The sequence below is a fragment of the Curvibacter sp. T50 genome, assembly GCF_057219955.1.
Map to the genome: position 1 here is coordinate 1 of NZ_JBXVVU010000001.1, position 54,042 is coordinate 54,042.

The 54,042-nt window shown below is 67.0% G+C and carries 54 protein-coding genes, 1 tRNA gene and 4 riboswitches (1 of these 59 only partly in view); of the genes, 23 read left to right on the forward strand and 32 right to left on the reverse strand.

The genetic code is table 11. The features are described from left to right. Positions 1–23: 23 nt before the first annotated feature. The 5 genes from AC2EBU_RS00005 to AC2EBU_RS00025 form a co-directional block, all read right to left on the reverse strand. Positions 24–341, reverse strand: coding sequence for a transposase (locus AC2EBU_RS00005; protein WP_484608340.1), 318 nt, complete (start codon positions 339–341; stop codon positions 24–26). Positions 342–385: 44 nt separating this feature from the next. Next, positions 386–775, reverse strand: coding sequence for a cytochrome P450 (locus AC2EBU_RS00010; protein ID WP_484608341.1), 390 nt, complete (start codon positions 773–775; stop codon positions 386–388). A 103-nt stretch (positions 776–878) separates the two neighbouring features. Beyond that, on the reverse strand, positions 879–1,109 hold the full coding sequence (locus tag AC2EBU_RS00015; RefSeq protein WP_484608342.1) for a hypothetical protein: 231 nt from the start codon (positions 1,107–1,109) through the stop codon (positions 879–881). Positions 1,110–1,190: 81 nt separating this feature from the next. Continuing rightward, positions 1,191–2,573: a type II toxin-antitoxin system HipA family toxin gene (locus tag AC2EBU_RS00020; RefSeq protein ID WP_484608343.1), complete on the reverse strand. Its 1,383-nt coding sequence runs from the start codon at positions 2,571–2,573 to the stop codon at positions 1,191–1,193. Next, positions 2,573–2,914 carry a helix-turn-helix domain-containing protein gene (locus AC2EBU_RS00025; RefSeq protein WP_484608344.1) on the reverse strand — a complete coding sequence of 114 codons (342 nt, stop codon included), beginning with the start codon at positions 2,912–2,914 and terminating at the stop codon, positions 2,573–2,575. The genes AC2EBU_RS00020 and AC2EBU_RS00025 overlap by 1 nt, the downstream gene beginning before the upstream one ends. Positions 2,915–3,348: 434 nt before the next feature. Here AC2EBU_RS00025 and AC2EBU_RS00030 point away from each other — a divergent pair, with 434 nt between their 5' ends. Further along, entirely contained in the window at positions 3,349–3,663 is a 315-nt protein-coding gene (locus AC2EBU_RS00030) for a hypothetical protein (RefSeq protein ID WP_484608345.1), read from the forward strand. Between the two features lie 4 nt (positions 3,664–3,667). Here the strand turns inward: AC2EBU_RS00030 and AC2EBU_RS00035 are convergent, their stop codons facing one another. Continuing rightward, positions 3,668–4,474 (reverse strand): alpha/beta fold hydrolase, encoded by an 807-nt coding sequence (locus tag AC2EBU_RS00035; RefSeq protein ID WP_484608346.1) that lies wholly within the window; start codon positions 4,472–4,474, stop codon positions 3,668–3,670. Positions 4,475–4,520: 46 nt separating this feature from the next. Next, a complete protein-coding gene (locus AC2EBU_RS00040) occupies positions 4,521–5,264 on the reverse strand; it encodes a class I SAM-dependent methyltransferase (protein WP_484608347.1) in 744 nt (247 codons plus the stop codon). A 98-nt stretch (positions 5,265–5,362) separates the two neighbouring features. On the opposite strand from AC2EBU_RS00040, the gene AC2EBU_RS00045 reads away from it, so the two are divergent. Next, on the forward strand, positions 5,363–6,241 hold the full coding sequence (locus AC2EBU_RS00045) for a LysR family transcriptional regulator (protein ID WP_484608348.1): 879 nt from the start codon (positions 5,363–5,365) through the stop codon (positions 6,239–6,241). A 550-nt stretch (positions 6,242–6,791) separates the two neighbouring features. Here the strand turns inward: AC2EBU_RS00045 and AC2EBU_RS00050 are convergent. Continuing rightward, the gene (locus AC2EBU_RS00050; protein WP_484608349.1) at positions 6,792–7,178 is read right to left on the reverse strand and encodes a hypothetical protein; all 387 of its coding nucleotides are present in this window, start codon (positions 7,176–7,178) and stop codon (positions 6,792–6,794) included. A 187-nt stretch (positions 7,179–7,365) separates the two neighbouring features. Here AC2EBU_RS00050 and AC2EBU_RS00055 point away from each other — a divergent pair, with 187 nt between their 5' ends. Next, complete coding sequence (locus AC2EBU_RS00055; protein WP_484608350.1) at positions 7,366–7,734, forward strand: RHS repeat-associated core domain-containing protein; 369 nt, start codon at positions 7,366–7,368, stop codon at positions 7,732–7,734. Here AC2EBU_RS00055 and AC2EBU_RS00060 read toward each other — a convergent pair. From AC2EBU_RS00060 to AC2EBU_RS00070, 3 genes are read right to left on the reverse strand one after another with little or no spacing between them, the layout of a single operon-like run. Then, the gene (locus tag AC2EBU_RS00060) at positions 7,661–8,965 is read right to left on the reverse strand and encodes a cytochrome P450 (RefSeq protein WP_484608351.1); all 1,305 of its coding nucleotides are present in this window, start codon (positions 8,963–8,965) and stop codon (positions 7,661–7,663) included. The genes AC2EBU_RS00055 and AC2EBU_RS00060 overlap by 74 nt on opposite strands. Continuing rightward, complete coding sequence (locus AC2EBU_RS00065; RefSeq protein WP_484610079.1) at positions 8,962–9,780, reverse strand: alpha/beta fold hydrolase; 819 nt, start codon at positions 9,778–9,780, stop codon at positions 8,962–8,964. The genes AC2EBU_RS00060 and AC2EBU_RS00065 overlap by 4 nt, the downstream gene beginning before the upstream one ends. Then, a complete protein-coding gene (locus AC2EBU_RS00070) occupies positions 9,780–11,090 on the reverse strand; it encodes an O-acetylhomoserine aminocarboxypropyltransferase (protein WP_484608352.1) in 1,311 nt (436 codons plus the stop codon). Before AC2EBU_RS00070 ends, AC2EBU_RS00065 begins: the two co-directional genes overlap by 1 nt. Before the next feature lie 115 nt (positions 11,091–11,205). On the opposite strand from AC2EBU_RS00070, the gene AC2EBU_RS00075 reads away from it, so the two are divergent. Beyond that, entirely contained in the window at positions 11,206–11,676 is a 471-nt protein-coding gene (locus AC2EBU_RS00075; RefSeq protein ID WP_484608353.1) for a CBS domain-containing protein, read from the forward strand. Positions 11,677–11,760: 84 nt separating this feature from the next. Here AC2EBU_RS00075 and AC2EBU_RS00080 read toward each other — a convergent pair whose 3' ends face one another. Then, the gene (locus AC2EBU_RS00080) at positions 11,761–12,978 is read right to left on the reverse strand and encodes a polyhydroxyalkanoate depolymerase (RefSeq protein WP_484610080.1); all 1,218 of its coding nucleotides are present in this window, start codon (positions 12,976–12,978) and stop codon (positions 11,761–11,763) included. Positions 12,979–13,120: 142 nt separating this feature from the next. Here AC2EBU_RS00080 and AC2EBU_RS00085 point away from each other — a divergent pair, with 142 nt between their 5' ends. From AC2EBU_RS00085 to AC2EBU_RS00095, 3 genes are all read left to right on the forward strand, one after another. Then, positions 13,121–13,777 (forward strand): glutathione S-transferase, encoded by a 657-nt coding sequence (locus AC2EBU_RS00085; RefSeq protein WP_484608354.1) that lies wholly within the window; start codon positions 13,121–13,123, stop codon positions 13,775–13,777. 63 nt (positions 13,778–13,840) lie between these two features. Continuing rightward, positions 13,841–14,941, forward strand: a complete 1,101-nt coding sequence (gene aroC, locus AC2EBU_RS00090; protein WP_484608355.1) for a chorismate synthase — start codon at positions 13,841–13,843, stop codon at positions 14,939–14,941. A gap of 76 nt (positions 14,942–15,017) precedes the next feature. Beyond that, complete coding sequence (locus tag AC2EBU_RS00095; RefSeq protein ID WP_484608356.1) at positions 15,018–16,199, forward strand: MFS transporter; 1,182 nt, start codon at positions 15,018–15,020, stop codon at positions 16,197–16,199. On the opposite strand, the gene AC2EBU_RS00100 is transcribed toward AC2EBU_RS00095, so the two are convergent. Beyond that, positions 16,153–17,046: a DMT family transporter gene (locus AC2EBU_RS00100; RefSeq protein WP_484608357.1), complete on the reverse strand. Its 894-nt coding sequence runs from the start codon at positions 17,044–17,046 to the stop codon at positions 16,153–16,155. The two genes, AC2EBU_RS00095 and AC2EBU_RS00100, sit on opposite strands and share 47 nt — an antisense overlap. A gap of 143 nt (positions 17,047–17,189) precedes the next feature. Between AC2EBU_RS00100 and aroQ the strand changes: the two genes are divergently transcribed. The 5 genes from aroQ to AC2EBU_RS00125 all read left to right on the forward strand — a co-directional run bounded on the left by aroQ (position 17,190) and on the right by AC2EBU_RS00125 (position 20,990). Then, positions 17,190–17,645 (forward strand): type II 3-dehydroquinate dehydratase, encoded by a 456-nt coding sequence (aroQ, locus tag AC2EBU_RS00105; RefSeq protein ID WP_484608358.1) that lies wholly within the window; start codon positions 17,190–17,192, stop codon positions 17,643–17,645. A gap of 145 nt (positions 17,646–17,790) precedes the next feature. Continuing rightward, entirely contained in the window at positions 17,791–18,606 is an 816-nt protein-coding gene (locus AC2EBU_RS00110; protein WP_484610081.1) for an alpha/beta fold hydrolase, read from the forward strand. A 40-nt stretch (positions 18,607–18,646) separates the two neighbouring features. Next, positions 18,647–19,447: an enoyl-CoA hydratase/isomerase family protein gene (locus AC2EBU_RS00115; RefSeq protein WP_484608359.1), complete on the forward strand. Its 801-nt coding sequence runs from the start codon at positions 18,647–18,649 to the stop codon at positions 19,445–19,447. A gap of 60 nt (positions 19,448–19,507) precedes the next feature. Next, positions 19,508–20,185, forward strand: coding sequence for a DsbA family oxidoreductase (locus AC2EBU_RS00120; RefSeq protein ID WP_484608360.1), 678 nt, complete (start codon positions 19,508–19,510; stop codon positions 20,183–20,185). Continuing rightward, positions 20,178–20,990 carry a DODA-type extradiol aromatic ring-opening family dioxygenase gene (locus AC2EBU_RS00125; RefSeq protein WP_484608361.1) on the forward strand — a complete coding sequence of 271 codons (813 nt, stop codon included), beginning with the start codon at positions 20,178–20,180 and terminating at the stop codon, positions 20,988–20,990. The genes AC2EBU_RS00120 and AC2EBU_RS00125 overlap by 8 nt, the downstream gene beginning before the upstream one ends. Positions 20,991–21,102: 112 nt before the next feature. Here the strand turns inward: AC2EBU_RS00125 and AC2EBU_RS00130 are convergent, their stop codons facing one another. From AC2EBU_RS00130 to msrB, 3 genes are read right to left on the reverse strand one after another with little or no spacing between them, the layout of a single operon-like run. Beyond that, positions 21,103–21,780, reverse strand: a complete 678-nt coding sequence (locus AC2EBU_RS00130; RefSeq protein WP_484608362.1) for an ankyrin repeat domain-containing protein — start codon at positions 21,778–21,780, stop codon at positions 21,103–21,105. Beyond that, on the reverse strand, positions 21,777–22,211 hold the full coding sequence (locus AC2EBU_RS00135; RefSeq protein WP_484608363.1) for a nucleoside deaminase: 435 nt from the start codon (positions 22,209–22,211) through the stop codon (positions 21,777–21,779). The genes AC2EBU_RS00130 and AC2EBU_RS00135 overlap by 4 nt, the downstream gene beginning before the upstream one ends. 15 nt (positions 22,212–22,226) lie before the next feature. After that, positions 22,227–22,721: a peptide-methionine (R)-S-oxide reductase MsrB gene (gene msrB / locus AC2EBU_RS00140; protein WP_484608364.1), complete on the reverse strand. Its 495-nt coding sequence runs from the start codon at positions 22,719–22,721 to the stop codon at positions 22,227–22,229. A 242-nt stretch (positions 22,722–22,963) separates the two neighbouring features. Here msrB and AC2EBU_RS00145 point away from each other — a divergent pair, with 242 nt between their 5' ends. Further along, a complete protein-coding gene (locus AC2EBU_RS00145; protein ID WP_484608365.1) occupies positions 22,964–25,318 on the forward strand; it encodes a penicillin acylase family protein in 2,355 nt (784 codons plus the stop codon). A gap of 51 nt (positions 25,319–25,369) precedes the next feature. On the opposite strand, the gene AC2EBU_RS00150 is transcribed toward AC2EBU_RS00145, so the two are convergent. Together AC2EBU_RS00150 and AC2EBU_RS00155 are read right to left on the reverse strand one after the other, a co-directional pair. Further along, positions 25,370–25,681 (reverse strand): heavy metal-binding domain-containing protein, encoded by a 312-nt coding sequence (locus tag AC2EBU_RS00150; RefSeq protein WP_484610082.1) that lies wholly within the window; start codon positions 25,679–25,681, stop codon positions 25,370–25,372. Between the two features lie 227 nt (positions 25,682–25,908). Further along, positions 25,909–26,463 carry a DUF2889 domain-containing protein gene (locus tag AC2EBU_RS00155; RefSeq protein WP_484608366.1) on the reverse strand — a complete coding sequence of 185 codons (555 nt, stop codon included), beginning with the start codon at positions 26,461–26,463 and terminating at the stop codon, positions 25,909–25,911. A 181-nt stretch (positions 26,464–26,644) separates the two neighbouring features. Here AC2EBU_RS00155 and AC2EBU_RS00160 point away from each other — a divergent pair, with 181 nt between their 5' ends. After that, the gene (locus AC2EBU_RS00160) at positions 26,645–27,325 is read left to right on the forward strand and encodes an SDR family oxidoreductase (protein WP_484608367.1); all 681 of its coding nucleotides are present in this window, start codon (positions 26,645–26,647) and stop codon (positions 27,323–27,325) included. A 105-nt stretch (positions 27,326–27,430) separates the two neighbouring features. On the opposite strand, the gene AC2EBU_RS00165 is transcribed toward AC2EBU_RS00160, so the two are convergent. From AC2EBU_RS00165 to AC2EBU_RS00200, 8 genes are all read right to left on the reverse strand, one after another. Further along, positions 27,431–28,675: a D-amino acid dehydrogenase gene (locus AC2EBU_RS00165; protein WP_484608368.1), complete on the reverse strand. Its 1,245-nt coding sequence runs from the start codon at positions 28,673–28,675 to the stop codon at positions 27,431–27,433. Positions 28,676–28,736: 61 nt separating this feature from the next. Further along, positions 28,737–28,840: riboswitch (glycine riboswitch) on the reverse strand. Positions 28,841–28,859: 19 nt separating this feature from the next. Then, a riboswitch (glycine riboswitch) is annotated at positions 28,860–28,953 on the reverse strand. A gap of 43 nt (positions 28,954–28,996) precedes the next feature. Continuing rightward, positions 28,997–31,957, reverse strand: a complete 2,961-nt coding sequence (gcvP, locus tag AC2EBU_RS00170; protein ID WP_484608369.1) for an aminomethyl-transferring glycine dehydrogenase — start codon at positions 31,955–31,957, stop codon at positions 28,997–28,999. A gap of 105 nt (positions 31,958–32,062) precedes the next feature. Continuing rightward, a complete protein-coding gene (gene gcvH, locus AC2EBU_RS00175; protein WP_484608370.1) occupies positions 32,063–32,434 on the reverse strand; it encodes a glycine cleavage system protein GcvH in 372 nt (123 codons plus the stop codon). 39 nt (positions 32,435–32,473) lie between these two features. Beyond that, a complete protein-coding gene (gcvT, locus tag AC2EBU_RS00180) occupies positions 32,474–33,604 on the reverse strand; it encodes a glycine cleavage system aminomethyltransferase GcvT (RefSeq protein ID WP_484608371.1) in 1,131 nt (376 codons plus the stop codon). A 49-nt stretch (positions 33,605–33,653) separates the two neighbouring features. After that, a riboswitch (glycine riboswitch) is annotated at positions 33,654–33,775 on the reverse strand. Between the two features lie 7 nt (positions 33,776–33,782). Next, positions 33,783–33,881: riboswitch (glycine riboswitch) on the reverse strand. Positions 33,882–33,905: 24 nt separating this feature from the next. Then, entirely contained in the window at positions 33,906–34,505 is a 600-nt protein-coding gene (locus AC2EBU_RS00185) for a hypothetical protein (protein WP_484608372.1), read from the reverse strand. 91 nt (positions 34,506–34,596) lie between these two features. Next, positions 34,597–35,895, reverse strand: a complete 1,299-nt coding sequence (locus tag AC2EBU_RS00190; RefSeq protein WP_484608373.1) for a TAXI family TRAP transporter solute-binding subunit — start codon at positions 35,893–35,895, stop codon at positions 34,597–34,599. Beyond that, complete coding sequence (locus tag AC2EBU_RS00195) at positions 35,892–37,214, reverse strand: TAXI family TRAP transporter solute-binding subunit (RefSeq protein WP_484608374.1); 1,323 nt, start codon at positions 37,212–37,214, stop codon at positions 35,892–35,894. The genes AC2EBU_RS00190 and AC2EBU_RS00195 overlap by 4 nt, the downstream gene beginning before the upstream one ends. A gap of 66 nt (positions 37,215–37,280) precedes the next feature. Then, positions 37,281–38,981, reverse strand: a complete 1,701-nt coding sequence (locus AC2EBU_RS00200) for an electron transfer flavoprotein-ubiquinone oxidoreductase (RefSeq protein WP_484608375.1) — start codon at positions 38,979–38,981, stop codon at positions 37,281–37,283. Positions 38,982–39,126: 145 nt separating this feature from the next. Between AC2EBU_RS00200 and AC2EBU_RS00205 the strand changes: the two genes are divergently transcribed. The 3 genes from AC2EBU_RS00205 to AC2EBU_RS00215 are packed head-to-tail and all read left to right on the forward strand — an operon-like array spanning position 39,127 to position 41,247. Further along, positions 39,127–39,909: an SDR family oxidoreductase gene (locus tag AC2EBU_RS00205; RefSeq protein WP_484608376.1), complete on the forward strand. Its 783-nt coding sequence runs from the start codon at positions 39,127–39,129 to the stop codon at positions 39,907–39,909. Next, positions 39,902–40,828, forward strand: coding sequence for a DMT family transporter (locus AC2EBU_RS00210; protein WP_484608377.1), 927 nt, complete (start codon positions 39,902–39,904; stop codon positions 40,826–40,828). Before AC2EBU_RS00205 ends, AC2EBU_RS00210 begins: the two co-directional genes overlap by 8 nt. Next, complete coding sequence (locus AC2EBU_RS00215; RefSeq protein ID WP_484608378.1) at positions 40,825–41,247, forward strand: acyl-CoA thioesterase; 423 nt, start codon at positions 40,825–40,827, stop codon at positions 41,245–41,247. The genes AC2EBU_RS00210 and AC2EBU_RS00215 overlap by 4 nt, the downstream gene beginning before the upstream one ends. 104 nt (positions 41,248–41,351) lie before the next feature. Here AC2EBU_RS00215 and AC2EBU_RS00220 read toward each other — a convergent pair whose 3' ends face one another. Continuing rightward, positions 41,352–41,939: a peroxidase-related enzyme gene (locus AC2EBU_RS00220; RefSeq protein WP_484608379.1), complete on the reverse strand. Its 588-nt coding sequence runs from the start codon at positions 41,937–41,939 to the stop codon at positions 41,352–41,354. A 58-nt stretch (positions 41,940–41,997) separates the two neighbouring features. Between AC2EBU_RS00220 and AC2EBU_RS00225 the strand changes: the two genes are divergently transcribed. Then, positions 41,998–42,375 (forward strand): carboxymuconolactone decarboxylase family protein, encoded by a 378-nt coding sequence (locus AC2EBU_RS00225; protein ID WP_484608380.1) that lies wholly within the window; start codon positions 41,998–42,000, stop codon positions 42,373–42,375. A 112-nt stretch (positions 42,376–42,487) separates the two neighbouring features. Here AC2EBU_RS00225 and AC2EBU_RS00230 read toward each other — a convergent pair whose 3' ends face one another. Further along, positions 42,488–43,048, reverse strand: a complete 561-nt coding sequence (locus tag AC2EBU_RS00230; RefSeq protein WP_484608381.1) for a LuxR C-terminal-related transcriptional regulator — start codon at positions 43,046–43,048, stop codon at positions 42,488–42,490. Between the two features lie 87 nt (positions 43,049–43,135). Here AC2EBU_RS00230 and AC2EBU_RS00235 point away from each other — a divergent pair, with 87 nt between their 5' ends. The 3 genes from AC2EBU_RS00235 (at position 43,136) to AC2EBU_RS00245 (ending at position 46,639) form a co-directional block, all read left to right on the forward strand. Then, positions 43,136–43,840: a CoA transferase subunit A gene (locus tag AC2EBU_RS00235; protein ID WP_484608382.1), complete on the forward strand. Its 705-nt coding sequence runs from the start codon at positions 43,136–43,138 to the stop codon at positions 43,838–43,840. A gap of 14 nt (positions 43,841–43,854) precedes the next feature. Next, on the forward strand, positions 43,855–44,493 hold the full coding sequence (locus tag AC2EBU_RS00240) for a CoA transferase subunit B (protein WP_484608383.1): 639 nt from the start codon (positions 43,855–43,857) through the stop codon (positions 44,491–44,493). A gap of 184 nt (positions 44,494–44,677) precedes the next feature. Next, on the forward strand, positions 44,678–46,639 hold the full coding sequence (locus AC2EBU_RS00245) for a GspE/PulE family protein (RefSeq protein ID WP_484608384.1): 1,962 nt from the start codon (positions 44,678–44,680) through the stop codon (positions 46,637–46,639). 44 nt (positions 46,640–46,683) lie between these two features. On the opposite strand, the gene AC2EBU_RS00250 is transcribed toward AC2EBU_RS00245, so the two are convergent. Both AC2EBU_RS00250 and AC2EBU_RS00255 read right to left on the reverse strand, forming a co-directional pair. Then, positions 46,684–46,757, reverse strand: a tRNA-Gly gene (locus AC2EBU_RS00250). Between the two features lie 16 nt (positions 46,758–46,773). Continuing rightward, positions 46,774–48,252: an NAD-dependent succinate-semialdehyde dehydrogenase gene (locus AC2EBU_RS00255; protein ID WP_484608385.1), complete on the reverse strand. Its 1,479-nt coding sequence runs from the start codon at positions 48,250–48,252 to the stop codon at positions 46,774–46,776. A gap of 234 nt (positions 48,253–48,486) precedes the next feature. Between AC2EBU_RS00255 and alaS the strand changes: the two genes are divergently transcribed. After that, a complete protein-coding gene (gene alaS / locus AC2EBU_RS00260; RefSeq protein ID WP_484608386.1) occupies positions 48,487–51,108 on the forward strand; it encodes an alanine--tRNA ligase in 2,622 nt (873 codons plus the stop codon). A gap of 86 nt (positions 51,109–51,194) precedes the next feature. Beyond that, the gene (locus AC2EBU_RS00265) at positions 51,195–52,067 is read left to right on the forward strand and encodes a dienelactone hydrolase family protein (protein WP_484608387.1); all 873 of its coding nucleotides are present in this window, start codon (positions 51,195–51,197) and stop codon (positions 52,065–52,067) included. A gap of 19 nt (positions 52,068–52,086) precedes the next feature. Here AC2EBU_RS00265 and AC2EBU_RS00270 read toward each other — a convergent pair whose 3' ends face one another. Together AC2EBU_RS00270 and AC2EBU_RS00275 are read right to left on the reverse strand one after the other, a co-directional pair. Continuing rightward, positions 52,087–53,046: a pseudouridine synthase gene (locus AC2EBU_RS00270; RefSeq protein ID WP_484608388.1), complete on the reverse strand. Its 960-nt coding sequence runs from the start codon at positions 53,044–53,046 to the stop codon at positions 52,087–52,089. A gap of 14 nt (positions 53,047–53,060) precedes the next feature. After that, positions 53,061–54,042, reverse strand: partial view of an ABC transporter substrate-binding protein gene (locus AC2EBU_RS00275; RefSeq protein WP_484608389.1) — the 3' portion only. Its footprint extends 170 nt past the window's final position; the window shows 982 of its 1,152 coding nt (coding positions 171–1,152); its start codon lies beyond the right edge, outside the window; the stop codon is at positions 53,061–53,063.

Genomic DNA, 54,042 nt, shown 5'->3' on the forward strand with positions numbered 1-54,042 from the left:
CAATGCCTGCTGCAGACCAAGGATCATTTCTCGTCCTCGTTGCCCAGCAGGGATGCCAGCTTTTTTCTGGCACGCAACTCCAACATGGCTTCGCCATAGGCCTCCTGCAGTTCACGCAGCTGCTTTTCGTACTGCTCTTTGACTTCCAGCGGTTTGGTGCGCAGCGCGTTCTCCATGCCGCGCTTGCCTTCGTCGACCCATTGCTCAACCTCGGAAGGGTTGAGATCGAAGGCTCTGCTGGCCTCCGAGATCGTGGTCTTGCCTTGAATGATGTCCAAAACCAAGGCCGTCTTGCGCCTGGCCGTCCAGCGTTTGATGTCGTCTTCCATCAGGGTGCTCATCGTCGTTTCCTTCAACGTTAACACCTGTGCAGGAATTCACTGGGTCAATACAAACGCTGCAGAAAGCGGCCGATGGCGATGCGGCCCTCCAGCCGTGCCAGGCTCAGGCCCGCGCACTGGTGGATGCCGAAGCCGAAGGCCAGGTGCCGGTTGCCCTCGCGCTGCAGGTTCAGTGTTTCGGGCGCGTCGTAGACGGCCGGGTCACGGTTGGCGGCGCCGATGCACAGCGTCACCAGCGCGCCTTCGGGCAGGTTCGCGCCGCCCACCCGGGTCGCGCGCAGCGCGCGCCGGTTGCCGAGCTCTTTGGACGATTCAAAGCGCCGGAATTCGTCCACCGCCAGTGTCAGCGGTGCCTCCTGGGCGGCGGCCGCGTCGCCTGCGGTGGCCGCCAGGCGTGCGAGCAGACCGGTGAGGCGCTTTTTCGCCCGATTCAAGACCAAAACCATCAATACCCAGGGCAAAAACGTCGCTTTGCGCTATCGCAAGCGTAGCGATTTGATCCATCGGTCGGAGTCATGGTCAGGGCCAGAGTCCGGTCTACAGGCCAAGCTGCTGCCCCTGGCCGGGCACCTGCGCCACCGGGAAATGCGCGGGCGAGACCCGTAGCGGCTTGAGCATCGAGCAGCTCAGTACCGCGCGGTCCGCGTGGTATTGCGCTGCCGGCTGATCCGGGATCAGGACGCTGGCGGCCATCTTGCCGGGTTGGTGGTTGTCGCTGCCCTCCAGGAATGCCAGCGCCTGGGCGGTCGTGAAGATGGTTTGTCCCATGGTTTCTTCCTTTCTGAAACCATGAAAGCACGAAATGCGACGGCGTCAAGTGCCAAGTTGGGCCGTTTCCGGGCACCCTGTCTACTTCGCGCTTCTGATCACTTTGACCAACTCGGGACTGGCGATGTCCTCAAGCACCCGAAACGCACCAGCCAGATGTTCCATCAGCAGGCCGCTGGCTCCGTGCGCTTCAAACGTGGTCTTCCACTCCCGCACCTCGCCCCAAACGCGACGGATGATCTCCACCGCGCGCGCGCGTGAGGGCGCGAACGCCGCAAACCGGCTGAGCGCGTTGTCCTGCGTGGCGAGCTTGCCTTGTTCGCCCACTTCCAGGTGCAGAAAGCGTTCGTGGGCGACGCCGGGGCGGGGCACCACGTCGTACAGCGGGCTCAGTTGCCAGCCACCCAGGCGCGGGTCGCGCACGAATGCGTGGTTACGCAGGTGGTCGTCGTCGTTGCTGACGAAGATGTTGAAGACCATGCGGCCGAACAGTTCTTCGCTGTCGGCCTTGATGCGCGAAGGGTGTACGTATTGGCGGATGGCATGCGCAAGGTGGGAGTAGCCCTTGTTGCGCGACTCGAATTCGGTGCAGGCCACCAGGGTGAGGCCGCTCACGTAGGGCAGTCGCCCTTCGGCGAGACCGGGGCCGGGCCGGGTGTCGTGCAGGGCGGCGCCAGCCTCGGGCAGCGAGCCGGGTACGGACCAGTAACGGTCGAAACGACGGATCAGCATCACCGGCCGGCCACCGACCTGGAGGTAGCGGACCTCGGGAACGGTGAGCCCGCAGCGCCGGGCGAGTTCCAGTGTGCAGGTCTCGGCCATGGCGACATCGAACGCATCGCCTCGGGCAGGGAACTTGGCCAGCCACAGCGCGCCCTGTTCATCGCGCACGGAGGCCTTGGGCCGAGCGCCACCCGCTGAGGGCCCTGCGCCCAGAAACGGCTCCAGGTTGGCCGGTACAGGGGCGCCGTTCTCCACCGCTTCGGCCGCCTGCATCACGTAGGCCAAGGAGTGCAGGTTGCTGGCCGAGGGGGCATCCGGGGTGTCCAGCGACGGGCGCACGTCCAGCGCGCCCACGCGGTCGCCGCCGGCGGCCAGCAGGTAGTCGGCTTCGGACAGGGCGCTGGCCGGGACCTTGCGCCGGGCTTCGATCACGCGGCGGCCCCACGCGTCGGGGGCGGCGTCGCGAATGCCGCCGAACTCGCCCAGGCCGTTGACCGGAAACAGCGCCTGTCCACGGACGGCGTCCCGGTGCGCCAGGCTCAGGCTGACAGGGTCCACCTCGATGGCGGCGGGGCGTTTCAGATAGCCCAGGCCATAGGCAAAGCGCGAAGCCAGCTCGCGGTTCTGGGGGTTGGCACCGACGGTCTCGGTGAGGTTCAGCAGCCCGGCAGGGACGAACCGCCCCTCCGCTTGACCTGGCAGCCAGGCAAACACCGCGAGTTCGTCTTGTGTGGTGGCCATCAGAAGTCCAGTTTGGTGAGCTCGGTCTTGCTCAGGGCGCGCACGCGTTGGGTGCGTTCGCGCGCGGTGAGCGCGGAGAGGGCCGGGTCGGTTTCCTGCAGCAGATGCAGCAAGGACAGCCCGGGCGCGATGGCTTCCAGGTACCGCAGGATTTGCGCTTGCGTGCGGCTGAGGTCTCCCTTTTCGATGAGCACGGCGGTCGAGCGCGCCAGGCCCGCGCGTGCGGCGGCATCGGCCTGGCGCAGTTGCCGGGCCATGCGCAGGCGCGCCAGCTTCTCTCCCAGCTCGCGGGCTTCTTGCTGGCGGGCGGGGGTGAGCAAAGGGGTTTCGTCTCTTTTCATGTGCTGGCGCCTTCAAACAACGACGTTAAGTCTTCAAGGACTGTGATTACAGACATTCTAGATCGAACGAATGGTGCGTCAAGTCTGTAATTGCAGTCCTAAAGAAGACTGTGAATGCATTCGGAGACTTTTCTGTGGATTCCGCACACAAACTGAGCCAGTAGGGGGAGGATTCATCCGGCGGCGACAACGCCTTCTTCGCCCAGCAGCGGGCGAAACTTGACCAGCGTAGTTTCGTCGCGGGGCGGGCTGCCCCACAACGGCGGGCACTCGCCTCGGTGCTACAGCACCATGCGAACGGCACGCTCGCGAACCTCGGGTGAAAACCCGTTTGCCTTCGTCATGACTCAATCCTTTCAGAGAAAAGAGCCTCCTCAAAAACCGGGGCGGTTTACCAGGGCGAATCCGACCCGGAGATCGCGGCCGCGCGCTTGATGGGCCGGCGCAAGGCGGCGCAGTGGGGTGAACTGGCCAGCGCTCGCGGCTGGCTCGATGTCCAGCAGCCCCTGCCCGAGGACGCGGCCACAGCGGCCAGCCTGGGCGAGCCCCGGCGCGCCAGCACGACCATCTCCACCCTGGAGCCGCACCGCGCTCAACTCCTCGCCTGGGTCGAGCAAGGCGTCTCAGGCAGCGCCATCCACGCAGCCTTGAAGCGCCAGCACGGCTGGGCCGGCAGCTACTCGGCCGTGTGCGGCGCCTGCTGGCCGACATCCGTGCCCACATGCCGCCCGAGACCACCTGACGCCTGATGGGCTACGGACGTTTGCGGGCGTGGGCCAGTGCCGAGCGGATGGCGGCCACCACGGCCTCAGGCTTGTCCAGCGGGATGGCATGGCCGCTGTCTACCCACACCTGTTGGGCATGGGGGTACAGCAGGGCAATCTCTTGCCGAAGCGCGTTGGAAAACCTGGCCAGGTCCGACGTTTCCTTCATGGGTTCAGCTGCGCTCAGCACGGTCACCGGCACGTGCGGCGGTGTGGGCAGGGCCAGCACCTGCTGGCCAGTTTGGGTCAGCAAATCGAACTCGCTTTTGGCGGTGCCGGTGATCAGCGCTTTGGCCATGCCGCGCACCAGGAGCGACTGGTTTTCCATCGCGCCCGCGCCTTCCAGCTGGCGGGGGTGGGTGGAATCGACCAGCACCAGGGCGGCCACTTCCTGCGGGTGCTGGCGGGCAAACAGCTGCATGTACAGGCCGCCCAGCGAGTGGCCCACCAGCACGTAGGGAGGCTGCATGCCTTGCTGCTGCAAGGCGCGGCGCAGTTCGGCAACGATGTGCTGGCCGTCGCGCGGGGTGCTGGCGGCAGCACTTTGGCCGATGCCGGGGCGGTTGTAGGCGAAGTAGGCGGTGTCGGCAGGCAGGGCTGGCAGCACTTTGCCCCACCAGGCCATGTGGCCGCCCAGGCCGTTTTCGAAAACGACCACCGGCGCGCTACCTGGGTGGGCCACGAGTTCGAGCAGGCGCTCGTCCACCAGGCTGATTTGCGTTCCGGGCACGCTGGCACAACCGGCCAGCAGGGCGATGGTCAACAGGCCGACAACAGCGCGGTGCAGGGTGGGCATGGGGTTCATGGGTGGGCGAATGGGCGATGGGGAATGGTTCGGCGATTCAGGCCGCAGGTTTGCGGGCCACCACGTAGGGCCGCCAGTCGCGGCTCCACCGGGAGGTGGCGTGGTGTTCCACGCTTTCGATGGTCAGCCCGCAACGCTCGATGGCGGCCATCAGCTGGTCTTCGGTCAGCACATGGATGGGTGGAATGACTTTGAGCAGGCGCAACACGGGCAGGGCCACATGGGGCACCAGCGGGTTCATCTGGCCAACGCAGGGGGTTTTGCTGATGAACAGCCCGCCGGGGCGCAAATGCCGCAGCACCTGGGCCAGGGTGTGGTTCAGGTCGGGCACCAAGTGCAGCAGGTTGAAGGCAAGCACCGTGTCCCAGCCTTCGGCAGTCTGGCTGGCGTTTTCGGTCAGGCAGGTGCCTTGCCAGCCAACCGGGGCCGGAGCCGGGGCAGGCAGGTGGGCATCGGCATCGGCCACCACCAGGTGCAGCATGCGGTGGACATCGAGCGGGGCATCTTTGAGCTTCCGGCGGGCAATGTCCACCATGGCGGGCGACAGGTCGGCGGCGGTGTAGTGCGCGGTGGCCGGGGCCAGGCGCAGGGCGGTGGTGGCGGTGCCGCAGCCCAGCTCCAGCACGCGGTCGGTGGGGCGCAGCCGTTGCCGCACGCGCTGCAAGGTGTGTTCGTAACCAGCCATGTCGGCAATGGTGGCGGCGGCGTATTTGCGTGCGGTTTTGTCCCAGAAGCGGGTGCTGTGCGCCAGCATGGCGCTGGTGGGCGGGTGTGTGGTCATGGTCGGGGGCAAGGTGAAGGAGTGGACAGGGCTGCATCGTAGTCATGCAGATTTGCGCAAACTACGTCCAAATTTGCAGACTACCTATACTTAAATGCATGACCCAACCCGACTGGAACCAACTGCGTGCCTTCCTTGAAACGGCGGAAACCGGCTCGCTGTCGGCGGCGGCACGCAAACTGGCGCTGACGCAGCCCACGCTCAGCCGCCACGTGGCGGCCATCGAGCAGGCGCTGGGTGTGACACTGTTTGAGCGCACGGGCCAGGCGATGGTGCTGACCGACGCGGGCCTGAGCCTGCTGGAGCATGCCCGCACGATGGGTGCCGCCGCACAGGAGCTGGTGCTGTCGGCCTCGGGCCAGGCGCAGGCGGTGGAGGGGCTGGTGTCGGTGTCGGCCAGCGATGCGGTGGCCACCTGGCTGTTGCCGCCCGTGCTGCGGCGTTTGCGCGAGGTGGCTCCGGGCATCACGGTGGAGGTGGTCACTTCCAACGCATTGAGCGATTTGCGCCGCCGCGAGGCGGACATTGCCATCCGCCATGTGCGCCCCGACCAGCCCGACCTGATCGGCCGCCTGCTGTACGAAGCCAGCGCGGGGTTCTACGCCTCGGCAGACTGGGTGGCGCAGCACGGACACCCGCGCACGGCACAGGATGCGCAGGGGCTGGATTTCATCGGCTCCGACCGCTCGGGCCGCTACTTGGCCTACCTGGTGCAGCACGGGCTGCCGGTGTCGGCGGCGCAGTTCAGGGTGTTGGCTGAGAACTCGGTCACGGCCTGGATGCTGGCGCAGCAGGGCCTGGGCATCGGCGTGATGATGGACGAGATTGCCCGCCGCACCCCCGGCGTGGTGCGGGTGCTGGACGAGGTGGCGGCGGTGCGCTTCCCGGTGTGGCTGGTGACGCACCGCGAGCTGCGCACGGCAAGGCGCATCCGCATGGTGTTTGACGAGCTGGCCGAGGCGCTCATGCCGGACTGAGGTGGCCCACCCACGAGACAATCCATCCTCCCCTCCCCTGGCACCCCTCCCTGTTTGCCCCTGTCTTCGACAACCTGCCCCCGTCTGTGCAGCACTTTGCCATCACGGCGCTGTCGCTGTGGCTGGCAAGCCACTTGTTCAAAGGACTGACCAGCAGCGGTTTGAGCATCGAGCAGCTCAGTACCGCTCGGTCCGGGTGGTACTGCGCTGCGGGCTGATCCGGGATCAGGACGCTGGCAACCATCTTGCCGGGCTGGCGGTTTTCGGGCACTTTGGGGCTTTGGTTTTTGGGTCGCGCAGTGGCGGGTGATCAACGTTTCCGGAGGTACCTTTCTCCCTGTCTGGCGGAGCTCCAAACCACGTCGGTGCCAGGCTGGCCGACTACCTCGACAGACTTTCTCGCATCCTTTCGGTTTCTGACGTGACGCCTTCCGGAGCCCGGGGTTATGCCGCGGTGGCGGTGGACCTGAAGCACGATGCTTCAGGCAAATCGGTCAAACCTAGCGGCGGCACCATGAGATGGCAGTTGTGCGCAGGGCCCCCGCCGGTCTCACCGCTGAGGCTTGGGCTTGACACAACGTTGCGGCGTGGCGGCCACGCACTCGCCAGCGCAGACCGCGTTGCCGTATCGGTCCACAGAAGCTGCACCGCGCGGTTGGCTGGAGCAGAAGATGTCACCACGCAGGTCTTTGGCGCAGTAGCCAGGACCACAGACCGGGTCTCCGTAACGATCCAGTTCGATCCCGCCACCGGCAGTGGAGCAGATGATCTCTCCCGTTCGATCCGCCTTGCAGGAGGCATCGGGCCCGGGACAAACCATCTGTCCTTCCCGGTTGGGCGTGCAGGTCCGGTCATTGGCCTGTGCCGGTACGCCGCACAAGAGCAGCAGGAAAAGCGAGATCGTTTGAGTAAGGGTGCGGCAAGCGATCATGGTCATTTTTTCAAGGCTTCGAGTCTGGCGGTCGGGTCGTCGTGGCGGCATGGCTGGCGACAGCGGCGGCGGAACTGGATTCTGACCCCAAATTCCCCTGTCGGTCATTCGCCAGGTGGTTGACGGACTTCACAAGCTTCTGCTTGGTACGTATGACGGGGGGCAGGTCGCCTGGTGCGCCAGCTGCGCATCGATGCCGCCACCGCTCAGAGTCCGGGACCGGTTTTCCAGGCCGATCTGCTGCCCCTGGCCGGGCACCAACGCCCCCGCCGGCGGCTGGCAGCAAAGCCATCTGTTTGCGGGGGAGTATTGGGATCAGGACAGCCAGTTGCTGTACCTGCGCGCGCGCTGGTACGACCCGCAGATCGGGCGGTTCATCAGCGCGGATCCGTTTGAGGGGAGGCAGAGGGCCGACTGGCGACATCTGAATCACCCTGGTGGGCGGCAGGCGGCGATGGTTCTTGACGCCAGTCCGTGCGATGCGCCGGTCAGGCCACCACAAACGGCGCCGACAAAAACCCCCGGAACCGCGCCCGCCCGCCCCGCAACGGGGGCTGCGTGAGCCGGTAGCCGGGAAAGCGCTGCAGAAAGCGCCCGATGGCGATGCGGCCCTCCAGCCGTGCCAGGCTCAGGCCCGCGCACTGGTGGATGCCGAAGCCGAAGGCCAGGTGCCGGTTGCCCTCGCGCTGCAGGTTCAGTGTTTCGGGCGCGTCGTAGACGGCCGGGTCACGGTTGGCGGCGCCGATGCACAGCGTCACCAGCGCGCCTTCGGGCAGGTCCACACCACCCACCTGCGTGGCGCGCAGCGCCCGGCGGTTGCCCAGCTGGTTGGACGATTCGAAGCGCAGGAATTCGTCCACCGCCAGCGTCATCAGCGTCTCCTGGGCGGCCGCGTCGCCCGTGGTGGTGGCGAGGCGCGCGAGCAGGTCGGCGCGGGCGTCGGGAAATTCCTGCAGCGTCAGCAGGCCGTTGCCGATCAGGTTGGTGGTGGTCTCGTGGCCGGCGTTGAGCAGGAAAATGCAGTTTTGCAGCAGCTCCACCTCGGTCAGGCGCTCGCCGCTGTCTTCGCCTTGGATCAGGCGGGTCAGCACGTCTTTTTCCGGGTCACCGGGGGTGCGGCGGCGCTCGGCCACCAGGTCTTTCAGATAGACCAGCATGTCGCGCACGGCCGCATTGCCGGCGGCCTCCTGCGCCGGGGTGAGCACCGGCTCCAGCGCGCCCAGCACCGCCAGCGACCAGCCGCGCAGCGGTCCGCGGTCGGCATGCGGCACACCCAGCAGGTTGCCGATGATCTCGACGGGAATGGACGAGGCGAAGTCTTCGATCAGGTCGCCGCCGCCCCGGGCTTCGATCGCATCCAGCAGGCTGTCGACCAGCGCCACCAGGCCAGGCTCCATCGCCGCGATGGCGCGGCGCGTGAGCGCGCCCATGATCAGCTTGCGTACCCGGGTGTGCAGCGGTGGGTCGTTGAACACCAGGCTGGTGGTGTGGTGCTCGTACAACGGTGAATCGACCCCGTATTTGGGCGCGAACTCCACGTGTTTGTCGCTGCTGAACACGGCCGCGTCGCGGTAGACGGCCATCAGGTCGGCGTGGCGGGTCAGAAACCAGCTGCCGTCGGGCATGCGCCGGATGGGTTCGGCCTGGCGCAGCGCGGCATACACCGGGTACGGATTGGCCAGAAAGTCGGCGGGCAGGGCGCGCAGGTCGAAGGCGGCGGCAATCTGGCGCGCCCGTTCGGGCGTCATCGGCGGCGTGATGTCCGCCGCCGCCACGGCATAGGGGGTGTTCATGGCGCGAGGAAGCCGTGCAGCGCCGCCAGCGTGGCATCTGGCGTCTCGGTCATCTGGTGGTGGCCCACCGGCAGCGTCACCACCTTCACTGTCTTGCCCGCTTCACGCGCCTTGGTGATCAGGCCCTGCGCGGCCTTGGGCGGGGTCATCTGGTCCACGCCGCCCAGCAGGAACAGCACCGGGCAGGTGATCTGCGTGATGGCCGCCTCGCCGTTGGTATAGCGGTCGCAGGCCACGAAGCCGCGGTGGAATACGTTCACCGCCGAATTGCTGGCCAGCACGCGCCGGCCCAGCGCCATGCCCGCGCCGAACACCCAGGTGCCGGGGCCGAGCGCCGAGGGCGGGGCGCACAGCGTGCTGCGCGAAAACACGTTCACCATGGTCAGCGCCTTCATGGGCTCGTTCAGCGAGGCCTCGATCAGCGCTGGCGACACCCGCATCGGGAACGCCGTGCCCACGAGAACCAGGTGCGTCACGCGCTCCTTCAGGCGGGCCGCCGCTTCCAGCGCGATCAGCGAGCCCCAGCTGTGGCCGACCAACGCCGCCTTCTGAACGCCCGCCGCGTCAAGCAGCGCGCCGATGAAGTCGGCCGCTTCTTCGACGGACGCGGGCGCCTCGCCGCCGCTGCGGCAGTGGCCGGGCAGGTCCACGGCCAGCACGTTGAAGCCGTGATGCGCCAGGTAACGCGTCTGCAGGATCCAGACGCTGTGGTCGTTGAGCACGCCGTGGATGAACACCACGGTGGGTTTGGCGGCATCGAAGGGCTTGCCGCCGGTGTAGCAGTAGGTCGGGGCGCCGTTGACGGGAACAAGCATCATGCACCTGCCTTTTCTGCCGCCTTCAGGGCGCGCTTGAGGTCGTCGATCAGGTCGTCGGCGTCTTCCAGGCCGATCGACAGACGGATGGTGCCGGGGCGGATGCCCGCGCCCGCCAGCGCGTCGTCACTCATGCGGAAATGCGTGGTGCTGGCCGGGTGGATCACCAGCGAGCGGCAGTCGCCCACGTTGGCCAGGTGGCTGAACACCTTCAGCGCCTCGATGAAGGCCTTGCCCTGGGCGCGTGAACCCTTGATGTCGAAGCTGAACACCGAGCCCGCACCACGCGCCCCATGGCGCAGCAGGCGCTGGGCCAGCGCGTGGCTGGGGTGGCTCTCCAGCAGCGGGTGGCCCACCCGGCCCACCAGCGGATGCGCGGCCAGGAACTGCACCACCTTTTCGGTGTTGGCCATGTGCCGCTCCATGCGCAGCGACAGGGTCTCGATGCCCTGCAGGATCAGCCAGGCGGTGTGCGGGCTCATGCAGGCGCCAAAGTCGCGCAGGCCCTCGCGGCGCGCGCGCAGCAGGAAGGCGCCGACGGTGCTTTCCTCGCTGAAGGTCATGCCATGAAACCCGTCGTAGGGCTCGGTCAAACCCGGGAATTTGCCGGACCGGTCCCAGTCGAAGCTGCCGCCGTCCACCACCACACCGCCGATCACCGTGCCGTGGCCCGACAGGAACTTGGTGGCCGAGTGGTAGACCAGATCCGCGCCATGCTCCAGCGGCTTGATCAGCCACGGGGTGGTCAGCGTCGAGTCCACCAGCAACGGCACGCCGGCTTCGTGGGCGATCTGCGCCACGGTGGGGATGTCGAGCACGTCCAGACCGGGGTTGCCCACGGTCTCGCCGAAAAACAGGCGGGTTTCCGGCCGCACGGCCGCGCGCCAGCCGTCGATGTCGCCGGGCTTGACGAAGGTGGTGTCGATGCCGAAGCGGCGCAGCGTGTAGTGCAGCAGGTTCTGGCTGCCACCGTACAGCGCGGTGCTGGCCACGATGTGGCTGCCCGCGCCCATCAGCGTGGCAATGGCCAGGTGCAGCGCCGCCTGGCCGCTGGCCACCGCAATGGCGCCGATGCCGCCTTCGAGCGCGGCCATGCGCTGCTCCAAGACGGCGTTGGTCGGGTTGCTGATGCGGCTGTAGACGTGGCCGGCGCGCTCCAGGTTGAACAGCGCGGCCGCGTGGTCGGTGGACTCGAAGACGAACGAGGTGGTCAGGTGAATCGGCACGGCGCGCGCGCCGGTGGCGGGGTCGGGCTGGCTGCCGGCGTGCAGCGCCAGCGTGTCGAAGCCGGGGTCGGAATAGCCGGGCATGGGGTCTCCCAGAAGTCGGTCGGAGGGGGCACGCCGTCATGCGCTGCCCGGCCGACATTGTGGGCTATATTCGACGGCGTGCCCGCCGCCTCGGCGCCCCTTGGAGAACCGGATCATGAAAGTCAGCGACATCCTGCGTGTCAAAGGAAACACGCTCTACACCATTACGCCGGAAGATAGCCTGGCCGACGCCGCGCGCATCATGGCGGAGAAGGACATCGGCTCGCTGGTGGTGATGTCCTATGACCGGGTGGTGGGCATGCTGACCTTCCGCGAGGTGATCCAGACGCTGGTCAGGAACGGTGGCAGCTTTGGCACCACCAGCGTCTACCGCGCCATGGACCCGGGCCCGCTGACCTGCACGCTGGCGACCGACATGGACGAGGTTCGCCGCATGATGCTGGAGCGCCACGCCCGCTACATGCCGGTCATTGACAACCGCATGCTGCACGGCGTGATCAGCTTCTACGACGTGGCCAAAGCCGTGGTGGATGCGCAGAACTTCGAAAACCGCATGCTCAAAGCCTATATCCGCGACTGGCCGGAGGAAGAGCCGGCCGCGAAGGCCGAGCCCGGCGCGGCCTGAGCGCGTCGGGGCTGCCGGGTCCGCCCACGAGTCCTGCGCGGGCCCGTGGCGGCGCCCGATCCGGCCGCTGGCTCCCGGCGGGAATCACCCCATGCTGGCGTGGATGACCTCGCGTACCCGAGGATAGATCTGCTGGTTCCACTTCCGGCCGCTGAACACGCCGTAGTGGCCGACACCGGTCTGCACATGGTGCGTTTTCAGGTACGGCCGGATGCTGGGGCACAGGTCGTGGGCGGCCACCGTCTGGCCCACCGAGCAGATGTCGTCGCGCTCGCCTTCCACGGTGAACAGCGCGGTGCGACGGATCGCCGTGGGGTTGACGGTGCGGCCCCGGTAACTGAGCACGCCGCGCGCCAGATCGAAGGTCTGGAACACCTTTTCCACCGTCTCCAGGTAGAACTCGGCCGGCAGGTCGTTCACGGCGAGGTACTCGTCGTAGAAGGTCTGGATGGTGCGCGCCTGCTCGACCTCGCCCTCGACCAGATGCTCGTACATGTGCCTGAACGCCTGCTTGTGCCGCTCCGGGTTCATGCTCATGAAGGCGGTGAGCTGCACGAAGCCCGGGTACACGCGGCGCATGAAGCCGGCGTGGGGCAGGGGCACATGGCTGATCAGGTTCTTCTCGAACCATTCGATGGGTTTGGCGATCGCCAGCGTGTTGACGGCGGTCGGATTCACGCGGCAGTCAACCGGCCCGGCCATCAGCGTCAGGCTCAGCGGCTGGGCGGGGTGGTCGTCCTCGGCCATGACGGCGGTGGCTGCCAGCGCCGCCACACAGGGCTGGCAGACGGCCACGACATGCGCGCCCGGGCCGATGGCGGCCAGGAAGCGGATCATGTGGTCGATGTAGTCATCCAGCGCAAACGCGCCGTGGCTCAGTGGCACGTCGCGGGCGTTGTGCCAGTCGGTGATGTAGACGTCGTGGTCCTGCAGCAGGGTGCGCGCGGTTTCGCGCAAAAGCGTGGCGAAATGGCCCGACAGCGGCGCCACCAGCAGCACCGGCGGATGCGGCTCGCCCCCGGTGTGGGCCTTGCGGAAACGCAGCAGCGTGCCAAAGGGCGCGGACATCACCGTTTCCTGCGTGACGGGGACTTCCTCGCCGGCCACCAGCGCGGTCGTGATGCCGTAGTCGGGGCGGGTGTGCGTCAGGCGCATGCGTGAAATGACCTCGTTGGCGGCCGACAGCCGGCGTACCAGGCTGCGCTCGGTCTTTTGCAGCCACAGGCTGGCGCCGAGGTGCTGGGCCATCAGCCGCAGCGGAGACATCAGGTCGGACTGGAACTGGTAGGCCTGATACAGCATGGGCATCCTGATTGGGGTGGCGTGTGCTGGTTCGGGCAGGCAATTACCGGGCCAGCCTGAACCGCCTTTTGTGCACCGGTCCGGTGCGCCCCGATCTGGCACAGCCTTTGCGTCGCGGGGTGAACACACCGAGGAGAACCCGATGCCCAAAGCCGTCCTGACGATCAGCAGCCGCAACTACGGCGCCTGGGCCTTGCGCGGCTGGCTGATGTGCAAGCTGGCCAAGCTGGATTTCACCGAGCATGTGGTGCCGCCCGACGATCCGGCGATGAAGGCCGAGATCCTGCTGCTCGCTTCCTCCATCCTGGTGCCGTCGCTGGAGCACCAGGGGCTCAAGGTCTGGGACACGCTGGCGATCGGTGAATACCTGCACGAGATCAAGCCCAAGGCCGGCCTGCTGCCGGCCGACATCGGCGCCCGCGCCCATTGCCGTGCCATCTGCGGCGAGATGCACTCGGGCTTCATTTCGCTGCGCTCGGCGCTGCCGATGAACATCAAGGCCCACTTTCCGAAGTACAAGGTCTGGTCGCGCGCGCAGGGCGACATCGCCCGCATCGTCGAGATCTGGAAAGACTGCCTGGCCACCTATGGCGGGCCCTACCTGTTCGGTGCGCACCCGTGCATGGCCGATGCGATGTACGCGCCGGTGGTCACCCGTTTCCTGACTTATGACGTGGCGCTGGATCCGGTCTGCGCGGCCTATTGCAAGACCATCATGGCGCTTCCCGCCATGAAAGAGTGGGTGGCCGCCGCGCAGCTGGAGCCTGACGAAATCGACGAGCTCGAAGCCGAGTTCTGATCCCGCGGACCGCACCGGCGCGGTGCACGTCGGCCCCAATGTGCCTCTGGGATAATCCCGCCGATGAGCGGCAACACCTTTGGCACCCTGTTTTGCGTCACCAACTTCGGTGAATCCCACGGCCCGGCCATCGGCTGCGTCATCGACGGCTGCCCGCCCGGCATGGCCCTCAGCGAGGCCGACATCCAGATCGACCTGGACCGCCGTCGCCCGGGCACCAGCAAGTTCGTCACCCAGCGCAACGAGCCCGATGCGGTGGAAATCCTCAGCGGCGTTTACGAAGGCCAGACGACCGGCACGCCGATCGCCTTGCTGATTCGCAATACCGACCAGCGCAGCAAAGACTACGGCAACATTGCGCAGACCTTTCGGCCCGGACACGCCGACTACGCCTACTGGCAGAAATACGGCATCCGCGACCCGCGCGGCGGTGGCCGCAGCTCGGCCCGCCTCACGGCACCCACGGTGGCTGCCGGCGCGGTGGCCAGGAAGTGGCTGAAGGAAAGGTTCGGCACCACATTCCACGCCTGCATGACGCAGATCGGCGAAGTGCCGATAGCCTTCGAGCGCTGGGACCACGTGCGGGAGAACCCTTTCTTTGCGCCGGTGGCCGACGTGTCGGCGCTGGAGGACTACATGAACGCGCTGCGCAAGAGCGGCGATTCGTGCGGCGCGCGCCTGCGTGTGGTCGCGAGAAACATGCCCGTGGGCCTGGGCCAGCCGCTGTACGACAAGCTGGATGCCGACATTGCCTGGGCCATGATGGGGCTCAATGCCGTCAAGGGGGTGGAGATCGGCGCCGGTTTCGCCTCGGTGGCGGACAAGGGCTCCACCCACGGTGACGCGCTCACCCCCGGCGGCTTTGTCGGCAACAAGGCCGGTGGGGTGCTGGGGGGCATCAGCACCGGGCAGGATCTGGACGTTTCGGTGGCGATCAAGCCCACCAGCTCCATCCTCATCCCGCGCGATTCGATCGACGTGGACGGCGTTCCCACCGAAGTCATTACCAAGGGCCGGCACGACCCCTGCGTCGGTATCCGCGCCGCGCCGATCCTGGAGGCCTTGCTGGCACTGGTGGTGATGGACCATGCGTTGCGCCACCGGGCGCAGTGCGGGGATGTGACGGTCCGGACGCCCGATATCGCGGCTGCATCTCGCGCGTGATCGGAACCCCGATCGGGCGGAGCCCGGCCAAGCTCCCGCGAACCCTTCGACCGGCTCACGATCATCGGGTTTTGCGGTGAGTCAGAGAAAACAGCTCTTGCCGTTTGCGGCGCTTTCGGCCAGCTACTTCGCGCATATCGGGTTCTTCAACCCCTATCTGCCACTGTGGCTCAAGGAACTGGGCTACGGCCTTTTCGCCATCAGCCTGCTGACTTCGGTGCAGGCAGCCACCCGGCTGTTTGCCCCCTACGGCTGGGGCTGGCTCAGCGACCACACGGGTGAACGGGTCAAGCTGCTGCGCTTCAGCGCCACGGTGGCGCTGGTGGTGTCGTGCGCACTCTGGGCCGATCCGGGACCGGTCGCGCTGGCGGTGGTCTTGCTGCTGATGTTCACCCACACCAGCTCGATGATGCCCATGAGTGAGGCCGCCATGGCCCATCTGGTCAGTCAGGGCGGGGCGTTCGATGCGCGCCGTTACGGGCGGGTGCGGCTGTGGGGCTCGCTGGGCTTTCTGTTCACGGTGTTCGCCGCCGGCGCCTGGTTCGAGCATTTCGGGATGAGCCACTTCCCGGCCTGGACGGTGCTGACCCTGGCAGCGGTGGCGCTGAGTGTCTGGAGCCTGCCCGACCTGAAGGAGGCCTTGCCCGCGCATGAGCGGCGGGTCAGTGTGCTGCCCGTCTTGCGCCGGCCCGCCGTTCGCTGGTTTTTTGCTGCCGCCTTTTTTCATGTGCTTTCGCACATCGGCATCTATGTGTTTTTTTCCCTGTACCTGGACGCGCTGGGCTACAGCAAGACGATGATCGGGGTGCTCTGGGCGGTCTCGGTGATGGTGGAAATCGTCTGGTTTTTCAGTCAGGCACGCTGGCTGCCACTGCTGAGCCTGACCGCCTGGCTGGTCTTGTGCGCCGCACTCATGGTGCTGCGCATGGCGATGACAGCGGCCGCGGCCGATTGGCTGCTGGTGATCCTGCTGGCGCAAATGCTGCACGCCTTCACCTTCGCGACGCACCACACCGCCTGTATCGCGCTGCTGTCGCACCATTTCCCCGGCCGGCTGCGTGGCCGGGGGCAGGCGCTTTACACGGTGGTGGCGTACGGCCTGCCCGGCGTGCTCGGCGGTCTCGGGGGCGGTGTCTTAAGCTCGAAATACGGCCTGGCCAGCGTATTCTGGTGTTCTGTTGCTACGGCTGTGGTAGCGACCGCCTGTGCCTTCATGGTCTGGCGGCAGCGGCATCCCACAGTGCCCGCACCGGGTTGAAGCCGGTGACCAGTGCCGTGGCGGCCAGGATGAGGGCGCCTCCTGCCCAGATGCCCGAGCCGAGCGGTTCGCCGAGAAAGAGGTGCCCCCAGGTGACACCGAACACCGGGATCATGAACGCGGGGGTGATCGCCGCGACCGCCGACACATGGCGCAGCACCCGCAGGTTGAGCCAGAAGGCGAGCCCCGAGGTGAGCACCCCCAGCAGTGCAACCACAGCCGCCGCTTCCACGCTCCAGCGTGCCTGCGGCCAGGTCCAGGCGGCGCCGGGCAGCACCATGGCCAGCGAAGCCAGGTGGATGCCGGCGGCGATGGCCAGGGGCTCCATGTGGCCGGTGGCGCGTTTCATGAGCGGAGCCGACAGGCCGTAACAGGCGGCGGCGGTGAGGCAGGCCAGCGCGGCCAGCAGGATTTCCGGCGTGGGTTCGACCGGCCCCAGCCGCACAATCAGCGCGATCCCGGCAAACCCCAGTGCGCAGCCGATCATCTTGCGTGCGGTCAGGCGGTCCTCCTTCATCCAGGCGGAGGCCAGCGTCCCGAACGCCACCGCCGATGAGTTGAGCAGCGCGCTGTAGCCCGCCGGCAGCTTCAATGCCGCCCAGGCATACAGCAGGAACGGTACCGCCACCGACAGCGCGCCCAGCAGCGACAGCTCGCGCCAGTGGCGCCAGGGCCAGCGGTGTCGCAGCGTCGCCATGATCACGGCCAGCGTCAGCGTCGCCAGCCCGATGCGGGTTGCCGCCAGCACATGGGGCCCCAGTTGCGGACTGGTGATGCGCAGGAACAGGAATGACGCTCCCCACAGCGCCGAAAGACCGACCAGTTGCGAGAAATGACGCCATTGCATCCGGGCATTGTCCCAGCAGATGGCCGGCGCCGTTGTTTGCGCGGCACGGGGGGCGGGTGGTGTACCGTCGGCAAGCGGTGGTCGCGGGGCGCTTTGGCCTACCATTGCCCTTTGCGCCGCCGCGCCCACTATCGTTGCGATCCATGAAAACCGTCTACGTCCTCAACGGCCCCAATCTCAATTTGCTCGGCACGCGCGAGCCTGCGGTCTATGGCTCGGCCACGCTGGCCGACGTCGAGCGCCTGTGCTCCGAGGCCTGCACCCGCCATGGCCTGGCGCTGGAGTTTCGCCAGAGCAACCACGAAGGCCAGCTGGTGGACTGGATTCACGAGGCCGGGCGTCGCCATGCGGCCGGTGAACTGGCCGGTGTGGTGTTCAATGCCGGTGCCTACACCCATACCAGCATTGCGCTGCATGACGCGGTCAAAGGCACCGGCGTGACGCTGATCGAGCTGCACATCAGCAATGTGCATGCCCGCGAGGCCTTCCGCCACCACAGCTACCTGTCGCCGGTCGCGCGGGCGGTGTTGTGTGGTTTCGGTGTTGCCGGCTACGCGCTGGCCATTGACGGCCTGGCCGCCATGGTTCCTCCTGCCTGATTCCGGCGACGTTGTGAACCAGGCCGTGGACCCGACATCCGGACTCTCCGGCGTTTGCCGGGGCGGCGGTCTGGGCCAGACTGCGCCACGGGTGCCCGCCGAATTGGCGCGCCTGGCCGGACAAGCCGAGCGGCTGACCACCGCGATGGAGCGGGGCGGGCACATGGTCTGGCACCGTTGGCAACCCACCGGCAGCCCGAACGGGTCGCTGCCGCCGGTGGTGCTGCTGCACGGCGGCAGTGGCAGCTGGAGCCACTGGCTGCGCACCATCGACCCCTTGCGGGCCTCGGGACGGCCGGTGCTGGCGGCCGATCTGCCCGGCTTCGGTGATTCCGACCCACCGCCCCGCGGCGGCGACGCGGACGCCCTGGTCGCCCCCTTGGCGCAGGGGCTGGCCCAACTGGTGCCGGGCACGGCGGTCGATCTGGTCGGTTTCTCCTTTGGCGGGCTGGCGGCCGCATTGCTGGCGGTCGCGCATCCCGCATGGGTACGCCAGCTCGTTCTGGTGGGCGCGCCGGCCATGGGTGTGCCGGGGGGGCCGGTGCTGGATCTGCGGGCATGGCGTCACCTGCCCGATGCCACTGCACGTGACGCGGTACATCGCCACAATCTGTCCACCCTGATGCTGCACGACCGGTCGCTGATCGATGACGATCTGATGGTCCTGCACCGAGCCAATCTGGCCCGTGACCGCATGCCGCGTCGGCGTCTGGCGCGCACCGACATTCTGGCGCGCAGCTTGCCGCGGGTAAATTGCCCGATCGCAGCGATCTACGGGGACCGCGATGCCTTGTACCGGCCCTGTCTGGACGGATTGCAAGCCGCATTTGCGGCGGCTGCGCCCCGCTTTGGCGGCCTGACCCTGATTGCCGATGCAGGCCACTGGGTGCAGTTCGAGCGGGCGGAGGCCTTTAACCGGGCGCTGATCTCGGCGCTCGAAACCGGCGGGGGCATGGGTTGATCGTCGCCCCGTTGGAATCCGTTTTTGGAAGGAGCCTGTGATGAGTACCACCCCATTGGGCCCCGGCATCCGCGTCGAGCGGCAGGGCCGGATCGCCACCGTTGTCTTTGACGCGGCCGACAAGGCCAATGCGCTGTCCATCGACGTGCTGCGGGGCCTGCTGGAGGCCGCCCGCAGCCTGGAGACCGAGCATGACCTGTCGGCGGTGGTGCTCAGTGGTGCACGCGAGCGATTCACCATGGGTTTCGACCTGCGCGACGCGGCCCGCAGTGCCGGGCTCAGCCTGGCCGAGCGGCGCGAGCTGCAGGCACTGGGGCCGCGCCTGTGCGCCGCCTGGGAGGGCATCGAGGCGTTGACGATTGCGGCGGTGGAAGGCTGGTGTGTCGGCGGTGGCGTCGCGCTGGCCGTGGCGCTGGATGTGCGTGTCGCGGGGGAGGGTGCGCGGTTTTATGTCCCCGAGATCGAACGTGGCATGAACATGAGCTGGGGGTCCTTGCCCCGCATCGTCAACCTGGTCGGCCCGGCGCGGGCCAAGCAACTGGTGCTCCTGGCCGAGCAACTGGGTCTGGATGAAGCCCTGGCCTGGGGCCTGGTGCAGTACCGCAGCCCGCGTGGCGGCGCGCTCGAACAGGCGCTTGGCCTCGCGCAGCGTGCGGCCTCGCTCCCGCCGGTGCAGTTGCGCATGGCCAAGGCCGGCATCAACGCCTACGCCAACGCGCTCGCCGGTGCGACGGCCGCGCTGGACCGTGACCAGTTTCTGCTGGCCCAGGCTTCGGCCGACTTCGCCGAGGGCGTTCACGCCTTTCTGGAAAAGCGTCCGGCGCATTACCGGGGCGACTGATTCCAACCCGGCGGGGTGATTCGTCCGACAATGGGGTGTCACTGCACCACACAAGCCGTCATGAGCACTGCCCTTGCCACCCCCCTGCGAATCGATTTTGTTTCCGACATCAGCTGCCCGTGGTGTGCCATCGGACTGGCTTCCTTCGAGCTGGCGCTGCAAGGGCTTCGCGCGACGGTGACTGGCGTCATCCACGTGCAGCCCTTCGAACTCAACCCGCAGATGGGTCCCGACGGCGAAGACATCACCGAGCACCTCGGCCGAAAGTACGGTTCGACGCCCCAGCAGCAGGCCCAGGTGCGCGAAATGATCCGCCAGCGCGGAGCCGATGTGGGCTTCGACTTCGCGCCGGCGGGCCGTGGACGGATCTGGAATACCTTTGATGCCCACCGGCTGCTGCATTGGGCGGGGGAAACCGCCGGTCCCGACGCGCAGCTGGCCTTGAAAAAGGCCCTGCTGGTCGCCTGCCACGGCCGCAGCGAAAGCCCGGCCGACCGCACCGTGCTGCTGGCCGCCTGCGCGCAAGCGGGGCTTGATGCGGAAACAGCAGCCGGGGTGCTCGACAGCAACGCCGGCGCGGACGCCGTGCGGGCGGCCGAGGCCCGTTGGCAGCAGGCCGGCATCCAGTCGGTGCCCGCATTCATCATCAATGAGCGGTATCTGCTCAGCGGAGGCCAGCCGCCTGAAGTGTTCGAACAGGCGCTGCGTCAGATCGCCGAGGACATTGCCGATGTGTAAACGTGGTCCCGGGTCGTTCCCCGCACTGTTTGTTTCGCACGGTGCGCCCACCTTTGCGCTGGAGCCGGGTACCACGGGTCCGGCGCTCGGCCGCTGGGCGCAGGCACTGTCCGAACGGCCCCGTGCCGTGGTGGTGATGTCGCCGCACTGGATGGCCCGCGGCCCGGTGGTGATGACCGGCGCCACCCCCGCCACCTGGCACGACTTCGGCGGCTTCCCCGAGCCGCTGTACCGCCTGAACTACCCCGCGCCCGGCGCGCCGGCGCTGGCCGACCATGTGCTGGCCTTGCTGGCGGCGGCCGCTCTGGGCGGGCAGGGCGACGCGCACCGCCCGTTCGACCACGGCGCCTGGGTGCCGCTGATGCACCTGTTTCCCGAGGCCGATGTGCCGGTGGTGCAGGTGGCGTTGCCGGTGGGCTGGGGCGCGCGCGAGGTGTTTGCCCTGGGGCAGGCGCTGGCGCCGCTGCGCCGTGACGGGGTGCTGGTGCTGGGCACCGGCAGCATGACGCACAACCTGGGCGAATTTTTCGGCGGCGCGCGCGAAGCCGCGCCCTATGTGGTCGAGTTCAGCCGCTGGGTGGAGGATGCCGTGGTCCGCAACAACCGCGAGGCCCTGCTGGACTGGCCCCGCCGCGCCCCCCATGCCCACCGCGCCCACCCGACGGACGACCACTTCCTGCCGCTGTTCTTCACGCTGGGCGCGGCCGGCTGGGGTGGCGACACGGTGCCCGGGGTCGACTGGATCAGTCGCGAAGTGATGTACGGCATGCTGGCGATGGATGCCTTCGCCGTGGCCGGTGCCTGAGCCTCTGCGCGGGCGTTTTCGAATAAAAACACCTCATACCCAGCATAAAAAGGTGATATTGCGCTCTTGTTTTTGAATTGATCGGCGGCGGGGGCAGGGCGGTTGGCGGCATTCAGCGCCGCGCGCCCGCCGCTTCCAGCAGCCGCATGATCGCGCCTTGCCCGCGCTGGCGGGCGTGGGCCAGGGGCGTCACGCCTTGCGCATCGGCAATGTCATGCCGGGCGCCAGCGGCCAGCAGCAGGCGAACGATCTCGGCGTGGGCCGCCCCGCCGTCGCCGAGGATGATGGCCTCCAGCAACGCCGTCCAGCCCAGCCGGTTGACGTGGTTCACATCCACCGCCGTGCCCAGCAGCAGCCGCACCGTCTCCACATGGCCGTAGTGGGCGGCCGGGATCAGCGCCGTGCCCCCGTAGCGGTTGGTGCTGCGCAGGTCGGCGCCGGCGGCCAGCGTCAGGCGCAGGATCTCGGTGTGGCCGCGCGCGCCGGCTAGCAGGTAGGGCGAGTCGTCGATGGCGTCCTTGGCATTCACATCGGCGCCGCGCTCTATCAGCCAGCGCGCCGTCCCGATCCGGTTGGCAGCGGTGGCACGCAGCAACGCCGTGCGGCCGGCGGCGTCGCGACGGTCGATCGGGGCGCCGGTGGCAGCCAGACGCTGCAGTTGGGGCACATCGCCCCGGCTGGCGGCGTCGAACCAGACGGCTTCGGCGCCGGTGGTGGTGGCCCATGTGAGGGAGGGCGCCAGCAGCGCCGACGCCCATGCGCCCAGCCGCAAGATGCCGCGCCGCTTCATCGCGGCGGCCCCAGGTCGGTCAGGGCCGCGCCCGTCACCATGCTTGAGATGCCGGCCCAGTACGCGGCCGTCTCGCACATGCGGCAGGGCCGTGACGTGGACACCAGCACGCAGCCCGAGAGGTCGCGCGTGCGCAGGCGCCGCGCAGCGTCGCGGATCGCCTCCATTTCGGCATGGGCGGTGGGGTCGGTGGCGGTGACCACCCGGCTGGGCGCCTCGCCCACGATGGTGTTGCCGCGCAGCACCACGGCCCCGTAGCCCTGGTCACCCGCTTGCAGGGCCTGGTCGCGCAGCGCCTGCGCCCGGCGCATCGCCGCGGCCAGCGGGGTGCCATCGGCGGTGTCCGACCGGGCGGGCGCGACCCCCCCGGCCAGCAACCAGCCCACGGGCGCAGCGAGGATGGCGCGGCGAAGATCCGTTCGGGTGGACATGGCGCGGCCGGCCGTTCAGGTGCGCAGCGGTGGCAGGGCTTCGCCCCGCGGCACAAACTGCAGCGCCACACCGTTGTTGCAATACCGCTTGCCCGTGGGGCGGGGGCCGTCGTTGAACACATGGCCCTGGTGCCCGCCGCAGCGGATGCAGTGGTATTCAGTGCGCGGGTAGAGCAGCTTGTAGTCGGTGGAGGTGCCCAGCGCACCATCCAGCGGCTGGTAGAAGCTGGGCCACCCGGTGCCGCTGTCGTACTTGTGCGCGGCATCGAACAAGGGCAGGAAACAGGCCGCGCAGACATAGGTGCCGGCGCGTCGCTCGGCGTCCAGGGGGCTGCTTCCGGCGCGTTCCGTACCGTGCTCGAACAGCACGGCATAGGCCGCGGGCGACAGGAGCCGTTTCCACTCGGCCTTGTCCTTGGTCAACCGGGCGGACGCCTCGGCCAGCCGTGGCCGGGCGAAAAACAGGGCGAGGGCAGACAGTGGTGTGAGGAACCAGGAGCGTCGTTTCATGGGGGCTGGCCTTTCAGTGGGGGGGCACCATCCTTTGGTCGCCCCCGGCACGGTGTTCTTACGCCACCGATCCGCCTCAGGCCTGCCGCCAAAGGGTGCGGCCTTCGCGCTGTGGTGCTTCGGAGGCACTGTCGCCGGTACGACAAATCCCTGTCGGGCACAAGGGTTTTCCGGGTTGCCGGGGCGTGCGGTGGCGCGGAGCATCGACGGGTTGACTGCGATATACCCACTGGAGGCTGCCCTTGAAAAACCTTTCCCCCGCCTTGACCCCGCTGGCGCTTGCCGCGCTGCTGACCGCCTGTGCGACGTCACCCGGCACCCCGGACGCACCGCCGGCAAAGACGGCCACCATCGTGCGGACCGCCCATGGGGTACCGCACATTACCGCGCCAGACTATGAAACCCTGGCCTATGCCGTGGCCTATGCCCATGCGCAGGACAACGTGTGCCAGACCGCCCAGGTGCTGGTCACGGCGCGGGGTGAGCGATCGCTGACTTTCGGCGGGGCAGCCAGCGGGCAACTGGGCCTGCGCAATCTGCCCAACGAACAGGTTGACCTGTTCGTGGCGGCCCACATGGACGACCAGCGCCTTGCCAGGGCCTGGGATGCCGCGGGCGCCGAGATGCAGGCCATGGCGCGCGGCTATGTGGCCGGGTACAACCGCTACCTCGCCGACCACGCCGGCAAGTTGCCGGCCGCCTGCAACGGCCAGAGCTGGGTCCAGCCCATGACCCTGCGCGACTACCGCCGCGCCAACGAGATCACGGCGGTGCAGGCGGGCATCGCCGCACTGGCCGATGGCATGTTGGGTGCCCGCCCGCCAGCGCCCGCCGCCGCACAGGCACCTGAGCCGGCGCCCGTGAGCCTGGCCGATGCCGCGCAAGCCCTGCGCGACGTCGGGCTGCTCGATTCGCCCTACGGCTCCAATGCCTGGGCGTTCGGCAAGGAGACCACCGCCAACGGGCGAGGCATGCTGCTGGGCAATCCGCACTTTCCTTGGGTGGGTGTCAACCGCTTCTGGCAGATGCACCTGACGGTCCCCGGCCAGCTGGACGTAATGGGCGCCAGCATCGGGCTCTCCCCGGTGGTCCAGATCGGCTTCAACAAGGATGTGGCCTGGAGCCACACCGTCTCCACGGGGCTGCGCTTCACCCTGCACGAACTGGCCCTCGCCCCCGGCGATTCCACCAGCTACCTCATCGATGGCAAGCCGGAAAAAATGACGGCCCAGGCGGTGAGTATTCGCAGCCGTGGCGCCGAAGGCGCCGTCACCGAGAAAAAGCACACCGTCTGGCGTACCCGCTTCGGGCCGGTGGTGGTCAACCCGCGTGCCGGGCTGACCTGGACTGCCGCCCGTGCCTACGCGCTGCAGGATGCCAACAGCGGAAATGCCCGGTCCGGGGCCACCTGGCTGGGCTTCGGCCGTGCGACCAGTGTGGGCGACATGCGGGCGGCCATGAACAACCTGGGAACCCCCTGGGTCAATACCATTGCGGCGGACCGGCACGGCAACGCGCTGTACGCCGACGTTTCGGTGGTGCCCGACGTCGATGCCGAGCAACTGCGCCGCTGTGCGCCCAGCCAGGGCGCCGCCGCATTGCTGGGTGCGGCGCGGCTGGCCGTGCTCAACGGCGCGCGCAGCGACTGCGACTGGCGGCGCGACCCGGCCTCGCCCGTGCCGGGCCTGACGCCCGCCAGCCGCATGCCGGCGGTCGTGCGCACTGATTGGGTGCACAACAGCAATGACAGCTTCTTCTACACCCACCCCCAGCATCGCTGGGGTGCGGTTTCGCCGCTGGTGGGCGACGACGTGGTCCGCCGCCCGCGCACCCGGTCGGAGCTGATCGAGATTCCCGAAATGCTCGCGCGCGGCAAGATCACCCCGGCGGGCATGCAGCGCCAGTTGTTCGAAAACCGCAACCTCATGGGCCGGATGATCGTGCCCGACCTGCTGGCCGCCTGCGACAAGGCACCGAGCGCCGAAGCGCGCGAGGGCTGCGCGGCGCTCAGGGCCTGGGGCCGCACCAGCGAGCTCGGCGACAAGGGCGCGGTACTGTTCCGCGAATTCTGGCGCACCGCCTCGACCATTGCCCGGGTGTACCGCCAGCCGTTTGACAAAGCCCGTCCGGTCGATACGCCGTCCGGACTGGCCATGGACAACGCGGAAGTGGCCGGCAAGGTGTGGACTGCACTGGAAGACGCGGTCAAGAAGGTCAAGACCTCCGGCTTCCCGGTCGATGTCGCGCTTGGCCAGGTCCAGCGGCCGGTGTTTACCGACGAGCCGGTGTTCCTGCACGGGGGTGACGAAATCGAAGGCGTCCTCAACAACCTCGGTGACCGCGCGGCGCCCGGCGTGACGGCCCGTGGCCTGCGCATCGACTACGGCACCAGCTATGTGCAGACCGTCAGCTTCGATGAACGTGGCCCGGTGGCCCAGGCCTTGCTGACCTACGGCCAGAGCAGCGTGCCCGGCTCACCGCACCAGACCGACCAGATGAAACTGTTCGCCGCCAAGCAGTGGCCCACGCTGCCGTTCCACCCGGACGATGTGGCCAAAGCCCGGGTGGGCGAGGTCCTGCGGCTGACGCGGCCCTAGCCAAACAGAAAAGGAGGGCCGCCCGGGGGCTCGTCAGCCCTTGCGGCCCCTTCAGCCCCGCTTCACCGCGGTGCCGCTGACGGCAACCATCATCATGCCGTTGGTTTCGCCGAGCACTTCGTAGTCGAAGTCGATGCCGATCACGCCGTCGGCACCGAGTTCCCGGGCGGCTGCGATCAGGTCGTCCAGCGCGGCGTCGCGGGCGCCGGACAGCGCACGTTCATAGCCACCGGCGCGTCCGCCCACCACGTCGCGCACCGACGAGAACATGTCCCGAAAAATGTTGGCGCCGATGATTGCTTCGCCATTGACCACACCGAGATATTGACTGGCCGCGATGTCCGGCGGCGTGGTGGTGGCCAGGAAAAAGCCCTCGGTACTCTTGGAAAACCAGCCCATCAGAAGTGCTCCTGTCAAGAAATTGGATCAGCGCACCGCCCTGGGGTGCCCGCCCATTGTGCCCTGACGGACTGCCCCGGCGGCAAAAGCCTGCCACGGCCGCGGAAAACGCCGCCAGCGGCCGGATTTCTGGCAAAAGTGGGCAATACCCAGCGTAAAAAGGTCTTCTGATGCTACAAAAAACGTATCTCTCAGCGGGCCTGTTCGTCTCCCCGGGGGCGGAAAAACACCGGATGGTGCCGCGCCACCACCGGCCCGGCGAAGTCCCAGGCCAGGCATTTGCCCAGGTGGTGCGGGGCGCGGGCGGGGTCGGCGGGCTCGGCCTCCTCGGGCAGGGTCTGGTAGGCGGCGGTGGCCATGGCGAACAGCAGCTCGCGCAGGTGGGCGCAGCCCTGGATGCCGCCCAGATGGGTTTCGATGGCCTTGCGCCAGCCCGGGCCCATGGTGGCACCGATCATGCGGTGCATGGGGGCCTGCGCCTGCGGACATTCCGGATGGGGCACATCGTCCATGGCCACGGCAATGTCGTGCACCCGGTAGCTGCGGTCGATGGTGACGCGGATCGACAGGCCGTGAATGGCCTCGCCCGGCTGCCAGACGCCATCGCCCGGAATCTCGAACGGCACACTTTTGGTGTCGCGCAGCTCGCCTTCGATGTCCCACAGGCCGTCCTCGCGCCGGTAGCCTCGAAAAATCGTGGTGCGGGTGTGCTGGGGGGCGCGCGGGGCAGGGGGCGGCAGGGGCAAGGCGGGCTCCTCGGGGGGCTGAAACGACGGACGGATGGCCCGGATTGTCCGGCAGGGCCGGTGTTCACGCTGTCGCCGACTGGCGCCTGCCCGCGCCGGCGGACGCTGCAGCCCGGGCCGGCACGGCCCACAATGGCGCGCAGAGCCGCGCCGTCGCGCGGTGTTTGCAGGAGATCGCAGCATGCACAAGGCCCTGTCAGGAAAGCGCATTCTGGTCACGCAGGCCACCGAATTCATGGGGCCGGCGCTGTGCGCGGTGCTGGCCGAGCAGGGCGCCGAGGTGGTGGCCAGCGAACAGCCGCTGGCCGCACCGGACGCGGCGGAAGCCGTGGTGGCGCAAACGGGCGCCGTGGACGGGCTGGTGGCCAATCTGGCGTTTCACGCGCCCACCACACCGGTCACGCAGGTGGGTGAGGACGAGTGGCGTGCGGCGTTTGCCGCCCTGGTGGACCCGCTGCCACGGCTGCTGCGCGCCGTGGTCCCCGGCATGGTGGCGCGCGGCGGCGGCACCTTTCTGGTCATCGGCAGCGCGTCCGCCTTGCGCGGCATGAAGCGGGCTTCCACCTACAGCGCCGCCCGCGGCGCACAGCTGGCCTGGGTGCAGGCCGCCGGGGTGGAGCTGGCGCCGCAGCAGATCCGCGTCAACGCCATCGCGCAGAACTTTGTCGACAACCCGACCTACTTTCCGCCCGAAGTCCAGGCCAACCCGCGCTTTCAGGAGCGGCTGGCGCGCGAAGTTCCACTGGGCCGCCTGGTGGCGGCCCGCGAGGACGCGCTGTTTGCCGCCTACCTGTGCAGCGACGCGGCGCACTGCTTTGTGGGGCAGTGTTTCCCTGTCAGCGGCGGCTGGGTGGCGCGGTAGCCGCCACCCGGACGGCCGCCAGGGCGTCCAGGGTGCGGTTTCAGGCAAAAATGGGCAATACCCAGCGTGGAATGGTCATTCTTTGCTCTGAAAACAGGACTTTTTTCAGGCTGCAGCCACCAGCAGGCGGGGCTGGCGACCCGCTTCCCACTGCGCCACATGGCCCGCCAGCTGGTGGGCCGTGATGGCCGACAGCGTCCAGCCGAGATGCCCGTGGCCGGTGTTGTAGAACACGTTGGGCGCGCGGCCGGGCCCCACGCGCGGCAGCATGTCGGGCATCATGGGCCGCAGGCCGGCCCAGGGCTCGACCCGGCGGGTGCTGACGCCGGGGAAGCACTGGTTGACCCAGTCGACCAGCGGGCGGATGCGGTCGGCGCGGATGTCGAGGTTGAAGCCGTTGAACTCGGCCGTGCCCGCCACGCGAAAGCGGTCGGCGCCCAGGCGGCTGGTGACCAGCTTGGTTTCGTCGTCCAGCAGGCTGACCTGCGGCGCGGCGGCCTGGCTGGCCTCGTCGTTCAGCATCACGGTGATCGAGTAGCCCTTGACCGGGTAGACGTTGAGCCGGTCGCCCAGCTGGGCGCCGAGCGCGCGGCTGTGCACGCCGGCGCAGACCACCACCGCGTCGCCGGTGACCACCTCGCCATGGGAGAGCGTGACCTGCGCCGTGCGGCCGTTGCTCTGCACGCGGGCCACCGTGTGGCCGGTCAGCAGGCGCACGCCGCGGCGCTCGCAGGCCAGGCTCAGGCCGTGGGTGAACTTGTGGATGTCGCCGGTGCTGTCGCTCTCGGTGTAGAAGCCGCCGTAATACTGGCCGGCCAGCGTGGGCTCGATGGCGCGCATCTCGTCGGGCGTGACGGCGCGCCGGGGCAGGCCGCCTTCGGCCAGCAGCTTTGAGACGTTGGCGGCGTGGTCGAAACCGGCCTTGTCGCGGTAGATGTGCAGGATGCCGCGCTCTTTGTGGTCAAAGTCCACGCCCTCGGCCCGGGCCCAGCCGAACAGGTGCTCGCGTGCGGCAATCGCCAGTTTCGCGGTGGCGACGGTGTTGTCGCGGTACTTCGGGATGGATGCGATGAACTCGGCAAACCAGCTGAGTTTGTGCCAGCTGGGCGTGGGGTTGACCAGCAGCGGGGCGTCGGCCTTGAACATCCATTTCAGGCCCTTGAGCAGGGTGGACGGGTGGGTCCAGACCTCGGCGTTGGAGGCCGAGAGCTGGCCGCCGTTGGCATGGCTGGTTTCCATGCCGGCGTAGCGGTGTTTTTCGATCAGGGTGACCTGGTGGCCGTCGCGGGCCAGGGCGTAGGCGCTGGTGACGCCGGTGATGCCGCCGCCGATGACGATGAGATGGGACATGGGAATCTCGCTTTCAAAGCCGTCAAACAAATGGGCACGCCCCGCACACCGTGTGCGGCGCATGACCCCCTCTGTTTGTGACCTGAGAGATTCACCACCCGGGGGGCGGCTTGCTCCTGCGGTGGGCCGGGGGACGAATCCCGGCCGCTCTTCAGAGTGTGGTGGCACGCCGATCTGGCGCGCCGTCGCGACGGCGGTCCGGGGTGCCTGAGAGTTTCCGGGGTGGTTGCTCCTTCGGCGCCGGTGCTCGGGGCACCGGTCTCTCCCGCTGTCGCGGTGGGGCGGCTGGTGGGCCGCCCCGGGGACATCAGTTCAGGATGGTCAGGCCAGTTCCTCCACCGGCACGCAGCTGCAGAACAGGTTGCGGTCGCCGTAAACGTTGTCCACCCGGCCCACCGAGGGCCAGTATTTGGTGTTGACCGCCACGCCCCGGGCGGCCGCCGCCACATCGCGCGGGTAGGGGTGGGGCCAGTCGGCTTTCAGCACGCTGGCGGCGGTGTGCGGCGCGTTCTTCAGCGGGTTGTCACCCTGCGGCCAGGTGCCGGCTTCGATCTGGCGGATCTCGTCGCGGATCGCGATCATCGCGTCGATGAAGCGGTCCAGCTCTTCGCGGGTTTCGCTCTCGGTGGGCTCGACCATCAGGGTGTTGGCGACCGGGAACGAGAGCGTGGGCGCGTGGAAGCCGTAGTCCATCAGCCGCTTGGCCACGTCCTCGGCCATCACGCCGCTGGTTTCCTTGAGACCGCGCAGGTCCAGGATGCACTCGTGCGCCACATGGCCGTTGGCCGAGGCGTAGAGCGTGGGGTAGTGGCCCGCCAGGCGCTTGCTGATGTAGTTGGCGGAGAGGATGGCGGCCTCGGTGGCGTGCTGCAGGCCGTCGGCGCCCATCATGCGGATGTACATCCAGCTGATGGGGAGCACGGCGGCATTGCCGAGCGGCGCCGCGCTGACGGCTCCCACGCCGCTCTGGATGCCACCGGTCGCGTGTCCGGGCAGGAAAGGCACCAGGTCTTCGACCACACACACCGGGCCCACGCCCGGGCCGCCGCCGCCGTGCGGAATGCAGAAGGTCTTGTGCAGGTTCAGGTGGCTGACGTCGCCGCCGAATTCGCCCGGCGCGGCCACGCCGACCAGCGCGTTCATGTTGGCGCCGTCCACGTACACCCGCCCGCCATGCCGGTGCACCATCGCACACAGCTCTTTCACCGTGGTCTCGAACACGCCGTGCGTGCTGGGGTAGGTGATCATCACGCACGACAGGTTGGCGCTGTGCTGCTCGCACTTGGCCTGCAGGTCGGCCAGGTCCACGTTGCCGTTGTCGTCGCATTTGGTCACCACCACCTGCAGGCCCGCCATCTGCGCGCTGGCTGGGTTGGTGCCGTGGGCTGACGAGGGAATCAGGCAGATGGTGCGGTGGCTCTCGCCGCGCGACGCGTGCCAGGCCTGGATGGCCAGCAGGCCGGCGTATTCGCCCTGGCTGCCCGCATTGGGCTGCAGGCTGATGCCAGCATAGCCCGTGGCCTGGCACAGCCAGGCGCGCAGCTGTTCGTCCAGCTCGCGGTAGCCCTGTTGCTGGTCGGCCGGTGCGAACGGGTGCACGTTGGCGAACTCCGGCCAGGTGATGGGGATCATCTCGCTGGTGGCATTGAGCTTCATGGTGCACGAGCCCAGCGGGATCATGCTGCGGTCCAGCGCCAGGTCTTTGTCCGACAGAGCGCGGATATAGCGCAGCATGCCGGTTTCGGAATGGTGGCTGTTGAACACCGGGTGCGTCAGGAAGGCGCTGCTGCGGCGCAGCGTGGGCGGGATCAGTGGCTCCACGCCTTGCTCGAAGCGGTCCCACCATGCCGTTCGCCCTGAGCCTGTCGAAGGGCTCACGAGGTCTTCGACAGGCTCAGCCGGAACGGACGGGGTCGGTGCGCTGGTCGTGGTGAACACGTCCCACAGCAGGTTGATGTCCTCACGCGTGGTGGTTTCGTCCAGCGAGACACTGACGTACTGGCCCCAGGCCAGGCGCAGGTTGGCGCCTTGGGCGCGCGCTTTGGCGATGAGCGACTGGGCCTGGGCAGCGTCGGCGGCTTTCACCGTCAGCGTGTCGAAGGCCGAGTCGCTGGTCAGTTCCCAGCCCAGCTCTCGCAGGCCGGCGGCCAGGATGGCGGTGTAGGCGGCCACGCGCTGCGCGATGCGCGTCAGGCCTTGCGGCCCGTGGTAGACGGCGTACATGCTGGCCACGACGGCCGGCAGCACCTGCGCGGTGCAGATGTTGGAGGTGGCCTTTTCACGGCGGATGTGCTGCTCGCGCGTCTGCAGCGCCAGCCGGTAGGCCGGGTTGCCGTGCGCGTCCATGCTGACGCCCACCAGGCGCCCGGGCAGCGAGCGTTTGAAGTCATCGCGGCAGGCCATGTAGGCGGCGTGCGGGCCGCCCGCGCCCATGGGCATGCCGAAACGCTGCGTGGTGCCGATCACGATGTCGGCGCCGAACTCGCCCGGGGGCACCAGCAGCGTCAGCGCCAGCAGGTCGGCGGCGACGATGAAGGCGGCCTGCTTGCCATGCACGGTGGCCACGTCGGCGCGCAGGTCGTCGATGCGGCCGCTGGTGGAGGGGTACTGCGCGAGCACGGCGAAGTAGTCGTCGGCGGCGAGCGCGTCCGACCATTCCTGTGCCGAGTTCGCGAGCTTCACGGTCAGGCCCAGCGGCCGGGCGCGGGTCTGGATGACTTCGATCGTCTGGGGGTGTGCGTCGCCGGCCACGACGATCAGGTTGCCCTTGGCCTTCACCGAACGGCGGGCCAGCGTCATGGCTTCGGCGGCGGCGGTGGCTTCGTCCAGCATGGACGCGTTGGCAATGGCCATGCCGGTCAGGTCGGTCACCATGGTCTGGAAGTTCACCAAGGCTTCCATGCGGCCCTGGGAAATTTCGGCCTGGTAGGGCGTGTAGGCGGTATACCAGGCGGGGTTCTCCAGGATGTTGCGCAGGATGACGCCCGGCGTGTGCGTGCCGTAGTAGCCCTGACCGATGAAGCTCTTGAGCACCTGGTTCTTCTGTGCGATGGCTTTCAGCTCGGCCAGCGCCGCGGCCTCGGTGGTGGCCGGGGGCAGGTCCATGCCGCGGCTGCGCGCGATGCTGCGCGGCACGATCGAGTCGATCAGCGCCCGGCGCGAGGCCTCGCCGATCACCGACAGCATCAGCGCTTCGTCCTCGGCACTGATGCCGATGTGGCGGGCTGTGAATTCGCTGGCATTTTCGAGTTCAGCCAGGGGTTTGACGGGCGGCATCGGCATGAGGGCAACTTCCACAGACCGTTCGCCCTGAGCCTGTCGAAGGGCAGCGAACGGCAAAGAGGTGCGAGGGCTTCGACAGGCTCAGCCCGAACGGGATGGGGTGGTTCAGGCGTTGGCCGAAAACGCGTTGTAGGCGGTTTCGTCCAGCAGCGCGTCGACCTGTGCCGGATCACTCAGGCGGACCTTGAAGAACCAGCCGGCGCCCAGCGGGTCGCTGTTGGCCAGCGAGGGGTCGTTGCGCAGGTCTTCGTTGACCTCGACGATCTCGCCGCTGACCGGCATGTAGACATCGGCGGCCGCCTTGACGGACTCGACCACGCCGGCAATGTCCTTCTGGGCGATGGTTTTGCCGACCTCGGGCAGGTCCACAAACACCACGTCGCCCAGCGCGTCCTGCGCGTGGACGGTGATGCCGACGGTGGCAATGTCGCCGTCAACGGTGATCCATTCGTGGTCTTCGGTGAATTTGGTGGTCATGAGGGCTCCAGGAGTGAAAAGGGTGGTGATGATGACCGATCAGCCGCGGTGGTAGCGGTTGGGAACAAACGGCAGGGCGCAGACGTCCATCGGCACGGCCTTGCCACGCACGATGGCGTTCAGGCGGGTGCCGGTCGCGGCCAGGTCGGCGCGCACGTATCCCATCGCCACGGGTTTGTCCGCTGTCGGGCCCAGCAGGCCGCTGGTGACTTCGCCGACGGGCTGGCCGGCAGCATCCTGCAGCACCACATGTTCGCGCACCGGCACCCGTTCCAGGGCCACCAGGCCGACGCGTTTGCGGACCGGGGGCGAGGTGCCGTCCAGTTGTGCCAGCACGTGGCCGGCACCGGGAAAGCCGCCGGCGCGGGCGCCACCGGTGCGGCGCACCTTCTGGATGGCCCAGTTCAGCGCGGCCTCGGCGGGTGTCGTTGTGGTGTCGATGTCGTTGCCGTACAGGCACAGGCCCGCTTCCAGCCGCAGCGAATTGCGGGCGCCCAGCCCGACCGGCCTGACTTCGGGTTGTGCCAGCAGGGCGCGGGCAAAGGCATCCGCGCTCTCGGCGGGCAGCGAAATCTCGAAGCCGTCCTCGCCGGTGTAGCCGCTGCGCGTGACGTACAGGTCGGCCCCATTCCAGCGGGCCGCCATGCCGGTCATGAACACCAGCTGCCCGACACCGGGGAGAAGGCGGGCGAGGGCGGTGACGGCCTGCGGTCCCTGCAGGGCCAGCAGGGCGCGGTCGAACTGGGCGGTGACGGTGCAGCGGTTGCCGATGCGCAGGGCGATGTGGGCCAGATCGCCGTGTTTGCAGGCGCCGTTGACCACGACAAACAGCTCATCGCCCCGGTTCACGAACATCAGGTCGTCGATGATGCCGCCGGCATCGTTGAGCAGCAGGCCGTAGCGCTGCCGGTTCTCGCCCAGGCCGATCACGTCGACCGGCATCAGGCTTTCGAAGGCCGCGGCGGCGTCCGGCCCCGACAGGGTGAGCTGGCCCATGTGCGACACGTCAAAAAGGCCGGCGGCGCTGCGGGTGTGGTGGTGTTCGGCCATCAGGCCGGCCGGGTACTGCACCGGCATGGCGTAGCCGGCAAACGGCACCATGCGGGCGCCGAGTTCGAGATGCAGCGCGTGCAGCGGGGTGTGTTGCAGGGAGGCGTCGGTGGCGGACATGAACCAGGCACTTTCAAGGGCATGAAACAACCACGGTTGTTGGCCGTGGGCTGCCCTCGCTGTCCGCTTTACCTGAGAGATTCACCGGGCCGGCTGGCGCCTGCTGCGGCTTGCTCCTTCGGTGGTCGCTGTGTCCACTTCGGACCAGCGACTCTCTCCAGGGAGGAAACGCCCTTGCGGACGCCTGTCAGTCCTTTATGCCTGAGCGTTCAGGGTCTTTGCAGACCTCCTGCGCCTTCGGCGGCCACCCGGGGTGACTCTCTCCTGACGGACGTAAGTATAGCGGGCGATCTCTGGCGGGTCATGCCGGCTGGTCGTCGGGCAGCATCGCCGCGATGCGCTCGCTGATGGCGTCGGCGCGTTCGGCACCGGCAAGCGATTCGACCGTGGAGACAATGTCCCGCGCCACTGACAGCATCGTGTCGCGGTCGCGCGCCTCTCGCAGGGCCAGGCGATAGCGTTCCGCGGCGGCGGGATCGCGCCGCGCGAACAGCCGCTCGCAGATGTCGAACAGGAACATTCGGGTGGTTGCCAGTGATCGACGACCAGCAAACTGGTCGGCTCCGCTGCGGCTTTCGGGTTCGGCGACGGGGGCGTCTGCCACGGGCGCGGGCGTCCGCGTGCCGCCCGGCCGGGCTTGCGTCGTTCCGACGCCGGGACTGGCTGTCTGTGGGGTGGTGGACGCCGATCGTTTGCCTGGTCGTTGGCTCGCCAGGTCAAGGTATCCGTCCGTGACCAGACGCCGCAGAACGGCCTCCGCTTCCCCGTCGAACAAGGCGCGCAGGTCGGCATGGGTGCGGGTGCCGTCGGCCAGCAGCAGCAGGGTCCGCTCACGCTGCTGCAGCTGACGCTGACCCGGCTGCAGCTCGGCGCGGGCCTTATCTGTCTTGACGAGGAACATGGGCGGTGTGGAGTAGTTCACCGCACAGCATGCAAGGAAATGTTGACGAATCCGTGAAAACCCTGATGGCAACCCGGTCGGACGGGGCAAATCAGCGCTGTCGCAACCGGGTAACCCGCTCGCGGGTTGCTGCGATGTGCTCTCTCAGCGAGTACCAGCGTTCACTGAGCTCGGGCGGCAGCCGCATGCTGCGGACGCGATGCTCCAGCGCGTCCACTCGTGTCAGGGTGGCGCGCATATCCAAGGGGCGGTCGTGGGCCTGTTGCTCCAGTTCGGATTCCAGAAAACGCAGTTCGCCATAAAACGTCTTCAGTTGCGCGTCTGCTCGCCACGCCACGATGGTATCGGCCCGACGCAGCAGCAGAGCCACCAGGACCATGACCGGCAAAACGCCGAGCAGCCACCATTCGGCCCACTGCGCCACCCGGTAGGGCAGCATGGTGGCCAGGAGCGAGGCCGATCGCAGTCGGGCGATCTCGTTGGCATCGGGAACGGGGAAGTCGGCTCCTTGCATGGAGGGAAATTGCCCCTGTCGTTCCAGCATGCCGGTGACCCCGTGAACCTCGTAGGCAACCTCCAGAAGGGCCCTCTTGAGCGCAATGTGCATGTCACGCTGCACCACCAGCTGGGTCATGGTGGCCACGGCGGTGATGTCGTTCGGCGGCAGGTCGGACGCCAATTCGAACGCGCCTTGCGGGATCAGGATCGGTCGCAATGTCGGCTGCGCGCGTGTCAATGCCTGCACGCGCTCGACACCCAGGAGTCGTACACCCGGCGTTCGCAACAGGTCGCCTACGGTGCCCGACTCGGCCGTCGCGACGTGAACCACCGCGTCGACCCGGCCGTCCGTCAGGGCATCGACCGCGTTGCGGCCGACATCGTCGGTATGGGTCACGGCGGCGGGATCGATACCCGCGTGTCGCAGCAGCAGGTGCACCGCAAGACGATTCGATGATCCCTCAATGGACGAGGCAATGCGCAGACCCGCCAGGTCGCGCAGACTCTGAATCGGCGACCGTGCGAAGACCCAGACCATCTCCTGACCGATCACCGCCAGGGTCTGCACCGGCAAATTGCTGTCTCCGTACAGGCCTTGCACAAAAGCGGCAGCGACCGGACCCTCGGTGCCCATGTGGGCCAATGGGTCCTGTGGGCGGGGGTGTGGCCTGATGGTGACGGCAACACCGCGGCGCTCCAGGCGCAAGGCATAGGCCTTGGCGATGGCCATGTAGCTGCTGCCGGGCGGTCCGACGCCGATGACCAGGCTGGGCGGCGGAACCGGTTTCCACAGCCGGAACAGGCCAACCAGCGTCATGATGGCGACCAGGACGATAACGGCGGCGAGAACCGGTGCCACAAGAGTTCCACCGGACGGACGGTGTGCTTTCATCGGCCACGCATCCTTTCCAGCCGACGCCGCACAAAACCGATGTGCTGATGTAGCTGGTACTGCCTTTGCAACAAGTCCTCCGGCAAGCGGATGCGGTCCAGTGATTGCTCAATGGCCGCCAGACGGGTCGACACCCGGTGGAACTCCAGTGGCGACAGCCCCGAACTGTTCAGATCGTCTTCAATGAAACGCAATTCCCCATAGGTTTGCGCGATCTGCCGATTGAGGCGCCAGCGCAGCCAGGCTGGCACTGCGCGCCACAGCAACCAGGCGCCGATCAGAACCGGCAGACCGACAACCAGCAGCCGAAACACGATTTCGGCCCACCAGAAAGGCAACCACCGGTGCAAAGGGTCAGCCAGCCCGGCGTAGGTCTGACGGGCTTCGATCGAGCCCGGGAAGTCACTGACCCGGAGCGCCGGGAAATCGCCTGCCCGGTGAAAAACGCCCTCTCCGCCGTGCACCTCGGTGGCGACCCGTGCGGCCAGCCGTTTGAGCGAGGGATGCAGGTCCACCCGCACCAGCAGGTGGGTCGGTGTGGTCAGTACGGTGGTGTCGCGTGCGGGCTTTCCGTCCCCCAGAGCGTCCTGGGCCAGCAGGCGGGGTTCGAGAAAATTGTGGTTCAGGGCGACCTTGCGTATCTGGGAAAGCCCGATCGGCAACTGGCCTGAACCTTCGAGCAAGGCCCGCACAGCGGGCGACGAGGGCGAGGCAACCATCAATACGGAATCAATCTCGCCGTTGCGCAGCGCGGTCGCGGCGGCTGCCCCGGTCAGCGGACTCCACCGGATATCGTCGGGACGAATGCGATAGGGCCGAAGCAAGCGCTGGGCCAGTGCCCGGTGCCCGCTGCCGGTCGGGCCGGCAGCCAGGCGCTGCCCCTTGAGTTGGCTCAGGGAATGCAAACCGGCGACCCGGCTGAACAACCAGACGGCCTCCACATCCATGTTGCCCAGGGATTGGACCCGGGCAACACTGGCGCTGTCATCAATCGGCGAAGACCAGCCGAAACCGCCTTGTACCAGCGCCAGGTCCGCCTGGGCGGGTACGGCAGCCAGACGTTCCAGGTTCAATGCCGATCCGTCGGATTCGAGGATTTCGACTGCGATGCCGTGCCGGGCGAACTCCTCGGCATACCGGCGGGCGTGCTGGTGGTAGGCCCCGTCGGGTAGGCCCGCCGAGAAAACCAGCCGAGCGGGCGGCAGGGGAAAAGTGCGGATCCAGAGTAACGCGAAGATGACCAGCGCCAGGACGGCAATCGGCATCCGGATCCAAAGCCAGCGATGCCGATAGACGAGCGCGGTAAGCGAGACCTCCATGACGGGCCCGGTCCTCCTTCGGCCGCGATTATGGAGGACGGCGTGGCGCGGACGGCAATCTTTTTTCTACATACCGGCGTAGTTCGGGCCGCCGCCGCCCTCCGGCGTGACCCAGACGATGTTCTGTGTCGGATCCTTGATGTCGCAGGTTTTGCAGTGAACGCAGTTCTGTGCGTTGATCTGTAGGCGTTGGGCGTTTCCACCCTTGGCCTCGTCAGGCACATACTCGTATACCCCCGCCGGGCAGTAGCGGGCCTCCGGGCCGGCGTACTTTGCCAGGTTGATGTTGACGGGTACCGACGCGTCTTTCAGCGTGAGATGCGCCGGCTGGTTTTCTTCGTGATTGGTGTTGCTGACGAACACACTGGAGAGCCGGTCGAAGGTGATCTTGCCGTCCGGTTTCGGGTAGACGATCGGTTGGCACTCGGCCGCGGGCTTGAGGTAGGCGTGGTCGGGTTTGTCGCGGCGCAGCGTCCAGGGGATGTGGCCGCGCAGCACAAACTGCTCGAACCCGTTCATCAGCGTGCCGACGGTGAGGCCATGCTTGAACCAGTTCTTGAAGTTGCGGTCCTTGTTCAGCTCGGTGTGCAGCCAGCTGGCGTCGAAGGCTTCGGGGTAGGCGGTCAGCTCGTCCTGCGAGCGGCCGGCGACGAGGGCATCATAGGCCGCTTCGGCGGCCAGCATGCCGGTCTTGATGGCGGCGTGGCTGCCCTTGATGCGGCTGACGTTCAGGAAACCGGCGTCGCAGCCCACCAGCGCGCCACCCGGGAAGACAAATTTCGGCAGCGAGTTGATTCCGCTGGCGTTGATGGCCCTCGCGCCGTAGGACAGCCGTTTTGCGGTGACCTCGCCTTTGTCGTTTTCCAGGTAGTAACGGACATTGCGGTGGGTCTTCCAGCGTTGAAACTCTTCGAACGGGCTCAGGTAGGGGTTGGAGTAGCCCAGGCCGGTGACGAAGCCCATGGCGACCTTGTTGCCTTCAAGGTGATACAGGAATGCGCCGCCGTAGGTGTTCTCGTCCATGGGCCAGCCCGCCGTGTGCATGACGAAACCAGGCTGGTGGCGTTTGGGATCGATTTCCCACAACTCCTTGATGCCGATGCCCCAGCTTTGCGGGTCCCGCCCTTCGTCAAGGTGGTACCTTGCGATGACCTGTTTGCCCAGGTGCCCGCGAGCGCCCTCCGCAAAGATGGTGTATTTGCCCAGCAGCTCCATGCCAAGCTGGAAGTTTTCGGTTGGCTCGCCGTCCTTGCCGACACCCATGTTGCCGGTGGCGACCCCGCGTACGGCGCCAGCATCGTTGTACAGCACTTCCGCAGCGGTAAAGCCCGGGAAAATCTCGACACCCAGCGCCTCGGCCTGCTCGCCAAGCCATTTGGTGACTGCACCCAGGCTGACGATGTAGTTGCCGTGGTTGTCGGCAAACGGGGGCAGGAACAGGTTGGGAACCCGAAACGATGAGTTCTCACCGAGAAAGATGTAGGCATCGTCGGTGACCGGCTGGTGCAGCGGTGCGCCTCTTTCCTTCCAGTCGGGAAACAGTTCGGTCAGGGCTTTCGGATCCATGATGGCGCCCGAGAGGATGTGCGCCCCCGGCTCGGAGCCCTTTTCGAGCACGACAACCGAGACATCCGTGCCCTTCTCGGCGGCCAGCTGTTTGAGCCGGATTGCGGTGGACAGGCCACCGGGGCCGCCACCGACCACGACCACGTCGTATTCCATGGCCTCACGGGGGCCATACTGCGCGAGGAGTTCGTCGTTTGTCATTGGGTTTCTCGTCTCTGATGTAATGCTCGGGGGTGGGGTGATTGTCGGCGCAGTTTGCGCCGGAGTCTGTCGGCCCCACGACGATTCTAGTCAGCGGAATGCTGAGAATCGAACGATCGTACTATTTTTAGTGGAGCTTCTCTGTATGGCATTCAGTATCGATCTATCGGGCCGTGTTGCCCTGGTTACCGGCGCGTCCAGTGGCCTGGGGGCCCAGTTCGCCCGCACACTCGCGCGCGCCGGGGCCGGCGTGGTACTCGCCAGCCGCCGGGTCGACAAACTCAAGGAACTTCGCGCCCGCATCGAGGGCGAAGGCGGAGACGCCCATGTGGTGGAACTGGATGTGACCAGCACCGATTCGATTGCGGCCGCCGTGGCCCATGCGGAAACCGAGATGGGTTCGATCGACATCCTTGTCAACAACTCCGGAGTAAGCACCACCCAGCGCCTTCAGGAGGTCCGCGAGGATGACTTCGATTTCATTTTCAACACCAACGTGCGGGGCGCGTTTTTTGTTGCCCAGGAAGTGGGCAAACGCATGTTGGCCCGCGCCAAGGGCGCGGCCCCCGGCAGTTACACCGGGGGGCGCATCATCAATATCGCCTCGGTCGCCGGGCTTCGGGTCTTGCCGCAGATTGGCGTCTACTGCATGAGCAAGGCTGCGGTGGTGCAGATGACCCGAGCGATGGCAACCGAATGGGGACGGTACGGCATCAATGTCAACGCCATCTGTCCCGGCTATATCGACACCGAGATCAACCACCACCACTGGGAAACCGAGCAAGGTCGAAAACTGGTGCAGATGTTGCCCCGCAAACGGGTGGGTCAACCGCAAGACCTTGACGCCCTGCTGGTGATGCTGGCCAGCGATCAGAGCCACTTCATCAACGGAGCCATCATCTCCGCGGACGACGGGTTCGGTGTCTGAACGGCGGGAGCCTTCGCGGGCGCTGACGACCGGTGTCCTTGCCGGACTGGGTGCCGGCGCGCTGTGGGGGCTGGTATTTGTGGCGCCGCACATGGCCCCCGGGTTGTCCTCGCTGGACCTCGCCGCGGGGCGCTTTGTCAGCTACGGCCTGGTGTCGGTCTTGCTGCTTGCCGTGGTGCCCGGTGCCAGGGCCTGGCCGTCCGCATCGCAGGCCCTGTGGGCGCTGGGGTTGAGTGTGCTGGGTTTCACGGGCTACTACTGGCTGCTGGTTCTGGCGATCCGCGATGCCGGGACCGAAGTGCCAACGCTCATCATCGGCACCATACCGCTGTGGGTCATGTTGCTGGGCAAGCCGGCCGGTCTGCGGTGGGCGGCTTTGCTGCCAGGGCTCGCTTTCACAGCCACCGGGCTGGTCTTGATGATGCACGCGCAGCATGACGGGTCCGTGCCGGGCGACGGCCCCGCCGATTTTGCCCGCGGGGTCTTCTGGGCTGTCGCCGCCATGGCCTGCTGGACCGCCTTCTCGCTGCTGAATGCGACCTGGCTCGCGCGCCACCCCGAGGTCAGTGCGGCAACCTGGGCCAACTGGCTGGGTCTGGCGACCGGTGCGGGCGCGTTGGCCTTGTGGCTGGTTTTTGGCACTCCCGCTGCGGAACTGGCGGCCCGGCCAGGCATCGGCCTGGCGGTGGTGGTGTGTATGGCGACCGGACTGGGCTCGGCCTGGCTGGCCACGGTGCTGTGGAACATGGCCAGCCAACAATTGCCCGCGAGCCTGTGTGGTCAGCTGATTGTGAGCGAGACGGTGTTCGCGCTGCTCTATTCTTTTGTCTGGGACGGTCGCTGGCCGACCCTTTTCCAATGGGCCGCTGGTGTGCTGTTTACCACCGGCATCCTCTTTTCCATCAAGGCGCACCGATGAAACTGGAGCTTCCCGAGAACAAGAAAAAGGTGTTCACCATGACCATTCCCATTCGCTGGGGCGACATGGACGCCATGGGGCACCTCAACAACACGCTGTATTTCCGCTACATGGAAATCATCCGGATCGAATGGTTCCGCTCGATCGGGTGCATGGTGGACGCGTCCGGACAAGGCCCCGTGATCGTCAATGCCTTCTGCAACTTCTACCGGCAGTTCGAATACCCCGGCGACGTTCTGGCGACGATGTACGTCAGCGATCCGGGCCGCAGCACCTTCGAGAGCTGGTGCACCATGGAACGGGCTGACCAGCCCGGCGTGATCCATGCCGCCGGCGGTGCGACGACGATCTGGGTGGATTTTCCCAAGCAGAAGTCCGTAGCGCTACCGGACTGGGTTCGGAAACTGGTGGCAGACTGATCAGGCAACCGAACCGCGCCCCCGGCCGCCCGGCGGTCGGAATTATCAGAGTTTTCTGCCCATACCCAGCGCAAAAAGGTCTTTTTGCGCTACCAAAAACGTAGTCAGGATTTTGCCTTCGGCACCCGCCCCATCAGATAGAACTCGGGATTGGGCATCATGCCGCTGAAGCTGGCCATGCGGTTGGACAAGCCGAAGAAGGCAGTGATCGCGGCGATGTCCCAGATGTCTTCATCGTCGAACCCATGGGCGTGCAGCGCTTCGAAATCGGCCTCGCCGATGGCATCGGACTGTTGGCAGACCTTGATGGCGAAGTCCAGCATGGCACGCTGACGCGGCGGAATCTCGGCCTTGCGCCAGTTGACGGCCACCTGGTCGGCGATCAGCGGATTTTTCTCGTAGATGCGCAAAATCGCCCCATGGGCCACCACACAGTACAGGCAGTTGTTGGCCGCACTGGTGGTGGTCACGATCATCTCGCGTTCGCCTTTGGTCAGGCCACTGGTCCGCCCGACCGACTCGGGAACCATCAGCGCATCGTGATAGGCGAAGAACGCGCGCCATTCGGCCGGGCGGCGGGCAAAAGCGAGGAAAACGTTCGGCACAAAGCCGGCTTTTTCCTGAACTTCCAGGACCTTGGCCTTGATGTCGGCGGGCAGATCGTTCAGGTCGGGGGCGGGGTAACGGTTCATGGGCAGTCTCCGAAAGATGTTGCCGATTATGCTGGCGCATTTGGCAGGAGCTTTTGACATGACCGATGCATTCGAGCGGGGCCTGGCGACCCGCAAAAAGGTGATGGGCGAAGACTTTGTGGCCCGCGCGTTCGGCGGTGCCACCGAATTCACCGCCCCGATTCAGGACCACATCACCCGCGCGGCCTGGGGCGAGGTGTGGCAGCGCCCCGGGCTGGATCTGAAGACCCGCAGCCTCATCACCGTGGCCATGCTTACGGCGCTGGGCAAACAGCACGAACTCAAGGGCCATGTGCGCGGTGCGCTGAACAACGGCGCCTCGCCGCAGGAGCTTCAGGAAGTCTTGCTGCACGCGGCGATCTACTGCGGCGTGCCCTCTGCGGTGGAGGCGTTTCGCACGGCCGCCGAAGTGGTCGACGGGCCGAAAGCGATCTGACGGAGGCCAGCGCGGAAAATTATCGTCCTGATCGACCTTTACCCATCGTAAAAAGGTCGCATGGTGCTACATATACGATAGCGATAGCGATATCGCGGCGCGTCGGGACTGATCAGCCGGCCACCAGGCGGTGCACCAGGTCGGCGGCGGTGCTGGCGCCGTACTTGCGCATCAGCCGGGCGCGGTAGATTTCGACGGTGCGGTGACTGATGGAGAGCAGCTTGCCGATCTCCTTGCTGGTGCGGCCGTCCATCAGGCCGGCGGCGACCTCGCGCTCGCGGGGCGTCAGTTCGGCCTTGACCGGTCTCCGTGAGCTCAGGTCTTCAAAACTCCAGATGCCGGCCTCATGCGGTGCGTCGCGATTGAGTGCGCGGCCCGTGACATGGCACCAGAATGTTTCGCCCTTCAGGCGTCCGTCCACCCGTTTCATGATGCGGTCGTCCGCATAGACACCGCGGGCATTGAGGATTGGCGCGATGCGCGCACCGGTGCGCTCGTACTCGTCCGCGCTGGGGTAGAGAATCTGGAAGCTTTGGCCGATCAGTTGCTGGCGCGATGTGCCGAACATTTCGCACACCCGCTGGTTGCAGTCCACCATGGTGCGATTGCGGGAGAGCACCAGGCCGATCGGGGCGAGATCGAATGCCAGTTGATAGTCAATGTCGGTGAGCATGGGCGATATTGCGGGTAAACCCGATTACGAAATACTACGTATGACAATACGTAGTATCGTAGTGCTTTCCTTTCTCAGGAGACCTGTGTGAACAAGATATTTCCCTCCGCCGCCGAAGCCCTCCGAGGCGTCGTTGCCGACGGCCAGTTGCTGGCGGTTGGCGGCTTTGGTCTGTGTGGCATTCCCGAGGCGCTGATCGATGCCCTGTGCGCCAGCGGTGTCAAGGACCTCACCGTCATTTCCAACAATGCGGGGGTTGATGGCTTTGGTCTGGGCAAACTGCTTGAAACCCGCCAGATCAGGAAGATGATCTCGTCTTACGTCGGCGAGAACAAGGAGTTCGAACGCCAGTATCTGGCGGGCGAGCTGGAGCTGGAATTCACTCCCCAGGGCACGCTGGCAGAGAAGCTGCGCGCCGGCGGTGCGGGCATTCCGGCGTTCTTCACCAAGACCGGCGTCGGCACCATCGTGGCGGACGGCAAGGAACTGCGCGAGTTCGGTGGCGAGACGTACGTCATGGAACACGCCTTGTTCCCTCAGGTGGCGCTCGTCAAGGCAGACATCGCGGACCGCTCGGGCAACCTGCGTTTCAATCTCACGGCACGTAATTTCAACCCGGCGGCCGCCATGGCCGGCAAGATCTGCATCGTCGAAGTCGAGCGGGTGGTGGCCACGGGCGAGATTGCACCCGACGACGTGCACCTGCCCGGGATCTACGTGCACCGTATCGTGCACAACCCCACGCCCGAAAAGCGCATTGAAAAGCGCACCACCCGCGACCGCAAAGTCTGATCAGGAGAAACAACATGCCTTGGACCCAGGACCAGATGGCCGCGCGCGCGGCCCACGAACTGCAGGACGGCTTCTACGTGAATCTCGGCATCGGCATTCCGACGCTGGTAGCCAACCATGTCCCCGATCATGTGGAGGTTTGGCTGCAAAGCGAAAACGGCATGCTCGGCATCGGACCCTTCCCGTACGAGGACGAGGTGGATGCCGACCTCATCAACGCCGGGAAACAGACGGTGACCACCATCAAGGGCTCCTCGATCTTCGGTAGCCACGACAGTTTCGCCATGATTCGCGGCGGGAAGATCAACCTGTCCATCCTCGGCGCGATGCAGGTGACCGACAAAGGCGATCTGGCCAACTGGATGATCCCCGGCAAGATGGTCAAGGGCATGGGTGGGGCCATGGATCTGGTGGCCGGCGTGCCCCGGGTGATCGTGCTGATGGAGCATGTCGCACGCAAGAAAGACGGCACCACCGACCTGAAAATCCTGCCCGAATGCACCCTGCCATTGACCGGCAAAGGGGTGGTGGACCGCATCATCACCGATCTGGCCGTGATGGATGTCACCCCCGACGGACTCAAGGTGGCGGAACTGGCCCCCGGTGTCACGCTGGAGGAACTCCAGTCCAAGACGGGCGTCAAGCTCCTCTGATCCGGTCGGGTCGCCGCCCATCACCGCAATGCCCCGGTTCCGGGGCATTGTTGTTTTCGGCGGTGCCCCACAGGCCAAGGGCGCCGCATCTTGACCTCAGTCAAGTTACTTTCGGACACACGGCCTAGACTGTTCTCCATCAGCCGGGGAGGCATGGTGAGATTTCAATCTCGGGAGTTCTGCTATGGATGTGGCCACCGCGCCCGCACCGCTGCCGTCGGACGGTGATCGCCCTGTGGGGCTGCCGGCCGCGTGCACGCTGGCCGAGTTGTTGCATGCCCAGGACTGGGCGCGGCTGCAGCCCATCATCGACCTGGGCACGGCCATGGTGCTGCTGGACCTGATGGACCCTGTCCAGGTCAGCCAGCTTCGCAGCCGTGATCCCGCACTGCTGGCCAGCCACTCGCCGGAACTGGTGGCCCAGGGCCTGATCCCACCCGACGGCCTGTGTCATGCCCATGCGCGCGTCGCCGGACTGCCCGAAGCGGACGTTCGCCGGTTCGATCTGGGTGACGACGCGTGGACTTTGCTGCCCTTGCCGGCGGCCCGGGCCCATGAGGTTGTACCGCTGGGCAGCGCCATGGAACAGTTCTACGTCGCGTCGTGGTGCCCGACGCTGTCCGATCTGCGTTCCGAGTTGTGCTCCATCACCGGCCGCACGGTACGCCTCGTCTGGGCAGACCGCGACGCCATTCGCTCCCGGCTGGACGCGCAGGAGCGACTGACGCGGGAACGGGCCAACACACCGTTGCCGGCCGCACCGACCGGTACCAATGGGTCGGGCGCGACTGCGGCGGGCGCGCCGGTGCCTTCCGCCAAACCGGTACCGATGGTCTCGCTGGATGACATGGTGACCGATGCGCTGGTGGAGGTTTCCGCCGGATCCGAGCAGGAGCAAAGCGCCAGCATCAGCCAGTCCTCCGGAGTGGTGCGGCTGGTGCGCAAAATCATCGAAGACGCCAGGCGCCTGGGGGCGTCGGACATCCACATCGAAACCAACCCAGGCGAGGAGATTACCCGGGTCCGCCTGCGGCGAGACGGTGATCTGGAAACGTATCTGCAGCTTCCGGCGCGGTTGCGGGCGTCGCTGGTGTCGCGGATCAAGGTGATGGCCCGCCTCGATATCTCCGAGCGTCGCCGGCCGCAGGATGGCAAGATCAATTTTGCTGACTTCGGCGGCGACAAGCTCGAACTGCGGGTGGCCGTCATGCCCACCCACGATGGACTCGAAGATGTGGTGTTGCGCCTGCTGGCCGCATCGCGCCCGATTCCGCTGGGCAAGCTGGGCTTTCAGCCGCGTGACGAGGACACGGTGGCGCGCCTGTCGGCGCGGTCGTTCGGCCTGATCCTTGCGGCGGGCCCGACCGGGTCAGGGAAGACCACCACGCTGCACTCGATGCTGGCCGAGATCAACACCGACGAACGCAAGATCTGGACGGCTGAAGACCCGATTGAAATCACCCAGCCGGGCCTGCGCCAGGTGCAGGTGAACCCCAAGATCGGTCTGACGTTTGCGTCGGCGATGCGCGGCTTTCTTCGTGCCGACCCGGACGTGATCATGATCGGCGAAATCCGCGACGACGAAACCGCCCGTATCGCGATCGAAGCCTCGCTGACGGGGCATCTGGTGCTGTCGACCTTGCATACCAACAGTGCCGCCGAGAGCGTGGTTCGCCTGCTCGATCTGGGCATGGATCCGATGAACTTCGCCGATTCGCTGCTGGGCATCGTCGCGCAGCGCCTGGTGCGTGGCTTGTGCCCCCATTGTGCGCAGCGCAACCGCATCGCGCGGGGGCATTTTGATCGTCTGGTGCGGGAATATGTGGACCGTTCCTGCCTGAGCGTCGAAGAAGGGCGTTCACGCCTGCTGCAGGCCGCCGGCGCGGTGGGCCCCGACGAAATTGTCATCTTTTCGCCGGTCGGGTGTGAGCAGTGTGGCGGCCGCGGCTACAAAGGGCGTGTCGGCATCTACGAAATCCTGGAGAACGATCCCACGGTTCGCGGCCTGATCCAGAGCCGCGGCCGCCCGACCGAGTTGTTCGATGCCGCCGTGCGGGCCGGCATGCGCAGTCTGCGCCATGACGCGCTGGAAAAACTGGTGCAGGGCCGAATCGACCTGCGTCAGGCCATGGCAGCCTACCGCTGAAACGAAAAAGCCCCGAGGCGCGGGCCTCGGGGCTTGCAAATCCGTGGAGCGGGCGATGGGAATCGAACCCACGTCTTGAGCTTGGGAAGCTCAGGTCCTGCCATTGAACGACGCCCGCAGAAGTGGCGCGGATTCTACTTCAGGATGTCGCCGAGGCAGAGGTACTTGATCTCCACATAATCATCCATGCCGTGGTGTGAGCCTTCCCGGCCCAGACCCGACTGTTTCACCCCCCCGAACGGCACGTGTTCGGTGGCGAGGATGCCGACGTTGATGCCGACCATGCCGTACTCCAGCGCCTCGCTGACGCGGAAGATGCGACCCACGTCCCGGCTGTAGAAATAGCTGGCCAGACCGAATTCGGTGGCGTTGGCCGCATCGATGGCCTCCTGTTCGGTGCTGAAACGGAACACCGGCGCAAACGGGCCGAAAGTTTCCTCCCGGGCACACAGCATGTCGGCCGTGGCGTCGGCCACCACCGTGGGTTCAAAGAACTGTCCGCTCAGGCGCTTGCCGCCGGCCAGCACCCGCGCGCCCTTGGCCACCGCGTCGTCCACATGGCGTTGCACTTTTTCCAGCGCGGCCTCCTCGATCAGCGGACCCTGGTTGACGCCGTCCTCGAAGCCGTTGCCGACCTTGGCGGTTTTCACCTTGGCGGCGAACCTGGTGACGAACTCGTCGTAGACGCCGTCCTGCACATACAGGCGGTTGGAGCACACGCAGGTCTGGCCCGCGTTGCGGTACTTGCTGGCGAACGCGCCTTCGACCGCGGAGTCGATGTCGGCATCGTCGAACACGATGAACGGCGCGTTGCCGCCGAGCTCCAGCGACAGCTTCTTCACCGTCGGTGCGCTCTGCGCCATCAGGATGCGGCCGACTTCGGTGGAGCCGGTGAACGACAGGTGGCGCACCACGTCACTGGCGCACAGCACTTTGCCGATGGCAATCGACTGGGCGCTGTCAGCCGTGAGCATGTTCAGCACACCGGCCGGAATGCCGGCGCGGATCGCCAGCTCGGCGGCGGCCAGGGCCGTCAGCGGGGTCAGCTCGGCCGGTTTGATCACCACCGGGCAGCCGGCGGCCAGCGCGGGCGCGACCTTGCGCGTGATCATCGCCAGCGGAAAGTTCCACGGCGTAATGGCAGCGCACACGCCGATCGGCTGGCGCAGCACCAGCAGGCGGCGGTTGTTGTCGAACTGGGGCAGGGTCTCGCCATTGACCCGTTTGGCTTCCTCGGCAAACCATTCGACGAAGCTGGCGCCGTAGGCCACCTCGCCCTTGGCTTCGGGCAGCGGCTTGCCCTGCTCGGCGGTCATCAGCCGGCCCAGGTCGTCCTGGTTGGCCATCAGCAGGTCGAACCAGCGGCGCAGGATGATGCTGCGCTCCTTGGCGGTCTTGTTACGCCAGGCGGGCCAGGCGGCATTCGCGGCGGCGATGGCCGCTTCGGCCTCGGCCGGGCCCAGGTTGGCGACGGCTGCGAGTTTGAGGCCGGTCGCCGGATCGTGCACATCAAAGCGCGATGTGCCGGCGATCCACTGGCCGTTGATCAGCCCATCGGTCTTGAGCAGTGTCGGGTCTTTCAGCAGCGCGAGGGGGGAGGCGGGTGGGTTCATGGTGTCTCTTGCCAGTCGGTTGGAAGAAGGAAGGAGGATAAATTATTTAACAGATTAAATATTTGCGCCCAACGATGCAGCATAACCGGGCCCCTGCGGTTTGTCTGTCGCCATGGCGGAAGGCAAAACCTATAATGGAATGTTCAGCCGAATCAAGCATTTACAGGTACCTGGCGCCGGTTGGCGGCGCGGCAGCCGCCTGGTGGCTCCAACCCATCCCATCACATCCCCAACATGTCCTCGCCAAAATTTTCCGTCGCCGACATCCGCCAGATCTTTCTCGACTTCTTCGCCTCGAAAGCCCACACGGTGGTGGCGTCCAGCCCGCTGGTCCCGGGCAATGACCCGACGCTGATGTTCACCAACTCCGGCATGGTGCAGTTCAAGGACGTGTTTCTCGGCTCCGACAAGCGCAGCTACGTGCGCGCGGCCTCGGTGCAGGCCTGCCTGCGGGCCGGCGGCAAACACAACGACCTGGAAAACGTGGGCTACACCGCGCGCCACCACACCTTCTTCGAGATGTTGGGCAACTGGAGTTTCGGTGACTACTTCAAGCGTGAATCGCTTCACTGGGGCTGGGAACTGCTGACCCAGGTCTACAAGCTGCCGCCCGAGCGGCTGCTGGCGACCGTCTATCACGAGGACGACGAGGCCTACGACATCTGGACCAGGGAAATCGGCCTGCCACCCGAACGCGTCATCCGCATCGGGGACAACAAAGGCGGCAAATACAAGTCGGACAATTTCTGGATGATGGCCGACACCGGCCCCTGTGGCCCGTGTTCCGAAATCTTCTTTGACCACGGCCCGCACATTCCCGGCGGTCCCCCGGGCAGCCCCGAGGAAGATGGTGACCGGTTCATCGAGATCTGGAACCATGTGTTCATGCAGTTCGACATGAAGGAAGACGGCAGTGTGGTGCGCCTGCCCGCGCCCTGTGTCGATACCGGCATGGGGCTGGAGCGTCTGGCCGCCATTCTGCAAGGTGTGCACAGCAACTATGAAATCGACATCTTTGACGCCCTGATCCGCGCCGCCGCGCGCGAGACCGGCTGCGCCGATCTGCACAGCCCCAGCTTGCGCGTCATTGCCGACCACCTGCGTGCCACCGCCTTCCTGGTCAGCGACGGAGTGATTCCGTCCAACGAAGGCCGCGGCTACGTGCAGCGCCGCATCATCCGCCGCGCCATCCGTCACGGCTACAAGCTGGGCCGCAAGGCGCCGTTTTTCCACAAGCTGGTGCCCGACCTGGTGGCCCTGATGGGAGAAGCGTATCCCAACCTGGCCGCCCAGGCGCAGCGTATCGGCGAGGTGCTGGGAGCGGAAGAGGAGCGCTTCTACGAGACGCTGGCCAACGGCATGGAGATCCTGGACAGCGCCCTGGGCGGCGATGCCCGGGTGCTGCCCGGCGAGGTGGCCTTCAAGCTGCACGATACCTACGGCTTCCCGCTCGACCTGACCAACGACGTCTGCCGCGAGCGCGGCGTCACCGTGGATGAAGCCGGCTTTCAGGTCGCCATGGAACGGCAGAAATCGCAGGCCCGCGCCGCCGGCAAGTTCAAGATGGACAAGGCGCTGGACTACAGCGGCGACGGCAACGACTTTGTCGGCTACGAGCGGCTCGAATCCTCCGCAACCGTGGTGGCGCTGTATCACGAGGGGGTGCCGGTGGACGCCCTGGCCGACGGCCAGAGCGGTGTCGTGGTGCTCGACACCACCCCGTTCTACGCCGAAAGCGGCGGCCAGGTGGGTGACCAGGGCCGGATTGAAGGCACGGGCGGGGCCTTCGACGTGGCCGACACCCAGAAGATCAAGGCCGACGTGTTCGGCCACCACGGCACCGCGCGTGGCCTGCTGCGGGTGGGCGACACCGTCACCGCCCGGGTGGACACCGCGCTGCGCGCCGCCACCGTGCGCAACCACAGCGCTACCCACCTGATGCACAAAGCCCTGCGCGAGGTGCTGGGCAGCCATGTGCAGCAGAAAGGTTCGCTGGTGAACGCCGAGCGCACCCGCTTCGACTTCGCCCACAATGCCCCGGTCACCGACGCCCAGATTCGCGAGATCGAGGTTCGTGTCAACCGCGAGATCCTGGCCAACGCCGCCGCACAGGCGCGGGTGATGGACATCGAATCTGCCCAGAAGACCGGCGCGATGATGCTCTTCGGCGAGAAATACGGCGAGACCGTGCGGGTGCTCGACATCGGCTCCAGCCGCGAACTGTGTGGTGGCACCCACGTGAAGGCCACCGGCGACATCGGCTTCTTCACCATCGTCGCCGAAGGTGGTGTGGCGGCGGGCGTGCGCCGGATCGAAGCGCTGACCGGCCTGAATGCGCTGGCTTACGTGCAAGGCATGGAGACGACCCTGGGTGGCGTGGCCGGCACGCTGCGGGTCACACCCGCAGAAGTGCCCTCGCGCATCGGCGCGATGCTGGAGCAGTCCCGCGAGTTGGAGCGTGAACTGGCCGCGCTCAAAGGCAAGCTGGCCTCCAGCCAGGGCGACGAACTGGCCGGCAAGGCCATCGACGTGAAAGGGCTGAAGGTGCTGGCCGCCCGGCTCGAAGGCGCGGACGCCAGAACCCTGCGCGATACGCTGGACAAGCTCAAGGACAAACTCAAGACCGCCGCCATCGTGCTGGCCGCTGTGGACGGCGACAAGGTGCAACTGGCTGCGGGGGTCACCGCCGACAGCGTGGGCCGGGTCAAGGCCGGCGAGCTGGTCAACTTTGTGGCCCAGCAAGTGGGCGGCAAGGGTGGCGGCAAACCCGACATGGCCATGGCCGGCGGCACCGACCCGAGCAAGCTGGCCGCCGCGCTGGCGTCGGTTTCGGGCTGGGTGGCCGAGCGGGTCTGAGCTGTGGCGGCGCCGTGGCCGGGCGCGCCACGGCCGTCCTCGCAGGAAAGCGGGCCAGACAATTAGTCACTAATTGATAGCAAATAATGACCTTTTTACGCTGGGTATCGGCCGTTTTTATTTCGAACCTGCTGCTCGTGGGCGCCTGGAGCCAGCCGGCCCAGCCCGGTGTGGTGTCTCGGGTGCAGGTGCCCAGTCAGGAGGCCCGCGCCGGCCAGGCGGTCATGCTCGATGGCTGGTTTTATGCCGCCCCTGCCGACCAGCAGGCGCCGACGGTGCTGTTGTTGCACGGCTGCGGCGGCATGCTCAACGGGCGCGGACTGCCTTCGCAGCGTATCCGTGATTACGCGGCACTGTTGAATGCGCAAGGGTGGCACGCGCTGGCGCTGGACTCGCTGTCGGCGCGCGGCGAAAAAGAGCTGTGCACCCAACGCATCGGCACACGCCGTGTGACCAACACCGAGCGTCGCCAGGACGTCCTGGGCGCCCTGCAGTGGCTGGCCGCACAGCCCGGTGTGGACGCCAGCCGTCTGGCCCTGCTGGGCTGGTCCCACGGCGGCAGCGCGGTGCTGTCGGCAACCAACCGCCTGCACCCTGATGTCGCGGCGGCGTCCGTCCGGCCCCGGTTGGCGGTTGCGTTTTACCCCGGTTGCGACACCGACCGCCGGCGCGGTTTCCAGCCTGCTACCGACACCCTGCTGCTGCTGGGCCTGGCCGATGACTGGACGCCCGCCGCGCCCTGCCAGGCCTTGGCCCGCGAGGGCCGCCCGGCAGTGACGGTGCGGGCCTGGGAGGGGGCGGTCCATGGTTTCGACGGTACCGCGCCAGTGCGCCACCGGGCTGACGTACCCAACGGCGTCAACCCGGGGCAGGGTGTCCATGTTGGCGGGCATCCGCAGGCGCGGGACGAGTCGCGCCAGGTGCTGCTGCAAGCGCTGCAGCACGCCTTTGCGCGCTGAGCCGCGGGCGGCGCAGCGCTCAGCCGCCGTCGCGCAAAGCCACGTCCCAGTCCAGCGAGCGGCCGCTTTCGAAATGGCGCTGCTGGCCGGTCACCGGGTCGGTGAAGGCCAGGGTATGGGCCAGCAATTGCAGCGGCAAGGCAAAGTCCTCCGCCTCGTCCGGGCCGCGCCGCGCGCGCGGGTAGAACTGGTCGCCGGCAATCGGCAGCCCCAGGGCATTCAGGTGCACCCGCAGCTGGTGTCGCTGCCCGGTGCGTGGCCATAGCCGGTAGCGGGCCCAGGCGCCGCGCTGTTCCACCGGCGCAATGGTGGTTTCGCTGTTGTCCGGCAGGGCTTCGGCCTCGGGCGCTTCGACCATGCGGTAAAACGCCTGTGGGTCCTCGCGAATATGGCTGCGGCGGTGGAGCGGCCAGGTGTGCTGGGGCGCGGCCGGCGCAAGGGCTTCGTACACCTTGTCGACCTTCCGTTCGCGAAACAGCCGCTGGTATGCGTCGCGGTCCTGCGCGCGCACACTGAAGGCGACCAGCCCGGCGGTCTCGCGGTCGATGCGGTGCAGCGGGCTCAGGCCGGGCAGGTTCAGGCGCTGGCGCAGGCGAACCAGCAGGCTTTCGCGCACATAACGTCCTCCCGGGGTCACCGGCAGGAAGTGCGGCTTGTCAGCGACCACCAGATGCGCATCCTGGTACAGCACCGTTTCGACAAACGGAACCGGCTGTTCCTGTGGCAGGTGGCGCCAGTACCAGGCGCGCAGGCCGCCGCGGTAGGGCGTATGCGGCGGCAGCGGTTGGCCGGTGTCGTCCAGCACCTCCCCGTCGGCCATGCGCTGCAGCCATACCGCTCGGCCCACGGCCGGCATCCGGTGATCGAGAAAATCCAGCAGCGTGGACCAGGGCGGCTGGCGCATGTTCGGCAGCGCCACCGCGCTGGGCGCGACCCCCTCACGCAAGGCAATGGCCGGCGCGCGCGGCGGTCGGGCCATCGCCAGGGAAAACGTCAGCGCACCACGCGCCCGTCGGGGCGAATGGTCACCAGGTCGATGCTGCGTACCGCGTCACGTACCCCGGCGCGCAGATTGATGCGAAAACCGCCCACATCCCAGTCGGTCATGCCCGCCAGGGCCTGCTGCAGTTTGCTGCGGTCCAGCCCTTTCGCGGGAGCCACCCGGCGCAGCCCTTCGGCCAGGGTCTTGGCAGCAATGAATCCTTCCAGGCTCTCGTAGCTGGGTGTCTGGTCCGAGTTGTCGATCGCGGCCAGATATTCACGCACGATGGGGGTGGCCGTGCTTCGGGGCGAGGGCACCACCTGCGAGACCACAACGCCGCCGATGTCCTTGCCCAGCGCGGTGAACAGCGGGTCGATCCCGACCACCGAAAACGCCATGAAAGTGCCGGCAAAACCGCCCGCGCGGGCTTTGCGGATGACCGCCGCGCTGGAGTTGAACAAGGACACCAGAATGACCGCCTGCGCCTGCGACTTCAGCAGGTTGGCGACGGCGGCGTCCACCTTGTCGCTGTTGACCGGGACGATTGCGACCGCCACCGGTGCAGGCAGCTTCAGCTCGGTCATGGCCGCCTGCACGGCGGCGGTACCGGCACGGCCCATGGCATCGTCCTCGGCCACCACGGCAATGCGGGTCTGGCCCAGCGTCGCGGCATGGCGAACGGACTTGAAGGCTTCGTCCGACAGGCTGGGGCGCACATGAAACACCTGGCTCTGGCTGGCCTCCCGCAGGGTGTCGGGTGCGGCAAACGGGGCGAAGAACAAAGCGCCGGCGGCCTGCGCGACCCGGGCGCCCGCCTCCGACGACGCCGTGCCGACAAAGCCAAACAGCACATCGGCGCCATCGGCCAGCAGCTTTTTGGCATTGGCCTCGGCCCGCTGGGCGTCGTAGCCATCGTCAAGCTGGCGCAACTCGAATTGCCAGCCGGGGTTGTTCTTGCGACCGTTGAAGGCGTCCACATACAACTTGGCGCCC

What these genes read in the sequence shown, in the direction of transcription:
- AC2EBU_RS00005 (WP_484608340.1), bottom strand. Translation starts at nt 341, where the DNA reads ATGAGCACCCTGATGGAAGACGACATCAAACGCTGGACGGCCAGGCGC.
- AC2EBU_RS00015 (WP_484608342.1), bottom strand. Translation starts at nt 1,109, where the DNA reads ATGGGACAAACCATCTTCACGACCGCCCAGGCGCTGGCATTCCTGGAG.
- AC2EBU_RS00020 (WP_484608343.1), bottom strand. Translation starts at nt 2,573, where the DNA reads ATGGCCACCACACAAGACGAACTCGCGGTGTTTGCCTGGCTGCCAGGT.
- AC2EBU_RS00025 (WP_484608344.1), bottom strand. Translation starts at nt 2,914, where the DNA reads ATGAAAAGAGACGAAACCCCTTTGCTCACCCCCGCCCGCCAGCAAGAA.
- AC2EBU_RS00030 (WP_484608345.1), top strand. Translation starts at nt 3,349, where the DNA reads ATGGGCCGGCGCAAGGCGGCGCAGTGGGGTGAACTGGCCAGCGCTCGC.
- AC2EBU_RS00035 (WP_484608346.1), bottom strand. Translation starts at nt 4,474, where the DNA reads ATGCCCACCCTGCACCGCGCTGTTGTCGGCCTGTTGACCATCGCCCTG.
- AC2EBU_RS00040 (WP_484608347.1), bottom strand. Translation starts at nt 5,264, where the DNA reads ATGACCACACACCCGCCCACCAGCGCCATGCTGGCGCACAGCACCCGC.
- AC2EBU_RS00045 (WP_484608348.1), top strand. Translation starts at nt 5,363, where the DNA reads ATGACCCAACCCGACTGGAACCAACTGCGTGCCTTCCTTGAAACGGCG.
- AC2EBU_RS00050 (WP_484608349.1), bottom strand. Translation starts at nt 7,178, where the DNA reads ATGACCATGATCGCTTGCCGCACCCTTACTCAAACGATCTCGCTTTTC.
- AC2EBU_RS00055 (WP_484608350.1), top strand. Translation starts at nt 7,366, where the DNA reads ATGCCGCCACCGCTCAGAGTCCGGGACCGGTTTTCCAGGCCGATCTGC.
- AC2EBU_RS00060 (WP_484608351.1), bottom strand. Translation starts at nt 8,965, where the DNA reads ATGAACACCCCCTATGCCGTGGCGGCGGCGGACATCACGCCGCCGATG.
- AC2EBU_RS00065 (WP_484610079.1), bottom strand. Translation starts at nt 9,780, where the DNA reads ATGCTTGTTCCCGTCAACGGCGCCCCGACCTACTGCTACACCGGCGGC.
- AC2EBU_RS00070 (WP_484608352.1), bottom strand. Translation starts at nt 11,090, where the DNA reads ATGCCCGGCTATTCCGACCCCGGCTTCGACACGCTGGCGCTGCACGCC.
- AC2EBU_RS00075 (WP_484608353.1), top strand. Translation starts at nt 11,206, where the DNA reads ATGAAAGTCAGCGACATCCTGCGTGTCAAAGGAAACACGCTCTACACC.
- AC2EBU_RS00080 (WP_484610080.1), bottom strand. Translation starts at nt 12,978, where the DNA reads ATGCTGTATCAGGCCTACCAGTTCCAGTCCGACCTGATGTCTCCGCTG.
- AC2EBU_RS00085 (WP_484608354.1), top strand. Translation starts at nt 13,121, where the DNA reads ATGCCCAAAGCCGTCCTGACGATCAGCAGCCGCAACTACGGCGCCTGG.
- aroC (WP_484608355.1), top strand. Translation starts at nt 13,841, where the DNA reads ATGAGCGGCAACACCTTTGGCACCCTGTTTTGCGTCACCAACTTCGGT.
- AC2EBU_RS00100 (WP_484608357.1), bottom strand. Translation starts at nt 17,046, where the DNA reads ATGCAATGGCGTCATTTCTCGCAACTGGTCGGTCTTTCGGCGCTGTGG.
- aroQ (WP_484608358.1), top strand. Translation starts at nt 17,190, where the DNA reads ATGAAAACCGTCTACGTCCTCAACGGCCCCAATCTCAATTTGCTCGGC.
- AC2EBU_RS00110 (WP_484610081.1), top strand. Translation starts at nt 17,791, where the DNA reads ATGGAGCGGGGCGGGCACATGGTCTGGCACCGTTGGCAACCCACCGGC.
- AC2EBU_RS00115 (WP_484608359.1), top strand. Translation starts at nt 18,647, where the DNA reads ATGAGTACCACCCCATTGGGCCCCGGCATCCGCGTCGAGCGGCAGGGC.
- AC2EBU_RS00120 (WP_484608360.1), top strand. Translation starts at nt 19,508, where the DNA reads ATGAGCACTGCCCTTGCCACCCCCCTGCGAATCGATTTTGTTTCCGAC.
- AC2EBU_RS00125 (WP_484608361.1), top strand. Translation starts at nt 20,178, where the DNA reads ATGTGTAAACGTGGTCCCGGGTCGTTCCCCGCACTGTTTGTTTCGCAC.
- AC2EBU_RS00130 (WP_484608362.1), bottom strand. Translation starts at nt 21,780, where the DNA reads ATGAAGCGGCGCGGCATCTTGCGGCTGGGCGCATGGGCGTCGGCGCTG.
- AC2EBU_RS00135 (WP_484608363.1), bottom strand. Translation starts at nt 22,211, where the DNA reads ATGTCCACCCGAACGGATCTTCGCCGCGCCATCCTCGCTGCGCCCGTG.
- msrB (WP_484608364.1), bottom strand. Translation starts at nt 22,721, where the DNA reads ATGAAACGACGCTCCTGGTTCCTCACACCACTGTCTGCCCTCGCCCTG.
- AC2EBU_RS00160 (WP_484608367.1), top strand. Translation starts at nt 26,645, where the DNA reads ATGCACAAGGCCCTGTCAGGAAAGCGCATTCTGGTCACGCAGGCCACC.
- AC2EBU_RS00165 (WP_484608368.1), bottom strand. Translation starts at nt 28,675, where the DNA reads ATGTCCCATCTCATCGTCATCGGCGGCGGCATCACCGGCGTCACCAGC.
- gcvP (WP_484608369.1), bottom strand. Translation starts at nt 31,957, where the DNA reads ATGCCGATGCCGCCCGTCAAACCCCTGGCTGAACTCGAAAATGCCAGC.
- gcvH (WP_484608370.1), bottom strand. Translation starts at nt 32,434, where the DNA reads ATGACCACCAAATTCACCGAAGACCACGAATGGATCACCGTTGACGGC.
- gcvT (WP_484608371.1), bottom strand. Translation starts at nt 33,604, where the DNA reads ATGTCCGCCACCGACGCCTCCCTGCAACACACCCCGCTGCACGCGCTG.
- AC2EBU_RS00185 (WP_484608372.1), bottom strand. Translation starts at nt 34,505, where the DNA reads ATGTTCCTCGTCAAGACAGATAAGGCCCGCGCCGAGCTGCAGCCGGGT.
- AC2EBU_RS00190 (WP_484608373.1), bottom strand. Translation starts at nt 35,895, where the DNA reads ATGAAAGCACACCGTCCGTCCGGTGGAACTCTTGTGGCACCGGTTCTC.
- AC2EBU_RS00195 (WP_484608374.1), bottom strand. Translation starts at nt 37,214, where the DNA reads ATGGAGGTCTCGCTTACCGCGCTCGTCTATCGGCATCGCTGGCTTTGG.
- AC2EBU_RS00200 (WP_484608375.1), bottom strand. Translation starts at nt 38,981, where the DNA reads ATGACAAACGACGAACTCCTCGCGCAGTATGGCCCCCGTGAGGCCATG.
- AC2EBU_RS00205 (WP_484608376.1), top strand. Translation starts at nt 39,127, where the DNA reads ATGGCATTCAGTATCGATCTATCGGGCCGTGTTGCCCTGGTTACCGGC.
- AC2EBU_RS00215 (WP_484608378.1), top strand. Translation starts at nt 40,825, where the DNA reads ATGAAACTGGAGCTTCCCGAGAACAAGAAAAAGGTGTTCACCATGACC.
- AC2EBU_RS00220 (WP_484608379.1), bottom strand. Translation starts at nt 41,939, where the DNA reads ATGAACCGTTACCCCGCCCCCGACCTGAACGATCTGCCCGCCGACATC.
- AC2EBU_RS00225 (WP_484608380.1), top strand. Translation starts at nt 41,998, where the DNA reads ATGACCGATGCATTCGAGCGGGGCCTGGCGACCCGCAAAAAGGTGATG.
- AC2EBU_RS00230 (WP_484608381.1), bottom strand. Translation starts at nt 43,048, where the DNA reads ATGCTCACCGACATTGACTATCAACTGGCATTCGATCTCGCCCCGATC.
- AC2EBU_RS00240 (WP_484608383.1), top strand. Translation starts at nt 43,855, where the DNA reads ATGCCTTGGACCCAGGACCAGATGGCCGCGCGCGCGGCCCACGAACTG.
- AC2EBU_RS00245 (WP_484608384.1), top strand. Translation starts at nt 44,678, where the DNA reads ATGGATGTGGCCACCGCGCCCGCACCGCTGCCGTCGGACGGTGATCGC.
- AC2EBU_RS00255 (WP_484608385.1), bottom strand. Translation starts at nt 48,252, where the DNA reads ATGAACCCACCCGCCTCCCCCCTCGCGCTGCTGAAAGACCCGACACTG.
- alaS (WP_484608386.1), top strand. Translation starts at nt 48,487, where the DNA reads ATGTCCTCGCCAAAATTTTCCGTCGCCGACATCCGCCAGATCTTTCTC.
- AC2EBU_RS00265 (WP_484608387.1), top strand. Translation starts at nt 51,195, where the DNA reads ATGACCTTTTTACGCTGGGTATCGGCCGTTTTTATTTCGAACCTGCTG.
- AC2EBU_RS00270 (WP_484608388.1), bottom strand. Translation starts at nt 53,046, where the DNA reads ATGGCCCGACCGCCGCGCGCGCCGGCCATTGCCTTGCGTGAGGGGGTC.